The organism is Colwellia sp. MB3u-55, assembly GCF_014076785.1.
In the GTDB taxonomy this organism is placed as follows: domain Bacteria; phylum Pseudomonadota; class Gammaproteobacteria; order Enterobacterales; family Alteromonadaceae; genus Colwellia_A.
The window spans coordinates 1-57,671 of record NZ_JACGUS010000113.1; the positions used below are offsets into that span (position 1 = coordinate 1).

General features: G+C 37.5%; 50 protein-coding genes and 2 pseudogenes (1 of these 52 running past the window's edge). 28 read left to right on the forward strand and 24 right to left on the reverse strand.

The features are described from left to right. From H4J66_RS09595 to H4J66_RS09610, 4 genes are all read right to left on the reverse strand, one after another. On the reverse strand, positions 1–1,941 hold a 1,941-nt coding region (locus H4J66_RS09595), incomplete at its 3' end, for a glycosyl hydrolase family 18 protein (RefSeq protein ID WP_182173730.1). 1,079 nt (positions 1,942–3,020) lie between these two features. Next, complete coding sequence (locus H4J66_RS20005) at positions 3,021–3,941, reverse strand: hypothetical protein (RefSeq protein ID WP_220463270.1); 921 nt, start codon at positions 3,939–3,941, stop codon at positions 3,021–3,023. 92 nt (positions 3,942–4,033) lie between these two features. After that, positions 4,034–4,321, reverse strand: coding sequence for a TIGR03643 family protein (locus H4J66_RS09605; RefSeq protein ID WP_182173732.1), 288 nt, complete (start codon positions 4,319–4,321; stop codon positions 4,034–4,036). Between the two features lie 113 nt (positions 4,322–4,434). Beyond that, positions 4,435–6,603, reverse strand: coding sequence for an exonuclease domain-containing protein (locus tag H4J66_RS09610; protein WP_182173735.1), 2,169 nt, complete (start codon positions 6,601–6,603; stop codon positions 4,435–4,437). Between the two features lie 587 nt (positions 6,604–7,190). On the opposite strand from H4J66_RS09610, the pseudogene H4J66_RS20795 reads away from it, so the two are divergent. Next, positions 7,191–7,298 (forward strand): annotated as a pseudogene (locus H4J66_RS20795) (hypothetical protein); the annotation flags it as partial. 45 nt (positions 7,299–7,343) lie between these two features. Next, a pseudogene (locus H4J66_RS20800) lies at positions 7,344–7,612 on the forward strand (IS3 family transposase); the annotation flags it as partial. A gap of 463 nt (positions 7,613–8,075) precedes the next feature. Here H4J66_RS20800 and H4J66_RS09620 read toward each other — a convergent pair. From H4J66_RS09620 to H4J66_RS09630, 4 genes are all read right to left on the reverse strand, one after another. Next, positions 8,076–8,471, reverse strand: coding sequence for a hypothetical protein (locus H4J66_RS09620; RefSeq protein ID WP_182173738.1), 396 nt, complete (start codon positions 8,469–8,471; stop codon positions 8,076–8,078). Between the two features lie 140 nt (positions 8,472–8,611). After that, positions 8,612–8,743, reverse strand: a complete 132-nt coding sequence (locus H4J66_RS20365; protein ID WP_259368680.1) for a hypothetical protein — start codon at positions 8,741–8,743, stop codon at positions 8,612–8,614. A 212-nt stretch (positions 8,744–8,955) separates the two neighbouring features. Beyond that, complete coding sequence (locus H4J66_RS09625) at positions 8,956–10,299, reverse strand: DASH family cryptochrome (protein ID WP_182173741.1); 1,344 nt, start codon at positions 10,297–10,299, stop codon at positions 8,956–8,958. A 56-nt stretch (positions 10,300–10,355) separates the two neighbouring features. Then, positions 10,356–10,910, reverse strand: coding sequence for a glutathione peroxidase (locus H4J66_RS09630; protein WP_182173744.1), 555 nt, complete (start codon positions 10,908–10,910; stop codon positions 10,356–10,358). A 1,298-nt stretch (positions 10,911–12,208) separates the two neighbouring features. Between H4J66_RS09630 and H4J66_RS09635 the strand changes: the two genes are divergently transcribed. The 4 genes from H4J66_RS09635 to H4J66_RS09650 all read left to right on the forward strand — a co-directional run bounded on the left by H4J66_RS09635 (position 12,209) and on the right by H4J66_RS09650 (position 15,277). Then, positions 12,209–12,514 carry a SelT/SelW/SelH family protein gene (locus tag H4J66_RS09635; RefSeq protein WP_220463271.1) on the forward strand — a complete coding sequence of 102 codons (306 nt, stop codon included), beginning with the start codon at positions 12,209–12,211 and terminating at the stop codon, positions 12,512–12,514. Between the two features lie 118 nt (positions 12,515–12,632). After that, positions 12,633–13,103 (forward strand): DUF523 domain-containing protein, encoded by a 471-nt coding sequence (locus H4J66_RS09640; protein WP_259368683.1) that lies wholly within the window; start codon positions 12,633–12,635, stop codon positions 13,101–13,103. 122 nt (positions 13,104–13,225) lie between these two features. After that, entirely contained in the window at positions 13,226–13,909 is a 684-nt protein-coding gene (locus tag H4J66_RS09645) for an alpha/beta fold hydrolase (RefSeq protein ID WP_182173749.1), read from the forward strand. Positions 13,910–14,803: 894 nt separating this feature from the next. After that, positions 14,804–15,277, forward strand: coding sequence for a low molecular weight protein-tyrosine-phosphatase (locus H4J66_RS09650; protein WP_259369103.1), 474 nt, complete (start codon positions 14,804–14,806; stop codon positions 15,275–15,277). 100 nt (positions 15,278–15,377) lie between these two features. Here the strand turns inward: H4J66_RS09650 and infA are convergent, their stop codons facing one another. From infA to ald, 6 genes are all read right to left on the reverse strand, one after another. Further along, on the reverse strand, positions 15,378–15,596 hold the full coding sequence (gene infA, locus H4J66_RS09655; RefSeq protein WP_011043571.1) for a translation initiation factor IF-1: 219 nt from the start codon (positions 15,594–15,596) through the stop codon (positions 15,378–15,380). A gap of 84 nt (positions 15,597–15,680) precedes the next feature. Then, positions 15,681–16,382 carry an arginyltransferase gene (locus H4J66_RS09660; RefSeq protein WP_182173752.1) on the reverse strand — a complete coding sequence of 234 codons (702 nt, stop codon included), beginning with the start codon at positions 16,380–16,382 and terminating at the stop codon, positions 15,681–15,683. A 1-nt stretch (position 16,383) separates the two neighbouring features. Beyond that, positions 16,384–17,034: a leucyl/phenylalanyl-tRNA--protein transferase gene (aat, locus tag H4J66_RS09665; protein WP_259368640.1), complete on the reverse strand. Its 651-nt coding sequence runs from the start codon at positions 17,032–17,034 to the stop codon at positions 16,384–16,386. Between the two features lie 68 nt (positions 17,035–17,102). Further along, complete coding sequence (gene trxB, locus H4J66_RS09670) at positions 17,103–18,059, reverse strand: thioredoxin-disulfide reductase (RefSeq protein ID WP_182173755.1); 957 nt, start codon at positions 18,057–18,059, stop codon at positions 17,103–17,105. Between the two features lie 163 nt (positions 18,060–18,222). Then, on the reverse strand, positions 18,223–19,062 hold the full coding sequence (locus tag H4J66_RS09675) for an isopenicillin N synthase family oxygenase (RefSeq protein WP_182173758.1): 840 nt from the start codon (positions 19,060–19,062) through the stop codon (positions 18,223–18,225). A gap of 160 nt (positions 19,063–19,222) precedes the next feature. Further along, the gene (ald, locus tag H4J66_RS09680; protein WP_070373540.1) at positions 19,223–20,344 is read right to left on the reverse strand and encodes an alanine dehydrogenase; all 1,122 of its coding nucleotides are present in this window, start codon (positions 20,342–20,344) and stop codon (positions 19,223–19,225) included. Between the two features lie 134 nt (positions 20,345–20,478). Between ald and lrp the strand changes: the two genes are divergently transcribed. The 12 genes from lrp (at position 20,479) to H4J66_RS09740 (ending at position 34,550) form a co-directional block, all read left to right on the forward strand. Beyond that, positions 20,479–20,961, forward strand: a complete 483-nt coding sequence (gene lrp, locus H4J66_RS09685) for a leucine-responsive transcriptional regulator Lrp (protein ID WP_070373541.1) — start codon at positions 20,479–20,481, stop codon at positions 20,959–20,961. Between the two features lie 140 nt (positions 20,962–21,101). Continuing rightward, on the forward strand, positions 21,102–23,627 hold the full coding sequence (locus tag H4J66_RS09690) for a DNA translocase FtsK (protein WP_259369104.1): 2,526 nt from the start codon (positions 21,102–21,104) through the stop codon (positions 23,625–23,627). 46 nt (positions 23,628–23,673) lie between these two features. Continuing rightward, positions 23,674–24,366, forward strand: a complete 693-nt coding sequence (lolA, locus tag H4J66_RS09695) for an outer membrane lipoprotein chaperone LolA (protein WP_182173761.1) — start codon at positions 23,674–23,676, stop codon at positions 24,364–24,366. After that, positions 24,353–25,741 (forward strand): replication-associated recombination protein A, encoded by a 1,389-nt coding sequence (locus H4J66_RS09700; protein WP_182173764.1) that lies wholly within the window; start codon positions 24,353–24,355, stop codon positions 25,739–25,741. Before lolA ends, H4J66_RS09700 begins: the two co-directional genes overlap by 14 nt. Then, the gene (gene crcB / locus H4J66_RS09705) at positions 25,734–26,135 is read left to right on the forward strand and encodes a fluoride efflux transporter CrcB (RefSeq protein ID WP_182173767.1); all 402 of its coding nucleotides are present in this window, start codon (positions 25,734–25,736) and stop codon (positions 26,133–26,135) included. Before H4J66_RS09700 ends, crcB begins: the two co-directional genes overlap by 8 nt. A gap of 49 nt (positions 26,136–26,184) precedes the next feature. Further along, the gene (serS, locus tag H4J66_RS09710) at positions 26,185–27,465 is read left to right on the forward strand and encodes a serine--tRNA ligase (RefSeq protein WP_182173771.1); all 1,281 of its coding nucleotides are present in this window, start codon (positions 26,185–26,187) and stop codon (positions 27,463–27,465) included. Between the two features lie 148 nt (positions 27,466–27,613). Continuing rightward, entirely contained in the window at positions 27,614–28,099 is a 486-nt protein-coding gene (locus H4J66_RS09715) for a TlpA disulfide reductase family protein (protein ID WP_310650649.1), read from the forward strand. 73 nt (positions 28,100–28,172) lie between these two features. Beyond that, positions 28,173–29,300, forward strand: coding sequence for a carboxypeptidase family protein (locus H4J66_RS09720; protein ID WP_182173774.1), 1,128 nt, complete (start codon positions 28,173–28,175; stop codon positions 29,298–29,300). Between the two features lie 131 nt (positions 29,301–29,431). After that, positions 29,432–30,922, forward strand: coding sequence for a sodium:alanine symporter family protein (locus H4J66_RS09725; protein ID WP_182173777.1), 1,491 nt, complete (start codon positions 29,432–29,434; stop codon positions 30,920–30,922). A gap of 139 nt (positions 30,923–31,061) precedes the next feature. After that, positions 31,062–31,388: a hypothetical protein gene (locus tag H4J66_RS09730; RefSeq protein ID WP_182173780.1), complete on the forward strand. Its 327-nt coding sequence runs from the start codon at positions 31,062–31,064 to the stop codon at positions 31,386–31,388. Positions 31,389–31,437: 49 nt separating this feature from the next. Then, positions 31,438–31,728, forward strand: coding sequence for a YeaC family protein (locus tag H4J66_RS09735; protein ID WP_070373547.1), 291 nt, complete (start codon positions 31,438–31,440; stop codon positions 31,726–31,728). Continuing rightward, positions 31,725–34,550, forward strand: coding sequence for a DUF349 domain-containing protein (locus H4J66_RS09740; protein WP_182173783.1), 2,826 nt, complete (start codon positions 31,725–31,727; stop codon positions 34,548–34,550). The genes H4J66_RS09735 and H4J66_RS09740 overlap by 4 nt, the downstream gene beginning before the upstream one ends. A 371-nt stretch (positions 34,551–34,921) precedes the next feature. On the opposite strand, the gene ansA is transcribed toward H4J66_RS09740, so the two are convergent. Together ansA and sppA are read right to left on the reverse strand one after the other, a co-directional pair. Continuing rightward, positions 34,922–35,932, reverse strand: a complete 1,011-nt coding sequence (gene ansA, locus H4J66_RS09745; protein ID WP_182173786.1) for an asparaginase — start codon at positions 35,930–35,932, stop codon at positions 34,922–34,924. Between the two features lie 120 nt (positions 35,933–36,052). Beyond that, the gene (sppA, locus tag H4J66_RS09750; RefSeq protein WP_182173789.1) at positions 36,053–37,939 is read right to left on the reverse strand and encodes a signal peptide peptidase SppA; all 1,887 of its coding nucleotides are present in this window, start codon (positions 37,937–37,939) and stop codon (positions 36,053–36,055) included. Between the two features lie 269 nt (positions 37,940–38,208). On the opposite strand from sppA, the gene H4J66_RS09755 reads away from it, so the two are divergent. Beyond that, positions 38,209–38,757 (forward strand): NAD(P)H nitroreductase, encoded by a 549-nt coding sequence (locus H4J66_RS09755; RefSeq protein ID WP_182173792.1) that lies wholly within the window; start codon positions 38,209–38,211, stop codon positions 38,755–38,757. A 15-nt stretch (positions 38,758–38,772) separates the two neighbouring features. Beyond that, positions 38,773–39,192 (forward strand): N-acetyltransferase, encoded by a 420-nt coding sequence (locus tag H4J66_RS09760; RefSeq protein WP_182173795.1) that lies wholly within the window; start codon positions 38,773–38,775, stop codon positions 39,190–39,192. Positions 39,193–39,257: 65 nt separating this feature from the next. On the opposite strand, the gene asnS is transcribed toward H4J66_RS09760, so the two are convergent. Further along, the gene (asnS, locus tag H4J66_RS09765; protein ID WP_070373551.1) at positions 39,258–40,658 is read right to left on the reverse strand and encodes an asparagine--tRNA ligase; all 1,401 of its coding nucleotides are present in this window, start codon (positions 40,656–40,658) and stop codon (positions 39,258–39,260) included. Positions 40,659–40,960: 302 nt separating this feature from the next. Here asnS and H4J66_RS09770 point away from each other — a divergent pair, with 302 nt between their 5' ends. Further along, the gene (locus H4J66_RS09770) at positions 40,961–41,224 is read left to right on the forward strand and encodes a hypothetical protein (protein ID WP_182173798.1); all 264 of its coding nucleotides are present in this window, start codon (positions 40,961–40,963) and stop codon (positions 41,222–41,224) included. Positions 41,225–41,273: 49 nt separating this feature from the next. Here the strand turns inward: H4J66_RS09770 and bioA are convergent, their stop codons facing one another. Beyond that, positions 41,274–42,575 (reverse strand): adenosylmethionine--8-amino-7-oxononanoate transaminase, encoded by a 1,302-nt coding sequence (gene bioA, locus H4J66_RS09775; RefSeq protein ID WP_182173801.1) that lies wholly within the window; start codon positions 42,573–42,575, stop codon positions 41,274–41,276. Between the two features lie 111 nt (positions 42,576–42,686). Here bioA and bioB point away from each other — a divergent pair, with 111 nt between their 5' ends. From bioB to bioD, 4 genes are read left to right on the forward strand one after another with little or no spacing between them, the layout of a single operon-like run. Further along, positions 42,687–43,733, forward strand: a complete 1,047-nt coding sequence (bioB, locus tag H4J66_RS09780) for a biotin synthase BioB (RefSeq protein ID WP_070373554.1) — start codon at positions 42,687–42,689, stop codon at positions 43,731–43,733. A gap of 35 nt (positions 43,734–43,768) precedes the next feature. Then, positions 43,769–44,908, forward strand: coding sequence for an 8-amino-7-oxononanoate synthase (locus H4J66_RS09785; RefSeq protein WP_182173804.1), 1,140 nt, complete (start codon positions 43,769–43,771; stop codon positions 44,906–44,908). Continuing rightward, entirely contained in the window at positions 44,908–45,693 is a 786-nt protein-coding gene (gene bioC, locus H4J66_RS09790) for a malonyl-ACP O-methyltransferase BioC (RefSeq protein WP_182173807.1), read from the forward strand. The genes H4J66_RS09785 and bioC overlap by 1 nt, the downstream gene beginning before the upstream one ends. Beyond that, complete coding sequence (bioD, locus tag H4J66_RS09795; protein WP_182173810.1) at positions 45,686–46,375, forward strand: dethiobiotin synthase; 690 nt, start codon at positions 45,686–45,688, stop codon at positions 46,373–46,375. Before bioC ends, bioD begins: the two co-directional genes overlap by 8 nt. A 262-nt stretch (positions 46,376–46,637) precedes the next feature. On the opposite strand, the gene H4J66_RS09800 is transcribed toward bioD, so the two are convergent. The 4 genes from H4J66_RS09800 to H4J66_RS09815 form a co-directional block, all read right to left on the reverse strand. Next, positions 46,638–47,036 (reverse strand): type II toxin-antitoxin system HicB family antitoxin, encoded by a 399-nt coding sequence (locus tag H4J66_RS09800; protein ID WP_182173813.1) that lies wholly within the window; start codon positions 47,034–47,036, stop codon positions 46,638–46,640. A gap of 507 nt (positions 47,037–47,543) precedes the next feature. Next, complete coding sequence (locus tag H4J66_RS09805; protein WP_182173816.1) at positions 47,544–48,947, reverse strand: alkaline phosphatase; 1,404 nt, start codon at positions 48,945–48,947, stop codon at positions 47,544–47,546. Positions 48,948–48,975: 28 nt separating this feature from the next. After that, positions 48,976–50,157 (reverse strand): endonuclease/exonuclease/phosphatase family protein, encoded by a 1,182-nt coding sequence (locus H4J66_RS09810; RefSeq protein ID WP_182173819.1) that lies wholly within the window; start codon positions 50,155–50,157, stop codon positions 48,976–48,978. A 55-nt stretch (positions 50,158–50,212) separates the two neighbouring features. After that, on the reverse strand, positions 50,213–50,845 hold the full coding sequence (locus H4J66_RS09815; RefSeq protein WP_182173822.1) for a TetR/AcrR family transcriptional regulator: 633 nt from the start codon (positions 50,843–50,845) through the stop codon (positions 50,213–50,215). A gap of 673 nt (positions 50,846–51,518) precedes the next feature. Between H4J66_RS09815 and H4J66_RS09820 the strand changes: the two genes are divergently transcribed. The 3 genes from H4J66_RS09820 to deoA all read left to right on the forward strand — a co-directional run bounded on the left by H4J66_RS09820 (position 51,519) and on the right by deoA (position 56,571). Next, the gene (locus H4J66_RS09820) at positions 51,519–54,677 is read left to right on the forward strand and encodes a TonB-dependent receptor (protein WP_182173825.1); all 3,159 of its coding nucleotides are present in this window, start codon (positions 51,519–51,521) and stop codon (positions 54,675–54,677) included. A gap of 160 nt (positions 54,678–54,837) precedes the next feature. Further along, positions 54,838–55,257, forward strand: a complete 420-nt coding sequence (locus H4J66_RS09825; protein ID WP_182173828.1) for a cytidine deaminase — start codon at positions 54,838–54,840, stop codon at positions 55,255–55,257. 12 nt (positions 55,258–55,269) lie between these two features. Then, the gene (gene deoA, locus H4J66_RS09830) at positions 55,270–56,571 is read left to right on the forward strand and encodes a thymidine phosphorylase (protein WP_182173833.1); all 1,302 of its coding nucleotides are present in this window, start codon (positions 55,270–55,272) and stop codon (positions 56,569–56,571) included. Between the two features lie 89 nt (positions 56,572–56,660). Here deoA and upp read toward each other — a convergent pair whose 3' ends face one another. Beyond that, positions 56,661–57,287, reverse strand: a complete 627-nt coding sequence (upp, locus tag H4J66_RS09835) for a uracil phosphoribosyltransferase (RefSeq protein WP_182173836.1) — start codon at positions 57,285–57,287, stop codon at positions 56,661–56,663. Between the two features lie 80 nt (positions 57,288–57,367). Beyond that, a protein-coding gene (locus H4J66_RS09840; RefSeq protein WP_182173839.1) for a thymidine kinase crosses the window boundary here: on the reverse strand, positions 57,368–57,671 show its 3' portion. It continues 272 nt past the right edge of the window; the window shows 304 of its 576 coding nt (coding positions 273–576); the start codon falls outside the window, past its right edge; the stop codon is at positions 57,368–57,370.

The window sequence follows — 57,671 nt, forward strand, 5'->3', positions numbered from 1 at the left end:
CGGCGTCGGAGTCGGCGTCGGCGTCGGTGTCGGCGTCGGCGTCGGAGTTACTCCCCAATCGGTAATCCCTTCAGCATTACCTACCGCTTTATTCATCGCATTTAGTGTACGCTCTGCTTCGGTACCACCATCACCATCGATTTCCCAAGAGAAAATCCCACCTAACCCTTGTGCTTGCAAGTATACGCCTTTTGCTTCAATTGAACGTGGCGTATCTAATGTTATTAACGTACTACTTACTTCATCCCAAATAAATGATGCTTCGGCTTGGTTATCCCAAACATACTTAGCATTTGTATTTGCTGCCAAGAATTTCAACGCACCACGATAATCCATGATACCTGCTTCCCATGCCCATGCAGCTTCGTCAACTGAAGTTCCTTCACCACCTTCAGCAACTAAGGGGTTATTATCTGAGCTGTCTACGTGATTACCTACAGCACCAATTGGGCTGCCATTAACCATTTGAACATCAGTCCAACCACGTCCGTACATTGCTGCACCTACAACTAATTTATGGGCTGGTACACCTTGCTCTAACAACAAACGGGTTGCATTAGCTGTTGTATATTCTGGCATACCTGCTGGAGCATAAGAGTCACGTCCTAAGTTGCCTGCTTTAGTTTTATCTGTAACCGTTGTTGGACCAAACTCACCTGTACCGTCACATTTATCAGCAGAGATATGTGCACCACAGTAAAGACCTGTTTGATGGCCAGTTTCACTACCCCATGCACCATAAAAGTCATATGACATCATAAAGATGTTATCCATATACTCTGCCGCAGCGGCATAATCAACATCTTGAATTTTATCCCAACCTACGCCAATAGCAGAGGTTAATTCATATTTACGGCCTGTTTCAACAGCAAGTTCGTCTAGCATTACACGAAGTTCTTGCATTAACGCGACATAAGCTGGACCGTCATTAATTGGGTCGCCTAATGAAGCTTGTGCACCGCCGCCACCAGGGAATTCCCAGTCGATATCGATACCATCAAAGAATTTCCATGTTTTTAAAAATTCTTTAGAAGAAGCAACAAACGTATCGCGATTTGCTTTATCCGTAAAACCGTAAAACGGGTCCGACAGTGTCCAACCACCAATTGATGGAACGATTTTAAGGTGTGGGTTACCTTGCTTAAGCGCCATTAAATGACCGAAATTACCCATACCAACTTCGCCATAACCAACAGCAGTTCCGTCCAATTTCATGGCTTTAACAGCACCATTTTGACGCCAAAAAGCCGCACCCATATCATGAATCACCAATTCGTAATCTTCACTTTGAGCACAATCAGCTTGAAGTACACTCCAACCAGACGCATTACCATCTTTAAGAGATTTGTTTTCACCACACATTGGAATAAAGCCGTATATAATGTGTGTTAAATTATTAGCAGGTACGTTTTCAACAAAATATTTACGACCATAAATACCCCACTCAACAAAATAAGTACCAACGATTTGGTCTTGAGATTGTGCATAGTTAGTATTTGCCGAGTCAACTTGTTCGCCAAGCGGCATTAAATGTGAGCCATCAGTATCTGAAACAATAGCCTTATCTGCATCACTTTCAACACAACCATCATCATTACACAAACGCACAACGATCTCTTTTAGACCACCACTAGTAATTGGAACAATCGCACTACCGCCTGCACCAGTGCCTGAAACGGCAACGTCTCCATTTACAAGTACTTGCCATGATGTCGCTGAATCACCGCTCCAAGCTGGAGACCAGGTAACAGGTAAGTCAACAACATCAACACGTGTAACAAGTGATTCATATGCTCCAGCTTCGCCAGAAACCGTAACAAAGCCTTTACCGTTGTAGTTGGCATATTGTTCTGTAAGTGTTGGTTTTCCTGGTGCTTCTGCTAATACTTGGGTAGAAGCTAAAGCGGCGGTTACTGCGCATGCTGTTAATAATTTTTTCATACTTACCTCTGTGTGGTGGCCAGTTAGCTGGCTTTAATTAGGGTTATTTATTTTTATAATTTTATACCTTCGCCAATACTAAAGCCTTCCCTAACAAAGTCTTTTAACGATGCTAGTTGCCAAAATCCATTTTTTATAAACTCTATAAATCATTGGTTTAACACTCACAAAAAGACAGCGCTGTCTTTTATTTGACAGCGCTGTCTTTTATTTGACAGCGCTGTCAAAAGATTGTTCAAAAATAATACACTCAAATTAATGACTTGGCTACATCTTTTAACAAAACAGTACAAAACTCAATAATAAACGGTACTTTTTTGTTGTACTGAATAACTGCTAAAATGCTGATTTACATGATAATAACAACAACGAACTCAAGTTTTGCTAACTTAAAGAAATAGCTGACAAAGGTTGTCAAAAGACAAGGTAATAGCATTGGAGTGGTAACTTATACCCTTTATAAACTTCTAAATGATTAGTATCCTAAAGGGATAAAGAAAGCATAAATTTTAAGACGCTTTGTGCCACAGAATTTAATACCTAAAATAATATTAACCTAATGTCCGCTTTGGTATTTTTTAATCAAATTAGAATTTTTGACTTTATAGATTTCTGATGAAATTTAGAACAATTTTATTATCTAACGCTAGGTTGATTTTTATCGGTTCAAATGTAGCTAGATAAGCCAAGGCTAATGTCTTCTTTCGTATCTTTGCTGCCTTAAATTAAAGTGATTTTAGCCCCCAATTTATGACCGCTTATTGACCCTCAGCTGTCCTAATAGTAATGATATCTTAGGTGTATAGTGGCAGGAATTGCCCTTTTCAATATCTAGAAACCGTTTGCTAATAGCTTAGAAAGGTACGTTTTCGTTTGCTTGCACCTAAAGCCCAAAATATTCAAAGAAAGCAGTGTGAATCTAGATTATTAACTCACTCCAATCTGATCCCCTAAGATCATTATACCTGTCGGTCATTTTCTGATGTGACTGGCCACATAATAAACGTGTATCAACTCCTTGCTCACGATAAAGACGTTCAGACAATGATCTGATTTCATGGAAGGTAGCGCGTTCCGTTTCATGTAATCTTGGCATCATCTCTGGCACGCTTAAATGAACGAAAAATAGTATCTGGATGTAAAGGATCACCAACATTATTTTGTGCTCTAGCTGTATTGTGATGAAGCGCGAATAATGAACCTTGGTCAATCAATGCCATTTCAACTACGTCAGTAATTGAAAGCCCAAGTTTTTCTAATTTTAGCTCCATAGGTATTTTTAATAGCTTTCCTGTTTTTAATTGAAATACATGTAAATGGTTATTTTGAATGAATGAGTAGGGTGCATGCTTTACTAGCCCTACAAATGAACCATAGTCTGTTTTAGGGTCTATAAAGTGATTTGGGTTGTTGCGGTAAGCCTTATACTTATCATCCCAATCAAGCCCTTTGTTACGTCGTATTAAAGCAAGATCTGTTCTACGTTGATCAGTTACGAGTGCCAATAAATATGAGCATTTATGAGGCAAGTAAGACTGACTAACAATGATCGAATTAAACTGTTCTAAAGAAAGTCTAGATTTAGTCACCTTGGCTGTTGGATTTTTAACAATAGATGCTGGATTACTGCTACCGTCAACTTCACCCGCTTGAGCTGCTTCGATAAAAACATCAATGTAAACACTACGAACAGCCTGCGCCATCCTTGATTTACCCTGAATAACATAAGTGTCTAAAAATTCTTTAAGTATTTTTGTTGTAACCTTAGCAAGTTCTAATTCTCCATGAACAGAGTTAATCTTACTAATAATATTTTTACGCGTTTGCCATGTTGATGGTTTTAGCAAACCTTTATTAATTTTTTCTAGTTGAATATCTGTGTATTGTTGAAGCCATCTTGATACCTTTATACCGCGATTAAGATCAGGTGGAGTAACTATTTCTAAAATTTGTTGAACTGCAATTTTTGGTAATATGATTGAATTTAACTGGGAACTCAAAGCCCCTGAAATTGAGAAAAAATACGGGGTACCTTGATGTTACAGCTCAGTTTAGTCGTGATGTTTTTGATAATCTGGAAAGCCGTAGATAACTAACGTTTGCGTGTCGGCTTATATTGGGTGGAACAATAACCACGGCTAACATCGGGACTGCGTAGCTTAAGATGCTTAGTTTTTCGGCCTGTCACTCTAGCGCGCCAATTATTGAATGTTTTGCGCTTAATGCTGCTGCGCATGATTTCGATTACCTGAGGCTCGGATACTCCAAATAATTGCTCTATAGCTTCGAATGGTGTGCGGTCTTCCCACGCCATTTCGATGATACGCGATATTTCTTCTTCGCTAAATTGAGTTATTTTTTGTTTAAGATTTATTTTCATACTATCTTTACTTGTTTACATGAGGTTAGGATCAATTACTACTATAAATAGTATAACGGTGCTGCGTTGCAATTACTTGGCTATTTGTATTTTATAAAACATCAAAAGGCAAATCAGTCAATTTTTAAGCGTTTCTCATTCACCATATTCAACAATTCACCTGCTGCAATGGCATCTGACATTGCTCTGTGATGTCGTTGCATATCAATACTGAAATGCTTAGTAAGATTAGCTAATGAATACGACGGCAGCCCTTTGTAGTGTTTACGCATTTCCCTAACGGTACACAATTTTGGTCGTCGAAAGCGACGTTCCAATCGATTAAACTCCTCTTTTATAAAGCCGTAATCAAAATTAACATTGTGAGCAACAAATACACATCCTTTGGTAAATATATCAATATCATCAGCGACCTCAGCAAATAATGGAGCTTTTGCCACCATGTCGTTATCAATACCGGTTAATGAAGTAATATTTTGGGGAATACGCCGCTGAGGATTAATCAATGATTGCCACTGATCGACGACTTCACCCCCAATCATTTTAATAATACCCACCTCAGTAATACGGTGATGTTGGGCTCTACCACCCGTCGTTTCAATATCGATAACGGCATAAGGTTGCATCGGATCGATAGTCCAATTGACATTAGTAATGCGCACATCAAAACCTACACTTTGCAACTTTTGAATGCTTAGCAGCTGATTTCGACGTAATTGGTCACCCTCTGACTTTACTTCTTCAAAGCGAAGCTTCTCATGTTCAATAAGCATTAAATCAGGATAACCATCACTTAGGTTTTTCCAGTCTTGAGTCATCGCTTTTAACAACGACAATAGGGCGTCTAGTTTACTGTGATTAATAAGCACAATAAGGCGTTCTAATATGTTCTTGCGCCACTTGAACACAATGTTACCTTGGCCATAATATTTTACCGCAGCTGAGGACAGTTGTTGAATTAATTTAGCTTTTGTATTTGTACTCGATAAGCGTCTTTCAATTTGTTCTGAAGCAAGCTCATAAAATTGGTTAGTTTTAAGGGATGCGGGCAAACGATCGAACTCGTTGGTTAATCCTAAGCCATCTAGTTCATATATTTCATGCCAGAAATAAAGCCCAAATAAAGCCCGCCATATTTCATTTTCGGTTCGCATTGCTGCACAGCCTCGGCTTTCATAATAGGCCACGACACCGCGTTCAACTGCACCTTTGTGCATTTCGTCAATGAGAATATTTTGGCTATTATTACGCAACATATCGGTTAAAATGCTGGTTCGTTTTTTATGATATTTTCGCGCTAAAAAGTCTTCTGCAAAGGCCAAAAGGTCTTCAGACAGTGGCACTTCAATTATACATTCGAGTTCTGCTTCAACCTCGTCTTTTAGGCCTAGTTTATATCCTTCCCTTACCCATTTTTCTTGCGCAGTGTCAGTATTTATCGTTTTCAATACCAAGCAAGCCTTATTTGCATCTTCTTTTAATAATTCGCAAGCCAGCAAAAATTGGAGTTTTTCATTCAGGTCTTTGGCTCTCGCTCCTATAGGGCTTGGCAAATCATTAAGGTGTTTGAGAATGGCGTCACGCTTGAGTAAGGGTAATTGCGCGTGTATTTCATCTAGTAGTAAATGTATTTCAAAAGCCGACTTAGCACTTCCAATGTCGGCGAATCTGGCCATCACTTGAGCCTGCTCCTTACGCGTTCGCATGACGCCTAAGTCGCGCATAGAAAACTGATTCAATTTAGATTGAAAATTACCAAAGTAAACATAAAGAAAATAGCTAATGTGTGCTTCAAAATTGCCTTGCCAATAGGCACTTGCAACCTTAGTTTTGCAAATTAGATTAGGCTTCGTGCCACTTAAAACAACATCAACCAGTATGGCTTTGGCCTGTGACTTTTTATATACCAATGTCTGGGTGTCACTTGCATAGGACGTGTTAATTTCATCTATAATTTGGATGATTTCATCTTTGGTAAGATGCTCGATAAAGGCAGGAATATTTTTAGATTCAAGAGTCGTAAACCAATATTCTTTCTTTAAGTAATTCAAATTGCCGGATATATTTTCAATCTCTTCATAAGCATAAGATGTTGCTTTGACAAAAATAGACTTACGATTAATAAAACGAACAACAAGGCACTGTTGCGGCTTTGTCAGTGCGTTGAAACGTTGAATAAATTGCGCGTCATCGCTATCTAATAAAGCGTCACATGGGCCTGTCACAAATTTAAGGAATTCATGAAAATGGCTTAAATAGTAATAAGTGGGTAAAGCTCGCAATTTTATGTCCTGGGGTTATGTGCTGTGAGGGTTTGCTTGGTTAGCGCTCTTGTTAAAATAAGCATACTAAAGAACTGTCTGCTTATACAGTGTTTTATTGTGTTTTAGTGCTTTAACTACTTATACGCTCCAAGCTGCAGAGATTAAGCACCCTAAAAAACACTTTAAAAGAAACAAAGACAGTTGGTTAGGTTGTGCTTCGCTTCACATTTTAACCAACTATTTTTTTCCACTTAATGTGGCGTTATGCTACTAAGAAAAGTTTAGTGTTTAAAATTATAGTATTAGTATCAAGTCTATTTCTTGCTTCGTGCGCAACTGTTGCAAATTCAAATAGCCCTATCAACATTTATGGTGTTACACACTCCCTCCACAAAATGGAGATTGGGAGGTTATAGCTGCTTCCGGCTATTAATCATCTCTTGGGAGTAAAGAACTTAATAAAAATGATTCGCATGTTGTAAACGTTTCTATATTTAAACTGCCAAGTTTAGATATAGATAAAAACTCTCAGAATATATTGTTAGTTCAAGTGATCCTCCCCCAATAAAACGGACACCAAAATCTAACTAAAGATGAGGTGTCTTATGCCCAAGTACAATAATCTAAGACGAACCTGGAAGTATTCAAACGACTTTAAAGTTAACGCTATTCAATTAAGTTATGTTGTTGGTGTCTCAATTAAATCAGTCGCCGAAAAACTCGACATACACCCATTTATGCTGTCACGATGGCGAAAAGAATATCGTGGACACGTTTATCAAAAAGTATTGAAACGACATGCGATAACTCATAGCTTGAGCCGAGCGGGAAAATGTACTGATAATGCGCATATGGAGTCATTTTTCCATTCAATGAAGATGGAAGTTATTCGTGGTAATGTATTTGATAGTGATAAAAAACTGCGCGGAATACTTGGCAGTTACATTAACAAATACTACAATGTTTCAGTATGCATTCAGGGATAAGTTATTGCTCGCCAATAGAATATAAAGCCCTGGCAGCGTAAAAAAATGTGTCCGCTTTATTGGGGGAAGATCACTTTTAACCTGAACTTCTTTTCACATTTTAACCAAAAATTAATGCCTCTTAACGTGGCGTTATGCTTTAATTAAAATTATATCGGCACTTGTCTTATGTATCTTGAAAACGGCAATAACTAGACCATGATCTAGACGGGTGAATATGCATGTAAAAAGTGGCCAGTACTGGATATTTGACGGGATGATTCTTATTTATTGTATGTAAAGAAGGTTCTTTTTCGTCTACCTGCACATTATTAGTACTTTTTTGATAAAAATATAAGACACAACGAAGACTCATTAGGGCTTATATTACTTAAACGATCTAGGGGTGGATCTGTTTCACAAATATAAATAAATAAACACCATAAATTATCTGTCGGTTAATTTAAGCTGTATGAGATTAACAAGGCTTAATTCACGACATTACTCGATAAAGTAAACCTCTCGCTAAAATATTAACTCATCCAACTTGTTGTGTGATAAAGAATGGATTGAAACAACATTACTATTTTGTAAACTGATTATAAAATTTTCGAACAGCGATAGGGTACGCTTGTCTTTTTCTGAAAACGTCTGTGTTAGTAATAATTCTTCTATTTCTCTATCTAACAGGCAAGATGTTTCAAACTCTCTTTGAAGTAAATGAAACAACGCTTTTAAAATATCTTTTTGCCAATTATCAAGATAACTTGTCTCCAGTCTTGTTGGATACTTAAATAAGTCGATAACATCTAACTCTATGTTCTCATTAGGCTCAACAGGACACAGTAATAATCGATATTTAAGCAGCTCCTGCAAATTGAGTTGCGATAAATGCTGTTTAATTAATCCACATTTATTCATCAATAAAAATCCCCCACAATCTTCTCTTATAAAAGTAATGCTATTTAAATGTTAGCTCTATTAAATAACAGTTAACATGTTACATCAAACTGGTAGTGAAACTTCAGCTTTCGTGATTCACCACTAAAAGCTAATATTACTCAAGTGACGACTAGCAATGCTAAAGACATGTTTAACGCCATTTCAACAGGTTTAATAAGTGCCCGGTTTGGGTCTTGAGTAAATTGAGCGATACCTAAACCATAATGCGCTATTAAATTTATCTGACTCAAGACAAAAATTCCCTTTACTGATAACGACAGCGACGAAAGGGGACAGTGAAAAGTCCCGAGCGGTTACCAATATGACAAAGCTATAAACGTAAAACCTTGACGCGGATGAACAGCAAAAAAATAAAGAAATTCCTGAGAGTGCATGTGTTAATATTGACGGCGAATGTCACCATACCATCGACCCAAAATCAGTACTCCTTTGATATAACCAACTAAAATAAAGTCTGCTGTAACCAGAGAGAAGTATAGTTCAGGTGAGGATCGTACCGTTGTGCTTGTGTTTGTATATTAAACTTTCGATCTCTAGGGTCATTGCCTACACCTGCAATGTACAACCAATTGCCATAATTACTATGCACATCATAATCGACTAATAAAGATTCAAAATAAGCGGCACCGATTCGCCAATCCAAAGTTAATTCTTTAGCAAAAAAAGACGCTACGTTTTGTCGGCCACGATTACTCATAAAACCTGTTTTATTGAGTTCAAGCATATTGGCATTAATAAAAGCTTCTCTTGTCTCTCCTGAAATCCATTGTTGTATGCGTTTTTTATCAGTCGACCATTCATAATCTTTATCTAGAATACCACCAATTTTAAACAGGTTATCACCATGTTTAATCGAAATATATTTAAAAAAGTCTCGCCAAATTAATTCAAATATCAGCCAGTAGGTGCTTTCGTTTTTTTCTACGTCTTGTTCATATTTCATTAATTCAAAATAGATGGTACGCGGTGAAATACTACCATTAGCTAACCAAGCAGATAATTTAGAACTATAATCTATACCGACAAGCCCGTTTCTGGTTGTTTTATAGCGAGAGATATTTTTAGTGTTCCAAAAATAATCTTGAACACGAGCAAGCCCTTGCTGCTCTCCACCCTTAAAAGGAAAAGCGCTTCGAGAGTCAATGGCAAAATCCTCAAAGCCTAGGTCCTGCAGCGTAGGAATACAATTAACATCGGTACCAGAGTCAGTTTTAGAAATAATACTAGGAGTAGTATCAAAAAGAAGGTTGGTCGGTGACAATAAACCTAATAATGCTAAAGGTCTAACCGTTGCAGATTTCTCACACAGTTTCCTAAATTGAGTGAAGACCTTAGGAATACCTTGCCATGTAAACGGAATGTCATCGGGATGAAAAAGGAATTGATCGTAAGATTCAACCAAATTTAACTTCAAATCGCTTATCTTATCCTTAACACTAACAGCAACAGTTAACTCTTCTGGGGTCCATTCGCTTTGACTATAAACATTGTCAACTGCGAATTCATGAACCAGACCAGGAAGGATTGCTTCGGGCTTTTGATGATAGATAAATAGTGTGATATTAAGCTTTGCTAAATTTGTTTTTAATTCGGTTACTGTCTCAAGCAAAAATTTTGCACGATATTTTTCTGTTTTCTTAAAACCATATTGACCGACCGAAAAAGAACGTGGATCAAAACAATATAATGCAATGACCCTGTCATTTTCTAACGTAGCTTTAGACAAAGAATAATTATCAGCAACGCGTAAGTCATTTCTAAACCATACAAGACCTGTCTTTATCATGATATTTGTGTACTCATCCAATGACTCTAATCGTCTATTAAAGTTTTTATCGATAACTATTTTATGTTTAATGATGAAACGATAAGCCGCTCCAACGAGCTGTCGAGTGGCTGAATGGCTGAACTAAAATGCTGAATAGATTTATGGTCTTTACTGATCAAATATTTATTAAAGTTCCAGCTTGGCTCTTCTCCTGTCCGCTCTACCAGCATTTTGTAAAAGGCATTTTTAGAGGCTCCTTTTACTGAACTAGGAGCGAGCATTGTAAAATTCACACCAAAGTTTACAAAACAAACATTGGCTGTTTCAGATTCTGAATCATGTTCCTGTCTAAAGTCATTAGACGAAAAACCAACAATTTCTAGATCTTGGTCTTTATATTTTTGATACAAAACTTCTAAATCTTTAAATTGTGGAGTAAAACCACATTGACTGGCGGTGTTGACTACTAACAAAACTTTATCATCAAATTTATCACAAAAATTCACCATTTTTTTGGAATGTAATTTTTTACTTTCAAATTCTAATGAAGGGTCACAGCTGGCATAAGCTGATACTGGGAAAATAAATAAACTAACAATCGTTAGTAATAATTTAGCGTTACGTTGCATTATGGTCTCTCTCAAATTTTAGGATTATTAAGGCTATACAGCTGATCAATAGACAGCAACATTGTTCTACTACGCTAAATTAGCTAAATTGGATCACCACAGGTGATAAAAATTGTTTGAAGAAGTTAACGTACAGTGCCCTAAAATTAAGCTAAATCAGTGCGAACATTAATACTTACAGTGTGTCAGCTTTCCTTAATTGTGAAGCAGTGATACGGGTTAGGTCTTTATCTTTGTAATTTTTATGAATAGAAATCCGATAATTATAGAAAGAAAGGGCTGATAGTTATTCTAAAACACATTATTTATTAGTACACGGTATTGTAGCTGCTAGCAAAGAAGTAAGATTTTCCGGAGGAGCAAAAAGCGGGGTGGACCATTAACCAAGTCGATTTGTTTGAATTTATGAATATTGATTTTTGTTTAATTACAGAGGTAAAATTGTCATTTTAACTCTTTAAGCCAACCAATAAATTAGACTAGTAATTCGTATTGTCACTTCGAATAAAAGCAAAATAGTGTAAAAAACATGCTGAGCAGCATTGGTATGTAACAGCAAATAACACCATCTTTTGCTGTTTTAAAAGAATAATGACGACAGCACATAAATATGCGTAATTGCTTTATAAAACTGACAGAGTTTAGTGACTAATTGAGTAGATAAGCACCACTGTGTTGGCTATTACTTGTATTATTTATAAATTAGAAGCTTAATTTATATTTAAAAAATGGGATAGGGCTCAGCTTAACAGCTATGCCGAACTGTGGCTCATCCAATTGCCATACAAATTTCTGATAAACAAGGGGGTAATGTAATATTGGGACACATTTAAAGAAGATAGGTGTTACGACTTTTGTGTACAGTGAGGCCTATAAAACTGTTTAATGTCAATTATATTACGAAGTAGTAATTGACAGAGTCCAAGGGTAATATTGTTAGCACTCTCATTGGGTTGTCTTTTAAAGAAACTGATAATAACCTCCTATAGTACTTCCGTGGTTATGGCAACACAAAATATTGCGGCAATTGGTAAGCATTGGGATTTTTCAAGTGAAACTGTTTTAAGCGATTGCTATGGTTTTTCAATTCATTAAAAATGATTACGGTCTTGATGAGATTAAGTGTAAATCTGCGGTTAAAGATTCTAAATATAGTGCCGTAAACTTGATATTCAAATAACGCATGCCTTTACAAAGGTGCTTATCAATCGATCTAAAATAGCTGGCTGTTTCCGTTCCTCAATATTCTAGTCTCTGAGCGGGGGCATTAGGTGAATTTAGGTTTTGGTCTAAATATTATGAATAAAATTGAAATTAGATATTGTTCTAAATGTCGTTGGTTATTGCGTTCAACATGGATGGCACACGAAATTCTATCAACGTTTGAACAAGAAGTTGATGAGTTATCATTACTACCAGGATCAGGTGGTTTTTTTGAAATAATGGCTAATGGCAATGTTATTTGGTCACGTAAAGATATGGGCCGTTTTCCAGAAATCACTAAACTTAAACAGTGTGTTAGGGATGCTATTGCACCCAATAAAGATTTAGGTTGTATGGACCGTAAAAAAATAAAGTTTGATATTTACCCAACCATTTATTAAACCAGGACCGAGCCCAGTGGGCCGTTCGCTTCGCTCCATTTTAACCCAATTTTCTTAGCCTGTTATTTGGGCGTTGACTTCTATACTACATTGCGAGTTTTACATGAAAAGAGTACTAATGAGCGCATGCCTGTTAGGGAATAAAGTACGTTACGATGGTCAGTCTTTATTTATTTCCAGCATTATTCTTGAAGAATGGATAGATGAAGGCAGAGTGGTCTCCATTTGCCCAGAGATAAGTTCTGGAATGAGCATTCCCAGAGCACCAGCGGAAATAAATGATGGTGATGGGTACGATGTACTTTTAGGTGTAATTGCGGTGGTAGAAGATAATGGCAATATTGTCACTGAAAATTTTCTACGTGGTGAAAATAACGCATTAGCTTTGTGTCGAGCAAATGAAATTGAGGTTGCAGTACTCGCTGAGTTTAGTCCTTCATGTGGAAGTTCTTCGGTATGTAGTGGCAATTTTTTGGGAACAAAAATCAATGGAGCTGGAGTCACTGCTGCATTATTAACAAGTAATGGTATTAAAGTTTTTAGTCAACACCAGTTAAACGAAGCTAATAAGGCAATTAAACAGGACTAAAAATAGTTGGCCGTGCTCGTCCCTCGCTAATTTTGGCAAATAATCTTTAGTCTATTAATTGGCCGTTAGTTTACTGCATTCAGTTAAGGGTTTTAGCGTTGATATTTAAGAATAAATTACTCTTGAATATAATTGTAATCACATTGATATTTATTAGTTCAGGTATAGCTTATGAACAATTCTCACGAGTAAGCACTTTACAAAAGTACAAACCTAAAGGCTCTTTAGTAGATATTGGCTTACGCATGCTTCACCTTGATTGTCGTGGTAGTGGCCCCCCTATTGTCATACTTGAATCAGGGCTAGATACTTTGGGTTCTTCAAGTTGGTGTGTTGTCCAAGACAGGTTAGCTAAATTAACACGAACGTGCGCACATGATCGCGCGGGTATCATGTGGAGTCACCCCAGACCTTATAAAAGTAATCTCATGGAAGCTATCGCAAATGACCTAAATAAAGCTATTGTTTTAACGGATGAGAAACCATCTTATATTTTAGTTAGTCACTCATTTGGCGGTCCATATATAACAAAGTTTACAGAGCTTTATGGTGATAAAGTTGCAGGTATTGTGTTTGTAGATTCACCTCACCCAGAACAAATGGATTTAGTTCGAGAAATTGAAATGCCATTAATTTCATCTATAACAAATAAAGCCTCTCAAGTACTTAGCCACTTCATGAATATTATGGGTCTTACTCGCCTCATAAACATGCAGGACAAGCGCCGCTTTCAAAATCAACCAGATTATAATTCAGATATGATAAAAGCCTTTGCTCCATTATCTGGAGACACTTTAAGTCATTAGATTTCAAATTACTCCAAAGGGTTACAGCAAGTAGATTTGTTTCGCGATTTTGGTCAAGACCAATGTTTGTTTTAGGGAATATTGTTAACTACGTAGCTATGCCACTACAGCATATCGTGATTTTTGTCAGTACACAGAGTCTCTTAAGTTAGGCAGTGAAGCCCATGTGTTAGCTCCTTCTGAATATAGACCTTGTACCTTGATTGGAGCTTCAAATATATTACTTGGAAATGTTAGCGAAGGATACGAGTGGTATCAAAAGGCTATAGTTACTCTTGGTTAACTAATAAACATTGATTATTTATATGATTCCGAGATTCGAGTAATGCCAAAATATTTAACTTAAGACGAAAGTACTGTTCTCCCATTTATTGCCTGTTCTCTTATCAAATGCCTGTTTTTCACCCAAAACAACATTACACTAGATGACCTAGAGTAATCTCGTGTAATGTATTGTATGTTTTATGATCTTTTTACTTTTTTGGGTTGTTCTTGTTCTTGTTCTGTTCTGTTCACTTTTCCCGGTCTGTTCCCTGATAGTAACTTCATTATAAATTTAAAACCTATAAGGTAAAAAACTATTAAAGCGTGGACGTCGAATTTTCTAATTGAGTATTTATAGATATGAGAATATCTATGATAATTAATTTACTAGTAATTTTTTGAGGTATTATTCAGATTCGATGATAGGTATCGTAATGATTTATTATAATTTTAATTTTTAACTTGGATTAGTTAAGTAAAATATCCTACAAATACCCTAAAACGAACTATATCTTTACCTAAAATAAATGTAACCTATTGATACCTATAAAGTTGGTGTTTGACCTATAAAATACAGTTAGATGTACAACTGAGTTTATTAAGTGTTTGATTATAATAAAGGAATTAATTTTGGAAGACTTAAGTAACATTAAATCTGTATTGTTTGTGTGCATGGGCAATATCTGTCGTTCGCCAAGTGCTGAGGCGGTCTTCCGTCATAAAGTTAAAGAAAAGGGTATTTCTTTAACGATAGATTCTGCGGGTACAACGGGTTCTCATGCGCGTGAAAAGCCCGATCATCGTGCACAAAAGATAGGGATTGAGCGTGGCTACTCATTTGACAAAATTAAAGCGCGTAAAGTTATTGTTGAAGATTTTACCAAATTTGATTTAGTCTTAGCGATGGACGAGAAAAATGTCAACGAGCTAAAAAAGTTAGCACCAGAGCATTTACATGAAAAAATTCAATTGTTTTTAAAATATGCCTATAATTTTGAAGAACTAGAAGTACCTGACCCATATTATGGTGGGGCTAGGGGATTTAAGTTTGTCTTAGATTTAGTTGAAGATGCTAGCGACGGCTTATTAAAAAAGCTGGCTTAATCATCAATGATTGAATGTTAGGTTTAAGGATCTAAAACTAAAGCAATAAAAAAGCCCTGTGAATATTATTCACAGGGCTTTTAGCTTTATAGGGTCTTAATTATCTAGCACGGAAAATAATACGGCCTTTAGATAAATCATACGGTGTCAATTCAACCGTTACTTTATCACCCGTTAATATGCGAATGTAGTTCTTACGCATTTTTCCTGAAATATGTGCCGTAACAACATGACCATTTTCTAGTTCAACGCGGAACATAGTATTTGGTAAGGTATCAAGAACCGTACCTTGCATTTCAATATTTTCTTCTTTCGCCATTGGGCGCTAAACCTCTAAAGTTGTGCATAAACAAAAATCTGGGCAGATGATGCCGAAAACAGGCCGGAATGTAAAGCTATAGTGTTATTTATTTACTGTTTGCCATCTGTTTTCTATCAATACTTGATGTGGGTAATAACGATCCTTGTAGTTCATCTTTTTGCAGTCATCAATTTGGTAACCCAGATACAGAAAGTTCTTCTGCCTATCTTTTGCTAAATACACTTGCTGTAAAATAGAAAACACGCCTAAACCATATTTATTGTAATCCGGATGATAAAAGGTATATACGGCTGATAGAGCATCTTTTAGTACATCGGTTACTGCAACACTAATAAGTTGATTATCATGCCATATTTCAAGGTAGAGCTGCTCTGTGACGTTACAACTGATAAAACTATTGTATTGATCGTTAGTCGCTGGGAACATTGAGCCATCGGAATGTAAAGTGTTGATGTAATTTTCGTAAAGCGGGTAATAAATAGCTTTTTTTTCAGTTGAGATGTTAATAGTAAATAGGTTGTTTTTCTTTATATTTCGTTTTTGACTTTTAGATAACAAAAATTCCTTAACTAAGACCCGCAGAGATTTGCATGCAGAGCAAAGTTCACAATGAGGTCGGTATATCTGATCACCACTGCGTCTAAAGCCTTGTGACATTAACCAGCCATAATGTTCACTGTTATGTAAACGTTCATCGGTTGCAATCAGTAAACGTTCTTCTTGGTCGGGCAAGTAGTTACAAGGAAACGAACCGGTAATGCCTAACTGAAAATTTGTGCTCATACTAAGGCTCTTCTGTCAGTTGGCGAGGTAGCCAAAAATCCGTTGGTAATGAAACCGTTAATGCTTGTGCTTTCAATGTCATAAACTGCGAGCGTGAAACCTCAATACAGCCCATGTCTTCTAAAAAAGGGTTGAGCATTTGGCAGTCAATTAATGGAATGTTTTGGCCTTTTAATAAAGTATTTAAATAAACTAATGCGATTTTAGAACCATTGCTTTTTCGATAAAACATCGATTCTCCAGAAAAGCTGCCATTAATTGCCACGCCATATAAACCGCCAGCCAATTCACCATCCATCCACACTTCTATCGAATGTGCGACACCATTGTCATGCAGTTGTTGATAAGCCGCTAACATATCATCAACTATCCAAGTATCTTCCTTACGAAAGGGAGCGTCGGCACAATAATGAATAACACGGTCAAAGGCTTGATTTAAGGTTACGGTGAAGTTCTGTTGTTTTAATACTTTTCGCAAGGTGCGATTAATATGTAATTGGTCGGTTAGGATAATACCACGCGGATCTGGGCTCCACCACATAATGGCTTCGCCAGCACTGTACCAAGGAAAGACACCACTTCGATAGGCCGACTTTAATCGCGCTACAGATAAATCACCACCAAAAGCAAGTAGACCATTAGGTTCAATCAACGCCTGTTTTAAGGGAGGAAATGCCAGATCATCGACATCGAGTAATGTGACAATCTGGTTTTTAATGACTAAGAGCCTTTAGCGTCTAAGTAACGTTCTGCATCAAGGGCTGCCATACAACCAGCTCCAGCAGAGGTAATTGCTTGACGATAAATATGGTCAGCTACATCACCTGCGGCAAAAACACCTTCAACACTGGTCTGTGTTGCATTACCGTGAGTGCCACTTTGTATCGTTAAGTAGCCGTCTTTCATCGCTAATTGGTCGTTGAAAATATCAGTGTTTGGCTTATGACCAATCGCAATAAAACAACCCATAACGTCAATATCTTTAGTGGTGTCAGATTGCGTTTCTTTTAAGCGTACGCCAGTAACACCCATTTTATCGCCTAACACTTCATCTAAGGTTTGATTTAAGTGTAAGGTAATATTGCCGTTTTTAACTTTTTCGTATAAACGGTCAGTTAAAATCTTTTCAGAACGAAAAGTTTCACGACGGTGCACTAAGTGAACTTCAGAGGCAATGTTTGATAAATATAACGCTTCTTCAACAGCGGTATTACCACCGCCAACAACAGCAACTTTTTGGTTGCGGTAAAAGAAACCGTCACAAGTAGCACAGGCTGAAACGCCTTTACCCATAAATGCTTCTTCTGACGGTAAACCTAAGTATTGTGCAGAAGCACCCGTACAAATGATAAGTGCATCACAAGTATAGCTCATGCTATCGCCTTTTAAGGTAAAAGGGCGTTTCGAAAAGTCAACTTCATTGATATGGTCAAAGATAATCTCGGTATCAAACTTTTCTGCATGCTTTTGCATACGATCCATTAATGCTGGACCCGTAAGGTCATCGGCATCACCAGGCCAGTTTTCAACTTCAGTGGTCGTGGTTAATTGACCCCCTTGCTGCATACCAGTGATCATCACTGGTTTTAAATTTGCGCGTGCGGCATAAACTGCAGCAGTGTAACCAGCTGGACCTGATCCTAAAATGAGTAACGGGCAATGTCTTGCTTCGCTCATGAATGACTCCAAAGATTGATAAAAAGTGAAATTATAAGGTATTAGTTGGGAGTTTATGCAAAGAACTCAAGAGGGTAAATTAATTTTTTGATAAAAATTTCTATGAGTGCAATGTTAAATGTACAGTGATGGCATATAAACCCTTATACACCAACACTTATCGCTATTTTACGCCAAGCTCTTTTAATCTTTCTAATAAATAGCTTTTTTGAGTATGTCGTTCAGATAAGACGACTTCGTCTCGTGGATGAAGAAACAATGGCAATGATATTCTAGACTTTTTACTGGCCTTACCTGAAGGATTAATAACCCGATGGCTGGTAGATGGGAAATATCCACCTGAGGCTTCTTGCAACATATCACCAATATTAATAATTAAACTGCCAAAATCACTGGGAACGTCAATCCAAGACCCGTCTTGCTTTTGTACTTGCAGACCGGGTTCATTTGCTGCCGGTAATATGGTTAATAAATTAATATCTTCGTGTGCAGCGGCTCTCACTGCGCCTGGTTCTTCGTCTCCACTTAGTGGTGGATAATGTAAAATACGTAATAGAGTATTTGGCGTATCTTTGATCATATTCGCCAGTTGTTCTGAATATTTTTCTGAGACGTCGACCGGACTATATTTTTCGACCCAATCAAGTAATTCTGCAGCAAGTTCAGAGGCTTTCTGGTAATAGGTAAGTATTTCATCTTTAAGTTGATCGGGGATCCTGCCCCAAGGATAAACATGAAAATATTCTTTTATATCTTTATTTGCATGCCCTTTAGCCGTCTCAGATATCTCGGTTGAAAAGTAGCCATCTTGTTTTTTTGGATCAAAACTTAAGTAATGCTTTTCTTCACTGCTAAAAAATTCATACCAATTTTTATAAATAGATTCAACAAGCTGTTGCTCAATAGGGTGGTTAATTAACACACCAAAACCTGTTTCTCTTAAGCTTTGAACAAATAATTTTCCAGCATTTTTATCTTGATAGTCGACAACCTGAATTTCCATGATTGATTCCCTAACTCTTATTTTAGTGATATTTATTGAAATATAACACAAGCTAACCATATGGTCAGGTTTAAGATTCATCGTAAAATAAACCTCTATTAGAAATATAACAGAGGTTTATTGTTTTTATGAAAAACTCACAAAGTATTATTTTCAGTCGTTATAAAGTGGCTATAGCCACTTCAGGTGGTATGTAGTCGTAGCCTAAAACTTCAGCAACCGGTTGGTAAGTGATTTTTCCGCCTAATACGTTTAAACCATTCATTAAGTGTACGTTGTCAAGCATGGCTTGTTTTGCACCCTTGTTAGCAAGCATTACCGCAAATGGCATGGTTGCATTAGTTAATGCCATTGTTGATGTACGTGCTACGCCACCCGGCATGTTAGCTACACAGTAATGTACTACGTCGTCAACAACATACGTTGGGTCTTGATGAGTTGTTGCTTTTGACGTTTCAAAACAACCGCCTTGGTCAATCGCCACATCAACAACAACAGCACCTTTTTTCATCATTTTGATGTGGGCTCTTGTTACTAATTTAGGTGCAGCTGCACCAGGAATTAAGACCGCGCCTATGACTAAGTCAGCTTCAACAATCAATTGGTCCATTGCATCAGCAGTAGAGTAAACTGTTTTTAAACGGCCATCAAATTCAGTATCTAATTGACGTAGACGGGGTAATGAACGATCTAATATTGTTACATCAGCGCCCATACCTATTGCCATACGAGCAGCTTGAGTCCCAACAACACCACCACCTATAATTAATACTTTCGCAGGAGCAACACCAGGTACACCACCTAATAAAGCACCTAAACCGCCTTGTGCTTTTTCAAGGGCATGAGCACCTGCTTGAATAGACATGCGGCCAGCAACTTCAGACATTGGCGCTAATAAAGGTAAACCACCTTGAGCAGAGGTTACCGTTTCGTAAGCAATACAGGTTGCGCCAGAAGCAACTAATAATTCAGTTTGCTTAGCATCAGGTGCTAAATGTAGGTAAGTAAAAAGTATTTGACCTGGACGTAGCATTTTACACTCGTCAGGTTGTGGCTCTTTTACTTTTATTATCATGTCAGCGGTTGCAAAAATTTCTGCTGCCGTGTTTATAATTTTAGCACCGGCTGCTATATATTGCTCGTTTTCAAAACCAATAGATTCGCCGCCGTTATTTTCAACAATCACTTCATGTCCATTAACCGTTAGCTCATTAACGCCTGCTGGAGTTAAGCCTATACGGTACTCATGGTTTTTAATTTCTTTAGGAACACCAATAATCATAATCGTCTCACCTGTTAAATGTTTTTATATTATTTGCGGCTATTATAATGCGTTATTCTCGAATTAACCTATCGTAATATTTTATATATCGATATATAATCCTGTTACAGTTAGAAAATGTAGTGTTTTATATAATGTCGTCTTCTCAAAATAAAAGTATTGATCGCATCGATCGTAATATTCTCGTTGAGTTACAAAAGAATGCTCGTATATCTAATATAGAGTTGTCTAAGAGGGTAGGGCTAAGTCCAACACCTTGTTTAGAAAGGGTTAAGCGATTAGAAAAAGAGAAGTATATCAAAGGCTACCAAGCGATATTAAATCCACAAAAGCTTGAAGCTGCGTTACTTGTGTTAGTGGAAATAACCTTAACTAAAACCAGTCCTGATGTTTTTGATGATTTTTCTAGAGCGGTCCATGAACTTGATGTTATACAAGAGTGTCATTTAGTCTCTGGGAACTTTGACTTTTTACTTAAAACCCGCGTAGCAGACATGGTCGCCTATCGAGAATTACTAGGCGATACTTTACTTCGTTTGCCCTCCGTAAGCGAAAGTAGAAGTTATGTTGTGATGGAAGAGGTTAAATCGACTAATTTTCTACCGATTAAACGTTAATCGCATCATTGAGCTCAAGTAAGTGATTTAAACATTTAACTCCTTACAATAGTTTGTTATTTTACTGTATATAAACATACCCGTATTACTGCAACTTGAGTGGTATGGCTATAAAATAGTTATTAACTCGGTTTATTATATTGTCTACAGAATCTCCTACTCAAAGTAAATTAAATGGTGTGCAACGATTACTAGAAGCTGGTTTGTTGGTTTCTTTTCTTTTTGCCATGTTTATTATGTTAGCGCTATTCAGCTTTAACCCCGCTGATCCTGGTTGGTCTCAAAGTGGTTATCAAACACCTATTCGTAATTTAGGCGGCGCTGTTGGCGCTTATATTTCTGACTTATTGTTAAACCTATTTGGTTTTATTTCTTATAGTCTGCCCTTTGTTACCGCAGTAACAGGGTGGTTATTGTTTCAAAAATATCATCGCTTAATTCAATTAGATTACTTAACCTTAGGGTTAAAGTGTATTGGCTTTATTCTTTTTTATATTGGTATAACATCAATCGCCAGTATGAATTTTGATGATGTCTTTTACTTTTCAGCCGGTGGTATTATTGGTGACGCGTTAAGTCAAACGGTGCTGCCATATTTTTCTTTTGTCGGTAGTACTTTATTATTCTTGACCTTTCTCCTCTCTGGTTTTGTGCTACTAACCGGTTTCTCATTGATCGCCTTTATTGATAAAACCGGTGCTTATACAATATTATTCGCCCAATATTTATTAACGATACCTGAAAAACTACAAGCCTACTTCACTGCCTTGAAGACTGAAAAAGTAAAGAAACATGTATTGGTTAGTACTGTTGAGAAAAAAGAACAGCCAGTGGCTTTACCTGAGCTTACTGAAAAACAACCGGCAAGTTTTCAAGTAGATGAAAATCTAGTAGATGAAAACGAAGAGCTACATCATGCTTTTGATGTGATAAATGAACAAAGACATGAAGACATTATTGCACCGAGTAAAAAAGATCTTTCTTTTGATCTCGAAGAGGACATTGAGCACTTTGTCGCAATAGATGACCTTATCGGTGAACCACTCGCTTTTAATGTTCAAGAACATGTTAGCGATGATGAAATAACGGCTGCCTTTGAGAAAGTTGAACCCATCAATGTTGAAGAGCCCATAAAGGTCGCGGTAAAAAGAGATAGTGCAACTTATCAAGGACTACCTGGACTTGATTTATTAGATCGCCCCAACCGGACTGAAAATCCTATTGACGAGAAAGAGCTTGAATTAGTCAGTCGACTAGTTGAGGAAAAGCTCTTAGAGTTTGGTGTGAAAGCTGAGGTCGTTGGTGTTTATCCCGGACCTGTTATTACCCGCTTCGAATTAAATTTAGCGCCAGGCGTTAAAGCCAGTAAAGTGAGCGGTTTGTCGCAAGATATTGCCCGTTCCTTATCCGCTAAAAGTGTTCGTGTCGTTGAAGTTATTGAAGGTAAATCTGTTATTGGTGTTGAGTTACCTAATAAATATAGAGAAACGGTGTATTTTACTGATGTCATTTCTGCTCCGGCATTTGCTGCATCAAGATCCCATTTAGCCATGGCGATTGGTAGTGATATTTCAGGTAAACCCGTGATAGCCGATCTAGCTAAGATGCCACATTTATTAGTGGCAGGAACAACAGGCTCAGGGAAGTCAGTTGCGGTTAATACCATGATTGTTAGTATATTGTATAAATCCACACCTGAAGATGTGCGGATGATAATGATCGACCCCAAACAAGTTGAACTCTCTGTTTATAACGGTATCCCACATTTGTTAGCTGAAGTGGTAACCGACATGAAAGAAGCGGCCAACGCGCTGCGCTGGTGTGTCGGTGAAATGGAACGCCGCTATAAACTTATGTCATCTCTAGGAGTACGTAACCTTAAAGGCTACAATGAGAAAGTGCTCAATGCTATTGAAGCTGGAGAGCCGTTAATCGATCCTACTTGGCAACCTAATGATGCTTTTACGCAAACGCCACCTTTGTTAGAAAAGTTGCCTGCGATTGTTATTCTCGTTGACGAATTTGCCGATATGATGATGGTTGCAGGCAAAAAAGTCGAAGAACTTATTGCGCGTATTGCTCAAAAAGCACGAGCGGCGGGTATGCACTTAATTTTAGCGACTCAACGTCCTTCAGCGGATGTAATTACGGGGTTAATTAAAGCTAATATTCCAACCCGTATGGCACTGCGAGTACAATCAAGAATGGAGTCACGTATCATTCTTGACCAACAAGGTGCTGAACAACTATTAGGCATGGGAGATATGTTTTATTTACCGCCTGGCGAGGCTGTTTCTGTGCGTGTTCACGGCGCTTTTGTTAACGATGACGAAGTACATGCTGTTGTTGCCGATTGGAAATCTCGTGGAGAACCTAATTATGTTGAAGAAATATTGTCAGGTGATGCTGATAATGAAATTTTGTTACCCGGTGAGCAAGCCGAAGCCGATGAAGCGGTTGAACTGGATACCTTGTATGACGAAGCGGTTGAATTTGTCACTAAAGGTCGACGTGTCTCCATATCAAGTGTGCAACGTAAATTTAGAATTGGTTATAACCGTGCAGCACGCATTGTTGAAGATATGGAAAACCAAAGTGTGGTAAGTTCACCAGGCCATAACGGTGCCCGTGAAGTATTAGCACCACCACCTGTAAGAGATTTGTAGGTGTTATTTTTCCTGACTTATTTTGTCAAGTTATAAGGATTACTGAATGAATTTTTCCCTAAAAAAAACAGCACTTTTATCATTTTTTTCTGTAGTTGTATTAAGCAGCGCAAGTACCTCCGTTTTTGCTTTACCGTTCAATGAACCGACCAATTTTATAGAAAAGCCAAGCAACGATGCTTTAATTATTAAAAGTAATTTAATGCAAAAATTAGCAAAGCTTGAATATTTTACTGCAAATTTTAACCAGCAAGTTCTGGATGGCGAAGGTAATGAGTTACAAAACGCTATGGGTACTTTGGCGGTTAAAAAGCCTAACTTAGTACACTGGCAAACGGCAGAACCAGATGAGTCATTAATCGTTTCAGATGGTGACACCTTATGGTTTTTTGACCCATTTGTAGAGCAGGTTAGTGCTTATCTTTTAGAAAAAGCGTTATTCAACACTCCTATTTTATTATTAACAAGCAGCGATCCGACACTATGGCAACATTATAGCGTTAGCTCAACCGATGAAAACAATTACCTCATTCATGCTAATGATAATAATGCCCAAGTGAAGACGTTAGAATTACGTTTTAAGAAAAATAGTAATATGCTTAATAGTTTTACTATTCTAGATGCAACAGGGCAATTAAGTCTGTTTAAACTTTCACAGTTTGATCAAGTAACTGTTCCAGAAAGTGCACTATTTACCTTTAAAATACCCGAAGGTGTTGAGTTAGATGATCAACGCTAACGACGACGCTAATGGCTCTTTACCTTTAGATTTCGCTGATGAAGTAATCATTGAAACTGACAATGAAGATGATCAGTTTCAACCATTAGCGGCCAAACTTCGCCCTAAAACATTAGCCGATTATCAAGGTCAACAACATATCTTATCGCCAGGTATGCCGTTAACGATCGCGATTGAGCAGGGGAAGTGTCATTCTGTTATCTTTTGGGGGCCGCCGGGTACAGGTAAAACCACCCTAGCAGAAATTATCGCTAGTCATGCAAATGCCGAGGTTGAACGTTTATCGGCGGTAACCTCAGGTATTAAAGATATACGTCAAGCGATAGATAATGCTAAGCAACGTTTGCTGCGCCATAAAAAACGCACGGTATTATTTGTTGACGAAGTTCACCGTTTTAATAAAGGACAGCAAGATGCTTTTTTGCCTTTTATTGAAGATGGCACCATTATTTTTATTGGCGCGACCACTGAAAACCCCGCTTTTGAACTTAATCAAGCGGTTTTATCACGTGCACGTGTTTATACTTTAAAAAAATTAACGCGTGAAGACTTATCTATTATTTTAACGCGTGCTTGTGAAAATCAGCAAAACAGCAAAAACATCAAGATATCTATTGCCGATAATGCCCAGCAGCAATTATTAACCTTGGCTAATGGCGATGCACGACGTCTATTGAATGTCTTTGAAAACTGCGTTGATATTCTGTCAGGATCCAATATTACCATTACCTTAGAAACTGTTGTGCAAGTAGCAGGCAATAAAATTGCTTTATACGATAAAGGTGGTGATGCCTTTTATGATTTGATCAGTGCTTTTCATAAATCTGTGCGCGGTAGCTCACCTGATGCTGCACTTTATTGGTACGCGAGAATATTAGCTGGAGGCGGAGATGCACTTTACGTCGCCCGTCGGTTGTTAGCGATCGCCAGTGAAGACATTGGCAATGCAGACCCTAGAGCAATGCAACTCGCTATTAATGCTTGGGATACTTTTCAGCGTGTCGGACCTAGTGAAGGCGAGCGAGCGATAGCTCAAGCAACTGTATACATGGCTTTAGCACCGAAAAGTAATGCCGTATATATGGCTTTCAACCAGGCCAAAGAGCTTGCTAAAAATACTGCAGAGCTCGACGTACCCTTTCATTTAAAAAATGCCACCAGTAGTATCACTAAAGAACTCGGTCATGGCAGCGAGTATAGGTACGCTCATAATGAAGATAATGGTTTTGCTGCAGGAGAAAATTATTTTCCTGAATCCTTACAACATACCTTACTTTATCAACCAACAGACCGTGGCTTGGAAAAACAGTTAAAAGATAAACAAAATTTTCTCAATGAATTAAATAACCAAAGTAATAATAAACGTTATGACTAATACCATTAGTACCTTTTCATTATATCTATTTGTAGCACTTGGCGGAGCGTGTGGGGCAAGTCTACGCTTTTATTTTTCGCAATTAATATTGAATTGGCTCGGAAAAGGTTTCCCTTTTGCGACATTGGCGGTTAATATTTCCGGCTCATTAATCATGGGCACCTTATATGGTCTTATTGAAAATGGTGTAATGGAAGTAAGTGTCTACCGAACCCTAATAGGTATCGGGTTTCTAGGCGCTTTCACCACATTTTCAACCTTTTCATTGGATACACTTTTGTTAATGCAACAAGGTGAATTCCTAAAAGGCATGATAAATATATTACTTAATGTCAGCTTATGTATTTTTGCTGCTGGTATTGGGCTTTACTTAGTAACTTATGCGACTAAGTAAGCAGAGCTAAAATAAATAAACAACCACTTAACTTGTAGATGTGAATAAAATGCTTGATCCAAAATTATTTAGAAATGATATCGAAGCCACTGCGGCACAATTAGCGAAACGTGGCTTTTCTTTAGATACTGCGTTATTAATCGATTTAGAAGAGCAACGAAAAGCTTTTCAGATCAAAACTCAAGAATTACAAAATCAACGCAATACCCGTTCAAAATCTATTGGCCAAGCTAAAGCGCGTGGAGAAGATATTCAGCCATTATTAGCTGAAGTGAGTCAATTAGGTGCTGATCTCGATGCTGCAAAAATTGAACAAGATGATGTGCTTGCTAAAATTGATGATATTCTATCAGCGGTGCCAAACTTAATCGATCATTCAGTCCCTGAGGGGGCAAATGAAGATGACAATGTCGAAATTAAGCGCTGGGGAACACCTCGCGTTTTTGATTTTGAAGTTAAAGATCATGTTGATGTTGGTGCTGGTATTGGCAACGGTTTAGATTTTGAAAGTGGTGCAAAACTTGCTGGCACACGTTTTGCGGTTTTGCGTGGTCAAATTGCTAAAATGCACCGTGCGCTTGCACAGTTAATGCTTGATGTTCATACCGAAGAGCATGGGTATCAAGAAATGTACGTGCCTTATTTAGTTAATCAAGATTCACTTTACGGCACAGGACAATTACCTAAATTTGGTGAAGATTTATTTCACACGGATTTAAGTAATAAAAAATTCTCTTTGATCCCTACGGCAGAAGTCCCTTTAACGAATTTATTAAGAAATGAAATTGTAGAAGAAGCCGAATTACCTATTAAGATGTGTGCGCATACGCCATGTTTTAGAAGTGAAGCCGGTTCAGGTGGTCGTGATATTCGCGGTCTAATTCGACAGCATCAGTTTGATAAAGTTGAAATGGTGCAGATTGTTAAGCCTGAAGATTCATTTACTGCGTTAGAAGCCTTAACAGGTCATGCTGAAAAAATTCTTGAAAGATTAGAATTACCTTACCGTACCGTTATTTTATGTACGGGTGATATTGGTTTTAGTGCGACTAAAACATTTGATATCGAAGTATGGTTGCCTGCACAAAATACTTACCGTGAAATCTCTTCATGTTCTAACATGGGTGACTTTCAAGCTCGCCGCATGCAAGCACGCTTTAGAAGCAGTGAAACGAAGAGACCTGAATTATTGCACACCTTAAATGGCTCTGGCTTAGCGGTTGGTCGTACATTAGTCGCTATTTTAGAAAATTACCAACAAGCTGATGGTAGTGTGAAAATTCCAACAGCATTGCAACCTTATATGAATGGTTTAACACAAATAGGCTAACACTACTTGGTAACCCCTCTTTATTGACAGCAATAAGAATCCAATGCCTAGGTATTGGATTTTTTTTGTTTTAATTTGAATTTTTAATCTGGTGATCGGGTCTATAAATAGAACTATTTCGTTATTATATTATTTATAAAGGTGAGTTGTGTTGAAGAGTTTATTTATTCAAGCTGTGGTGTTTTTAGCTATCTTTCAAGCACTGACAATGTTAAGAGAATCAGACATGCTATCATCGGGAGAACAGATAACGCCACAAACTGTTTTGTTAGAAACGCTCGATGATAAAACCATTGAACTTGCCAATTTTAACAAAACTACTATTATTTATTTTTTTGCTCCTTGGTGTCAAATATGTCATGTCAGTATCGGTAATCTTCAGGAGATATATGAAAAGAATCAACAGATAAATGTTATCGCCATTGCATTAGATTATGTCGATAAAAAAGAGGTCTTTGAATTTTCTAGCCAGCATCAGTTAACTTTCCCTATTGCCTTAGGCACAGAGCAAATTAAGCACCAATTCAAGATAGAAGGTTATCCAAGTTATTATGTCATTGATGATAAAAATACCGTTATTGCAAAATCAATGGGCTATTCTTCTGAAATTGGGCTGTTTCTTAGGACACTTTAACGCATATTACTTCTGATCTTTTCATTGTTTGTGTACACTGTGGCTATTCATAATAAAAATAGCAGATCCTGTCATGCAAATTACCTCTAACTTTGATAGTGGAAATATCCGCGTTATTGATGCAAGCCAAGCCGATAATATTCAACTTGAAATTGTTAAAGACAACCAATCTGATTTTTATCAGTGGTTTCATTTTAAACTTAATAATACCGAACGTTGTGAACATACCCTTCATTTAATGAATGCTGGAACTTCTGCTTACACAGAAGGATGGACAGATTATCAAGCAGTGGCATCCTATGACCGTGAACACTGGTTTCGTGTACCAACTGAATTTGACGGAGAAAAACTGAGTATTACTTTAACCCCAGAATATGATTCAGTTTATTTTGCTTATTTTGCTCCTTATAGCTACGAACGTCATCAAGACTTGCTGCATCAAGCGCAATTAGATATTGATTGTCAGTTGCAAGTTTTAGGACAAACCCTCGATGGACGCGATGTTTCAGTATTAAAAGTTGGAGAAGAAGGTCCCAACAAGAAAGTTATTTGGGTTACTGCTCGTCAACATCCTGGCGAAAGTATGGCTGAATGGTTTATGGAAGGTTTTATTGACCGTTTGCTCGATGAAGACGATGGCGTTGCTCGCTCACTCTTAGACAGTTCGGTGTTTTATTTAGTGCCTAATATGAATCCTGATGGTTCAGTTCGAGGACATTTAAGAACAAATGCTATCGGTACTAATTTAAATCGTGAGTGGTTAGAACCTTCAATGGCACGTAGTCCAGAAGTATTCTTGGTGCGTGAGAAAATGTTAGCTACCGGTGTTGACATGTTTCTTGATATTCATGGCGATGAAGCTCTACCGTTTAACTTTGTCGCTGGCTGTGAAGGTGTACCCGCATATGACGCTAAACATAAAGCCTTAGAAGAAAAATTCAAAGCAATTCTTTTAGCGGTAACTCCTGAGTTTCAAGATGACAAAGGTTATGATAAAGATGAGCCTGGTCAAGCTAACTTAACTGTGGGTGCTAATTGGGTTGGTAATAACTTCAAATGTTTGTCTTATACTGTAGAAATGCCTTTTAAAGATAATGACTTATTACCAGACCGCAGTGTCGGTTGGTCAGACACGCGTAGTAGCTTATTTGGTCGTGACTTTTTAACGGCTATTTATCATGTTGTTGATGATTTACGCTAAACCTATCTAAAATCAATAATTGAAGGTCGATGTTCGTTTAAGTGCTATATCAAGTTGTGCTTAAATGATTAGCGGGCCTCAAATGTCGAACAACAAATTAAATAATAATAATAATAAATCTGGAGTGTCATGTGGAAGCGATTGTAAATACCATTAACGGCTATATTTGGAGCCCGTACTTAATCTATCTCTGTTTAGGAACGGGGGTCTTTTTCTCTGTCTTAACGCGATTTGCGCAAGTACGTCATTTCAGAGAAATGTTTCGCCTATTACTTTCGGGTAAAAGCTCAGAAAAGGGTATCTCATCTTTTCAAGCCTTAGCGGTGTCTTTATCTGGACGAGTTGGTACTGGTAATATTGCAGGGGTTGCTGCTGCTATTGGTTTTGGTGGACCTGGCGCGGTATTTTGGATGTGGGTAGTTGCCTTTTTAGGTGCAGCAACGGCTTATATCGAATCAACCAATGCCCAAATCTATAAAGAAGAAGAGGACGGTCAGTACCGTGGTGGCCCAGCTTACTACATTGAAAAAGCCTTAGGTCAGAAATGGTATGCTTGGATATTTGCTTTATCAACTATTCTCGCTTGTGGTGTTTTACTACCGGTTGTGCAATCAAACGGCATCGGTGATGCTATGGTCAATGTGTTTGGCGCCGGTGGTTCAGTTAGCTCTTTTATGGGCGACTTACCTTTAACTAAAGTATATACCGCGGTATTTATTGTTTTATTACTTGGTTTTATCATTTTTGGTGGTGTTAAGCGTATTGCGAACTTTACCCAAATTGTGGTGCCTTTTATGGCACTTGCTTACATTATTATTGCCTGTACTATCATAGCATTGCATATTGATCAGCTACCCGGTGTCTTTATGCTAATTATTACCGATGCTTTTACGCCAATGGCGGGCTTTGGGGCTGCAATTGGTTGGGGTGTTAAACGCGGAGTTTATTCAAATGAAGCCGGACAAGGTACTGGACCCCATGCTGCTGCTGCTGCAGAAGTTGAACATCCAGCGCAACAAGGATTAGTGCAAGCTTTCTCAGTTTATATTGACACCTTATTTGTTTGTTCTGCAACTGCGTTTATGATCTTAATCACACAGTCGTATAATGTTATGCCTGAAGGCGCGACTAGTTTTGTTGTTAGTAACTTAGCAAGTGACGTTGTTATTAGCGGTCCTGCTTTTACGCAAATTGCGGTCGATAGTGTTTTAACCGGTTTCGGTAAACCCTTTATTGCTATTGCATTGTTTTTCTTTGCTTTTACAACAGTACTAGCTTATTACTTTATCGCAGAAAACAATGTTTCTTATATTAATAAAACAATTAAAATGCCGGTACTTAGATTCTTCCTTAAAGTGGTGCTAATGTCAGCTGTCTTTTATGGGACTGTTGCAGAACCAAGTGCTGCTTGGAGTCTTGGTGATATAGGTGTTGGGTTAATGGCATGGTTGAATATCTTTGCACTTATCGCCATTTTCTTTATGGCTAAACCCGCGATTAAAGCACTAAAAGATTACGAACGTCAGCAGAAATTAGGGGTGACAAAATTTACCTTTGACCCTAAAAATCTAGGTATTGAAAAAGCAAAGTTCTGGGAAGATCGTTTTAATAAAAACAAGTGATTTTATTTATAATTGATTTACTTTTATTAATTTGCAATAAAAGTGAAATTACTTTAAAAAACGTCCAATAGGACGTTTTTTTTTGCTTAAATTTAGGTAGAATATTAACACTAATTATTTTATGGAGCGTTATCTTCCTATGGCTGTAATTAATTGCCCAAACTGTAAGAAAAAGATATCTGACAAAGCGAAGTCTTGCTCTCATTGTGAAATCGATTTGACCAAAGTTGATGCCAGTCAAATAGCATCAATGAAAAAATTAAGCAAAATAGATCAATCTCAAAAACTGATGAATCACTCATTTATCGCTATGTTGCTTTTTTGTGGTGGTTTTCTGTTTTTGTATTGGCAAGACGCACAGCAGGGCACATGGCAATATTTTATCAGTATTGGTGCGGCAGTGGTTGGCTTTATTTGGTATATTGCAACCCGCATTCGTTTGCTGATGCTTAAATACCGAAATTAACATTAACTTTTCTCGTAAGAATTAAGAAACAAAGGCTGTAAATATAACAATGGATATTATTTCATTAGTAGACGATATGTCAGAAGAAATGTACTTGCGCTTAAAGTGTGCCGCTGAAACGGGCAAATGGCCAGAGGGAACTATAGTTGATACAGCACAAAAAACATCAGCGCTACAAATTACCATGGCTTATCAATCAAGACATTTAAACTCAGATCAAATCTTAAGTGTTGGCGCAGATGGACTTATCGTAGATAAAACTAAACGCCAGTTGAAAAGCGAGTTCGCTGATCTTAAAAACAACCCAGACAATAATATTGCAAGGTTTTCCGATTTATGATTTTTTCTAAATTTTTCAAAGCAAAATGGCAAAGTAAAGAACACAATGTTCGGTTAACGGCAATCAGTGAAGATTTATTACTTAGCAATCCTGATGACTTAGTTATATTAACAAACCTTGCACAAACAGACCCTAACGAATTAGTGCGCCGCGCCGCTCTTATTAAAATGGCTGACTTTACTGTCTGGCATAAAAACAGTATCGACAACGACAATAAAAAAGTCCGCGAATATTGTCTTAAGCAAGTAGAAAAAATTCTGCTTGGTCAGCATGAAATAACGATCAGTAATCAAGAAAAATTAGTCTTATTGAAAAGTAATAATAAGTTACCGTCCTTGGAACTATGGTTACAAAATGAAGCACAAGCTGATGTTGTTATCGCTTTATTTGAAAAAATTAATAAACCATCGTTAACCCATTCAATATTTACCCATAAGCAAGATGAAGTCGTACAAGCTTATTTACTCGAACAAGAATTGCCTCTCGATGTGTTAGATAAATTACTTAAAAAATCATGTAATGAAAAAATAAAAACTAATATTGAGCAACAGTTACAGCATTTACATCAGTTGGCAGAGCAACCTGACAAAATTAAAAAAGGTGTGCAGTTAGTTTTAGCAAAGTTACTCGCTTTGAAAGAAGTAAATGATTATCTGCAACTCAAAGAAAAACAAGCTGAATTAGAAACGCAGTGGAAAAACTATTATCAAGACTTCTCTTGTCTCTCTTCGCCAGAAGCTGAAAACTTTACAGATAAGTATAAAATAATTAATAGCCAACTCATTAAGCATTTCTCTCCGTTACATGAAGCCCATCAACAAGAAATCATTGCTGAAAAATTAGTGGCAGACAAACGTTTGGCTAATGAGCATTTTAATAGTGCCCTTAATAAAATGAGTAAAAAACTTACCACAACAATTTTTGAAAGTGGTGACCTTGATGAAGCTGAGTATCAAGATAAACTTGAGCAATTACGTGGAGAAATAACCTCTTCAATCTTAAACAGTAAAGAACAACAGCACTTTATTGCTTTAGTAAAAGCCCAAGCAAAAAAACTGGCTCAATTGCCTGAGATTGCACAATCGGTGAGTGATGCAACCCATCTAATTTCAAAAATATCACAAGTCGCTTTACCTAAAGATATTGAAGAATTGAACCTGCGTAAACCTTTGTTCGATCAGTGGTTACAAGAATGGAAAACTGTTGAGCTAAAAGCAGCGGGGGTATTACCACAATCTATTGTTGACGCCTTTAAAGAAATAAAACAACAATGGCAGCAAGGCCTAAAATTGTTAATTAAAGAACAAGGCTTACTTTTATCACAATGCCAGAAAAAAATTGCTGACGTAAAGCGCTTAATAATAACAGGTAAGTACAATGCGGCTTTTGGTGTTTTCAAAAAAGCTAAAAAACATTTTGATGGTTTATCAGAAGAGCAAAAATTACGAGTTCAACGTGACTTTGATGATATAACAGATAAAATTGCCGAATTAAGTGATTTAGAGCAATCTATTGCTACGCCTAGAAAACAGCAGTTACTTGTGGATATTAAGTTACTCGTTGATCAGCCCATTGATAACCCCAATGAGCAAGCGGCAAAAGTTAAACAATTCCGTGTTACGTGGAATTCACTTGGACATGCTGAACAATCAATTGAAAAAGAGTTAAATTATCAATTCAACGCACTTTGCGAACAAGCTTTTGCCCCATGTCGGTTATTTTATGCAGAACAAGAAAAGTTACGTGAACTACATCTTGAATCTCGCCAACAACTTATTAGTAAAGCCGAAAGTTTTGCCAATGACTTTTCTGCAAAACTCAATGAAGGCATTGATAATGAAGCCATCGATTGGAAGTTTACAGATGCAACACTCAATAAATTAATACAGCAATGGCAAAACGCGGGGCAGGTTGATAAAACTAAATTCAACTTACTCAGTCAATCGTTTATGGCGAGCTTACAACCCGTTAAAGCTGAATTAAGAAATTATCATCAACGTAACAGTGATAGCAAAAACCTATTGATCGCTCAAGTTACTCAAGCATTGAATGACGATGATGTTTTCTCTGCGATTGAGAGTGTTAAAAAATTACAAACACAATGGCAATCCCTTGGTTACAGCGGTCAACGTGAAGAGAATCAGCTTTGGCAAAAATTTAGAAAAGTGAATGACCAGCTATTTGCAAAGCGTGATGAAGCAAAGTTACTTGAACAATCGAACCGTGAAAATCAACAAATTGAATTATCACAACAATTACAAAGCTATCAGCAACAACTAGTCGCAGATATATCAGAAACAGCGTTATTAAATTTACAAGTAAGTATTGAAGAATTACGAGTGAAAATTACCAGTCAACGTCCGGTAATAAGAAGTGCTGTGACTTTAGCTGAAAAATTACTTGCCCAAATATTTCAACGACTCATGCAAATGACAGAAAATAAAAAGGCCAAGACTTGGCAACTTGTTTTTGATTGCTTAGAAAGTTTAGCCACTAATAAACCTGAAACGGTAGCAGATTTTTCTGAAGCACTGGTAGATTTACCCAATGTTTGGCAGAAACGTTTACAAGAGTGTTATCAAAACAGCAAACTGATTGACAGAAGTAACAAAACCCTTGAACTTGAAATTTTAGCAAGTAAAGAGTCACCTGCAGAATTTAAAGCCGAGCGAATGCAAGTACAAGTACAATTATTACAAAATCAAATGTTGTCAGGGCAATCTATTGATTTAACTAAATCGCTTATTGAATGGTTAAAATTAGGGGCGTTGTCTGCAAATGATTTACCATTACTGGCCAGAGTTAAAGCTATTTACTGCTAGTTTTATGTGAGTCTAATGTCAGTTGAATGTGAGTTTATTTCATTAAATAGTCTTAACGATACCCCAAAGCCACTGATTATTTAGTGGCTTTTTCTTCTCAGGTGTTTACTAAATTTAGCCAGTTTTTTAAGGCGTGTTAAAGCAGGCTACCGTTATACTTAATGTGAATTTCATCCTATCTTCCAGTAACGCGTAACCGTATATTTAAAGGGTGTTCCTTCTAAACCGGCGAGCATAAGCACTGACGTTATTTTAAGTCGCTGTTTTTAAATATTTTTATTTTTATCTTTAGGCAAGGAGGTATTTGGAAATATATGAGAGATAAATGAGGCTGCCATGTTTATTAATCATAGCAACCAGAGCATAAAGGCTTAATGAGTAGTGAGTTCACCACGAAGATTTTCTTTTAAAAGACGACAAATTTCAGCTTGAGGCAATTCTTTACTGAGTAAATAATGTAGTTTAGTTAATGTTGCTTCTAATGTCATATCACCACCACCGACAACACCACATTTACTTAATGCGACGCCCGTTGCATAACCTTCCATATTCACAGTCCCTTTTATGCATTGACTACAATTTACCACCACAATTCCTTGATGATAAGCTTGCGTTAAACAAGCAAGTAGCTGTTCATCTTGTGGCGCATTACCCACGCCATAACTGCGAATAATTAACGCTTTTACCGGTTGCTTGATAATGTTGGCGACTAGTTCACTAGAAATCCCTGGATACAAATGAACAACACCTATCGGTTGTGGTGTTATTTGTGCGACCGAGAATGCTTGAGTAACAGCAACGTTGAGTTTACCTTCAAGGAGCTTAATATTAATTCCAGCTTCTAGAAGTGGCGACATGTTGGGGGAGTCAAAAGCGTTAAAGCCATCAGCGTAAGCTTTAATGCAACGGTTACCCCGGTATAATTTATTATTAAAATATAAGCCCACTTCATTAATGGGGTAGTTTGCCGCAATATAAAGTGAATTTAACAGATTTACTTGTCCGTCTGAGCGTAATTGGCTTAACGGAATTTGTGAGCCGGTTACAATGACAGGTTTGGATAAATTTTCAAACATAAACGAAAGCGCAGAGCTGGTATAAGCCATGGTATCTGTACCATGAAGAACAACAAAACCATCATAATTATCGTAATTAGCTTTTATATCATCGGCAATACGTTGCCAATCTTGCGGCGTCATATTCGATGAATCAATTAATGGTGAATATTCATTAATGGTGAAATCAGGCATCTCTTGTCGATGAAAATCAGGCGTACCATTAATTGACTCGGTTAAATGTCCTTTTACCGGAACACAACCTTGTCCGCTGTTTTTCATGCCGATGGTACCGCCAGTGTAGGCGATATAAATGCGTTTTTTCATGTTGTTACCTTAGAATTATTACTGTCTTTTCGTTTTGTCTGATAATCACGTGCGCTTGTTAAATAGTGTTCTCTATTCACTTCCATGTGAATCTAACAAAGCGATTAAGATCACTGCGAACTAATTAATTTCACAGGTCATACATAAGGAATAAACCCCTTGCGGATCATTAAGTATGTTGAGGTGAGACAGTTGTGCTTTTATTTCTAAAAATAATTTATCCGTATTACTTAGGGTTATTATTTCAGTTTCAGGAAAGAAAGTCTTCGCTTGACCTAATAACCCTTGCAGGAAAAGATCTTTTGGCGTTTGTTCTATTTCAATCAATAAGGTTTCAAACGTTGCTAACTCGGCTAATTCTGCTGCTGCATTAATAGCGGTCGTTAAGTTGCCTAATTCATCAACAAGCCCTAACTCTTTCGCTTTTGCCCCTGACCAGACACGTCCTTGGGCTATACTATCAACTTGCTCAAGGCTCATATTTCTATTTTCGGCGACAAGGCCAATGAAGTCTTGATAGCCTCTATTAATATTTAATTGAAATACTCTTGCCATGCCATCAGTTAGTGGGCGGGTTACACCAAATCCTGCTATATCAGTAGTACCAACGCCATCAGTGTAAACACCTAGTTTGCTTAATGAATTCTCAAAGGTCATGAAAAATCCATAAATACCAATTGAGCCGGTGATTGTTGCCGGAGAAGCGATTATTTTATCAGCAGGTGCCGATATCCAATAGCCTCCAGAGGCGGCATAAGTTCCCATTGAAGCAACAACAGGTTTTCCTGCTAACTTGATTAGTTCAATTTCTTGACGAATAATTTCAGAGGCATAAGCACTTCCACCTGGGCTATCGACACGAAGAACTACCGCTTTCACCTTATTGTTTAAACGTGCTTCTCTTAATAGTGATGCTGTACTATCCCCGCCAATGGTTCCTGGTTTTTGGTGACCATCTAAAATAGTCCCCTTAGCAACAATAACGGCGACCTTATCGGTATTTGGGTTAACCATTGGGTACATAGGTTTAGTAGCAGACAAATAATGTTTGAAACTAATATGATTGTAGCTATCACCGGCAGAATTTTTTCCAACAAGTTTAATCAAAGACAGCTTCATCTCTTGACGATTTTTTAATGCGTCAACCCAAAGATTATCTAAAGCATACTGCGCAATATTACCATCAGCTTGCTCAAGTTTTGCCACTAAAACATCAGCATTTTCATCAAAGTTATTAATCGAAAACTTTCGGTTGCTTGCGACATCACTTTTATATTGTGACCATAAGTCAGTTAACCATAATTTGTTGGCTTCTTTAGCTGCCGCTGACATATCGTCGCGCATGTAAGGTTCTACAGCAGATTTATAGGTACCGACTCGAAATATATGTTGGCTAATGGAAAGCTTATCTAATGCTGATTTAAAATAAAGTTGATAACGACCATAACCGTCAAGTAACAACCAACCACGAGGATTGAGCCATACTTCATCAGCAGAGCTTGCCAAGTAATATTGGTCTTGTGAATACTGATCGCCAACAGCAATTATTTTTTTACCAGCCGCTTTAAACGTCTCTAAAGCTTGGGCAATGTCTTGTAATTTACTTAACCCCGTGCTGTTAAGTCCTTGAAGCTGTAATACGATCATTTCTATACGGCTGTCATTTTTTGCTCTTTCAATGACATTCAATAAGTCGCTAAGTAAAACTTCTGGGTTTTTTTCTTTTTCTTCTAACGCTTCCGATATCAAAGCATCCATCGGGTCAATCGCATTCTTTTGTTCAACGATATCTCCGGTAAGATTTAACACTAAGGCTGTATTGTTAGGGACAACGGTCTTGTCATCATCGCTGCCAAGTGCCGCGATAAATATAAATAAAACCAGAAAAAAAACGACATTAATAATTATTTTTCTAAATGAATTTAATAAACTAAAAAATTTTAAAGTCACTCGTTTTAAAGCACTTTGCTTTACAGGAGCATTAGGTAACGATGTGGGTTCTGTCATAATATCCGGCACAGTTAGTATGTAATTGTAATTACTGGCTATGCTACTTAATTATTGATCACTTATGTAGTCTGATTAGTAAATAAATGTGTTATTAGCAAACTTTTTTCATTATATGTTACACCTTTACTTTTTGAGCCGGTCGGTTGACCCGTATTGATTATTATCTATGTTGTTTATTAAACAACATGTAGCGATCCGCGTGCACTTTGAAGGACAACGGGTATATAATCCTTAGTATTGAAACTACCCATGAGTCTTTATAATTAATGAATGCCAAAGAATTATTATTACAGCGACAATCTAATCCTAGGTTAATATCACCAGCCCCTGTTGCTAGCGATGTTGAATTTATATTGAACGCTGGAATGCGCGTTCCTGATCACGGTTGTTTATCACCCTGGTTTTTTACCCTTGTTAAAGAACAAGGTTTAGATAAGTTAAGCCAGATATTTGAAGATGTCGCTAAAGTTCAACAGTTTACTGAGGCTAAAATACAAAAAGCTAAAAAGATGCCATATCGTGCACCGTTAATTATCGTTGTTAGCACGCGGTATCAAGCGCACGACAAAGTGCCTAAGTTTGAACAAGCAATCGCAGCAGGTTGTTGTGCCCATGCTATGCAAATGGCTGCTTTTAGTTTAGGTTATGGCGCTGTGTGGCGAACAGGAGACTTTAGCTACGATTCTTCAGTGAAACGTGGCTTAGGAATAGGCCAAAACGATGATATTATTGGTTTTATTTACATAGGCACCGCCGAAAATGATCGTCCTATTAAACCCGCTAAAACCTTAGCATCTCATGTTTCATATTTGTAAAATAAAGGAGTCGCGATGAATATTGAAATTTTAGATGCGCCTGAGCAAGCATTAATTGATTTTTTAGATAAAAAAATTGTAGACTTCAATTGGGCTCACTGGGAAGTAAGCGAACGAAAGCCATTAGCTATTCAAATAAAGGACGAACTAGGTAACATTATTGCTGGTTCATCCGCACGCACCTTTGGTAATTGGCTTTTAATTAATACGCTGTGGGTCGACGAGTCACAGCGTGGTAAAAAAATGGGTGTTAAGATATTAGCACAACTTGAAACTGCAGCAGTGGCGAGGGGATGTACGTTAAGTATGCTTGATACTCTTAATTTTCAAGCAATGCCGTTTTATGAAAAGCAGGGTTATCAAACAAAATGGGTACAAGAAAATTATCCAAAAACAGGCTGTAAATATTTTATGGTAAAAGAACTTACTGAGTAAACCGGATATATCACCCATAAAAAAACCTCAATAATGAGGTTTTTTATGGGCTTATTATTCTTAGCCTAGAACGCAGCGTTGTTTGGCGTTCTTGGGAAAGGAATTACGTCACGAACGTTTTGCATACCGGTAGCATAAGCCACTAAACGTTCAAAACCTAAACCAAAACCTGAATGAGGAACAGTGCCGTAACGACGTAAGTCTCGATACCAACTGTAATCATCTTGGTTTAAATTCATTTCGGCTAAACGCGCATCAAGTACATCAAGACGTTCTTCACGTTGGCTACCACCAATAATTTCGCCAATGCCTGGTGCTAAGATATCCATAGCAGCAACAGTTTTGCCATCATCATTTAGGCGCATGTAAAATGATTTAATATCTTTAGGGTAATTTTGTAACACGACGGGGCCATTAAAATGTTCTTCGGCTAAGTAACGCTCGTGCTCTGAATTAAGATCAACACCCCAAGCTACTTTATTTTCAAATTTCTTGTCACAATTTTCTAATATTGTAATAGCGTCAGTGTAATCTAAACGGACAAAATCATTATTAATAACAGAATTCATACGGTCAATAACTGTTTTATCAATACGCTGTTGGAAGAAATTCATGTCATCACTACGTTCATCAAGCACAGCTTGGAAGACATATTTTAGCATTTCTTCTGCTAGGTCAGCAGCATCAGACAAATCAGCAAAAGCGATTTCTGGTTCAATCATCCAAAATTCTGCAAGGTGACGTGTTGTGTTAGAGTTTTCAGCACGAAAGGTCGGTCCAAAAGTATAAACCTTTGAAAGGGCACATGCATAAGTCTCAACGTTCAATTGACCTGAAACGGTTAAGAAAGTTTCTTTACCAAAAAAATCTTTAGCGTAATCAACATTACCTTTATCGGTGCGAGGTAAGTTTTCCATATCAAGCGTACTCACACGGAACATTTCGCCAGCGCCTTCACAATCTGAGCCAGTAATTAACGGCGTGCTGATCCAGAAGTAACCTTTACTGTGTAAAAAGCGATGAACCGCTTGAGCTAACGTATTACGAACACGAGCAACAGCTCCGCCCATATTAGTACGAGCACGCAGATGAGCTTGCTCTCGTAAAAATTCAATACTGTGACGTTTAGCTGCCATAGGATAGGTATCAGGATCATCAACCAATCCAAGTATCTCTACCTTAGTTGCCTGAATTTCAAAAGATTGGCCTTGGCCCGGAGACTCAACCAAAATACCGGTGACTTTTACAGAAGCACCCGTAGTCAATTTTAATATTTCTGATTGATAATTATCGAGATCACTGGGTGCGATAGCTTGAATCGCATCAAAACATGATCCATCATGAACCGCTAGGAATGAAATACCTGCTTTAGAATCACGGCGAGTGCGGATCCATCCGTGTACTGTAACTGCTTCACTTACTGGGTACTTACCAGCAAGTACATCAGTGATTGAGATAACTGACATTATCAACCTCTTTTCTTTATTAAATTATTGTCATAGATTTTGCCGGTGCACAGACCCAGAGTAGAATACTGAATTTATTTGCACTAACTTTAAGGTGTGATATGTTACCTTTACTGCGGTGTTTAACAAGTAAAAGTTGCTAATCCTGTCTATATAAAAACAAAAAACAGTAATATTGACTTTAGAGGGTTTGAATCAATGATATTGGGATTAAAAAACAGGCGACATTCAACAGGTTTTGGGTCCTGTTAAGCCGGACTTTGGCATTAAGCGGATGGATATTATTCATTTTTGCTATTGTTATGTCTTATTATGCCGCACCAGAGCAAGATTATGGTTTATTGCGCTTTAGAAATATTGAAATAAGAGAATTTTGGTTAACGCCATTAACGGGCTATTTATATATCGTGCTTTGGGTCAGTGCACTTTGTAGTTACCTTTGTTTGGTTGTCGATCATTATCGCACTAGAAGAGAACAAGACAGTAAGCATTTTAATATCGTCCTGCTAATTACCATAACGGTTGCTTGGGCCATCTACATATTAGTGAAACTTAACTTGGCGTAAGGTTATTAATAATTCTATGCCGTTTTACTTAGCAGCTAATCAGTGTCGATTAATCTTCAAAACACTGCTGTTCATCGAGTACCGTGCTTATTGCCTTAACAAGTTTCGCTAAAGCCCGTTCATCACTGATAAAAGGCGGCATAATATAAATAAGCTTACCAAACGGTCTGATCCAGACACCCAATTCAACAAATCTTTTTTGTATCTTTGCCATATTAACAGCAACCCTTGTTTCTACCACACCTATACCGCCTAAGACGCGGGCATTTTTTACTCTTGAATGTTGATTTAACACTAATAAGTGTCGCGTTAAATAATCTTCAATAAAACTCACTTGCTGTTGCCATTCTCCTGTTGCCAAAAGATCTAGACTTGCATTTGCTACCGCACAAGCCAGCGGATTAGCCATAAACGTTGGGCCGTGCATAAAACATCCGGCTTCTCCATCACTGATGGTCTTTGCGATTTCTTGCGTACACAATGTTGCTGCCAGGGTCATATAACCGCCGGTCAGGGTTTTTCCTAAACACATAATGTCAGGACTAATATCCGCCCAGTGACAAGCAAAAAATTTTCCTGTACGGCCTAAACCCGTAGCAATTTCATCAACAATAAATAACACCTGATATTGGGTACATAAGGCGCGACAGGCTTTTAAATACTCAGGATGATAAAAACGCATACCACCAGCTCCTTGGACAATAGGTTCAATAATAAAGGCGGCAATATCATTATGGTGTTGTGCAAATAGGGCTTTTAAAGGCGCTAACTCAGCGCTATCCCAAGGTTGATAAAAATCACACTGTGGCGCAGGTGCGAAAATGTTTTTCATTAATACACTTTCAAAAATTTGATGCATACCATTAACCGGATCGCATACCGACATCGCAGCAAAAGTATCACCATGATAACCATTTTTAACGGTCAATAATTTATGCTTTTCACTTTTACCCTGACTGTGCCAATACTGTAATGACATTTTTATGGCAACTTCTACCGATACAGAGCCAGAGTCTGATAAAAAAACTTTTTGCAGCGGCTCTGGTGTGATCTCAATGAGCTTTTTACACAAATTAATAGCGGGTTCATGCGTTAACCCCCCAAACATAACATGTGCCATCTTTTGTGTTTGATCAACAAGCGCCTGATTTAATTTTGGATGATTATAGCCGTGTAAAACAGACCACCAAGACGACATACCATCAACAAGTTCTTCACCCGTCGCTAACTTTATATAAACGCCCTTGGCCGATTCAACTAAGTAGGAAGGCAGAGGGTTTGACATCGATGTGTAAGGATGCCAAACATGTTTCTTATCAAAATCGATTAAATCTGTGTGTTTTTTATTCATATGTAAAGCTTGCTATGTTTTTTATGTTGACAATTAATGACTGGCGTATAGATTACCTGCTAATATTTAGCGATGCAATTTCACATTTACATTTTACAGTAAAGGTTTCACATGTCACAAACGAATATACCTCGTCATGATTGGTCAATAGCAGAAGTGGAAGCATTGTTTGCTCGACCTTTTAGTGACCTTATGTTTCAAGCTCAAACCGTTCATCGTGAACACTTTAATCCTAATGAAGTACAAGTTAGTACCTTATTGTCAATTAAAACAGGTGCTTGTCCTGAAGATTGTAAATATTGCTCGCAAAGTGCACGCTATAATACTGATGTTCAAAAAGAACGTTTGATGGAAGTTGAAAAAGTATTAGAAGCAGCAAAGGTAGCGAAAGACCAGGGGTCAACACGTTTTTGTATGGGGGCAGGTTGGAGAAATCCAAAAGCTCGTGATATGCCCTTTGTATTAGAAATGGTCAAAGGTGTTAAAGCACTTGGCTTAGAAACCTGTATGACATTAGGCATGATTAACGGAGGTCAAGCCGATGAATTACAAGAAGCCGGGTTAGATTATTATAACCACAACCTAGATACTTCTCCTGAACATTATAACTCTATTATTACCACACGCAGCTATCAAGACCGATTAGATACACTGCAAAATGTCCGTGATTCGGGAATGAAAGTTTGTAGTGGTGGTATTGTTGGTTTAGGTGAAAATGCTCAAGACAGAGCGTCATTCTTAGCACAATTGGCCAACTTACCTAAACATCCTGAAAGTGTTCCAATTAATATGCTGGTAAAAATTGCCGGAACACCACTTGCAGATGTTGACGATTTAGAAGCTTTTGATTTTGTTCGTTGTATAGCCGTTGCACGTATTATGATGCCTAAAAGCCATGTGCGTTTATCAGCTGGGCGCGATGCAATGAACGAGCAAATGCAAGCAATGTGTTTCTTAGCCGGTGCCAACTCAATATTCTACGGTTGTAAGTTGTTAACTACAGGCAACCCTGAAGCCAATAAAGATATGCAGTTATTTGCAAAATTGGGCATTAACACAGAAACAGTGGCCACCGATGATATTGAGACCGAGCAGAAAATAACGACGGCCGTTGTCAATCAGCAAAATAAAGAACTTTTTTACGACGCTGCGCTTTAACGTTTATTTACTGATCAAGAGCCAAGCTGAAATTTATGTCTTTTAACTTTATTGCTGAGCAAGTCGCTCAGCAAAAAGAAAAATCACAATATCGCCAACGCCAATGTATAAGCGAGCAAAATGGCCGAGAGGTGGTTGTTGCAGGAAAACGCTATTTAAATTTTTCTTCTAATGATTATCTCGGCTTAAATCACCATCCTTTAATAAATAAAGCCTGGCAAGAAGGTGTCGATAAATACGGCAGTTGCGCAAGCGCTTCGAGTTTAATTACCGGTTTTCATTATGCACACCAAGCCTTAGAAGATGAAGTTTGTCAGTGGTTAAATAAACCACGCTGCTTACTTTATAGTAGTGGTTTTACGGCTAATTCTGGTGTATTACAAGCCTTGGGTAAAAAAGACTGCCAATTTTTTTTAGACAAGTTAAGTCACGCTTCTTTAATTGATGGTGCTCTGGCTAGTGAAGCTTCAGTGAAGCGATATTTACACAATAATCATCAGCAACTTGAACAATATTTAGCGAAAAGTCCTGTTGACAATAAACTCATTATTTCTGAAGGTATCTTTAGCATGGATGGCGATCGTGCAGACGTTAGCCAGTTAATTATGATTGCTCAGCAGCAACAAGCTATGCTTTACATGGATGATGCACACAGTATTGGTATTATTGGTCAGGCCGGTCAGGGCAGTAGTAGCTTTGGTCAGGTCGATATAGTAATGGCAACTTTTGGTAAAGCTTTAGCCACTAGTGGTGCATTTATCGCTTGTGATGAAGATGTTTATGATTACTTAGTCAATTTTTCTCGTCATTATATTTATTCAACCGCGATTTCCCCCGCCGTTGCTTGGGCGACAAAAACCAGCATCAAGCTTGCTCAAAAAGAGTCTTGGCGCAGAGATAATATTTTTGAATTGAGCGCGCTTTTATCAACTAAGCTTAATAGTCAAATAACAATAATTCCGTCATCCTCTTCTATTCACGCTATTGTTATTGGCAGTGAAACAAGAACTCTAGAAATATGTCAACATTTGAAAAACAAAGGTATTTGGCTAACCGCGATACGCCCACCAACGGTTGCTAAAAACAGCTCAAGGTTACGCGTTACCATTACGGCCAACCATAAAGAATGCGATATCAATTACTTAGCTAATTGTATGAATGAGGTTTTACGTTAATGCCTGAAGTATTAAACAGAATTAAAATAGCTAAGTCATTTGGCTTAGCGAGTCAGTCGTATGATATTTCATCGCGACTACAACGCTATACGGGTAAGCACTTAATGTCTTTATTACCCAACCGTTCAGATCTTACCGTCGTTGACTTAGGCTCTGGTACCGGTTTTTTTACTGACATTCTTGCCAGTAAATTCCAGCAAACTATTGGCGTTGATATCTCTGCTAAAATGCTGGCTTTTGCTCAAGAAAACCGCAGTAAGGAAATTTGCTGGTTAGAAGCTGATGCGTATTACCTGCCTTTTCAAGCCAACTCCATTGATGTTATTTATTCTAATTTGGTTATTCAGTGGTGTGATCCACTCGATGATATTATAGAAGAAATTTTACGCGTACTCAAACCAGGAGGATTGTTTATATTTTCCACCTTACTCGATGGCACATTACATGAATTAAAATCATCTTGGGCACAAGTCGATGATGAACAGCACGTGATTGACTTTAAAACACATGCTGACCTAAAAGTTACTTTTGGTAAGTCCTCATGTAAATTACTTGAGCAAAAAACTCAAGACCTAGTGTTAGAATATCAAAATGTTATACATCTAGCGCGAGAACTGAAAGGGCTAGGCGCAAATCATGTCCCTAAACAGCAAGGTAAGGGTTTAGCGGGTAAAGATAAATGGCAAAAGATGACTAATAGCTATCAAGACTTTCAAGAGCCTAGTGGTATTTATCCGGCGACTTATAAGGTGTATTCTGCAATGATGGTGAAATTAAATGCTTAAAATATTTATTACTGCTACAGATACTGATGCTGGAAAAACCTATTTTGCGCAAATACTCACCGCAGCCTTAGTTAAAAAAGATTATCAAGTTGCTGTGTTTAAACCTATATCTGCAGGCTGTGAGCTTAAACATGCCGCACAAGGTGAAATTCTGGTTAATGAAGATGCACAATTATTGTTGCAGCAAGCAAACTGTGGACAAGGTATTAGTGAAATTAACCCTATTGCATTTGAACTGGCAATAGCGCCACACATCGCCGCTAATTTAATGAATGTTGACATTAAACTCGCTGATATAAATGTGGGTTACGAGCGTATTATTGCTCGGGCTTGCGATATTGTTATCACTGAAGGTGCAGGGGGTTGGCGATTACCTTTAGGTAAAGGTATATTTTTATCTGAGTTTGTACAGCAAACAAAACAGCAGGTAATATTGGTGGTGAATATGAAACTAGGGTGTTTAAATCATGCGGTTCTCACTTATGAAGCGATAGTAGCCGATGGTCTTGATTGTATTGGTTGGGTAGCAAACTGCGTTGAGCCAATGAATTATCTCGCTGAAAATATAGCAGAACTCAGAACACTTATTCCAGTTCCAATGATTGCTCAACTCGGTTTTGAAACAGATATCAATAAAGCCAGTTCAAACGTTAATTTATCGTCGATAACGGCGCGGCTTTAGCTGCTAGCTTTACTTTAAATTACAGATAGAACAAGCAATAAGTGAGTGCCTTAACTGATTTATTGCTTAGTTTGTTAATAGGTAATTATCAGGCTTTTATCGTTACGAAAAAAGTCTACCGATAAGAAACGCTGATCAATTTAAAGCACTTCCTTTAATAATCCTTACAACTAATCTTACAGCGTTCATCACCATGAACCTTGTTAAGTCTTACTCTTTCTTATTTTTCCCTAAACTTTTAAATAATAACTCAGGGAAACTCTTATTTATTTAACTCAGTGATACACGCACTTGCGATAAAGCCGGAACGTGTTTTATAAGTTGAAGACTTACTGACTCGGTTATCAATTTGTTTGATCAACAACTCCGGTAAGGTGACATTGATTTTATGACTTTTCCCTAGATAGGGTGTTATGTCGATATCAAGAATACACCAAATAACATTTGGGTAGGCTGTTAGATGATTTTCAATCGTTGTAGCGTGTGGAATGGCTTCACCATATTCGGCCAATATAGAAAGATGTGCAGCGATACTGTCATTAATATTGTTTAAAGAGACATCAATACTCTCACCATTACCTACACAACCGGGTAAGTCAGGAACGTATGTTTTGTAGTTTTCAACGCCAATTATTTTCTTTAATGCGATAGGGTATTTCATTGTTATTACCTCTTTAATTAATGCATTTAAGTGTAACCCCAGCAACCCCATATAGCAACAAATTAATAACCCCAACAACCCCCACCTAAACAGAATAGGAACCCCAATAACCCCGCAACCCCCAGTGTCAGCAACCCTGATAACCCTACTGTTGGTGTGAAGTGATTGGTCACTTATCACTAGAATCTTTATAAATAAGGAAAGTGATAACGAGTTAAATTATATCGTTATAGATAGGCAAGAATGCTTTAACGAAGCTAATAAAGGGGGTTTGGGGTTACTATGATTAAGTTGTTTGAAGGAGATTAACAAACAACAAAGGATTTTTAGCTATTCTTTCTAGCTGAATTATTCACATAAAGTAAGGTAGTAAAGGCATGGATAAACGTTTAATCAACAAAATATTTACTGATGAGATAAAGGGTTTTTATATCAGGGAGAGTAGTTTTTAAGCACAAAAAAACGGCTAATTTTCATTAGCCGTTGTTATATTATTAAAGTAGGACGTTACTTTTTACCGAGCAATAAAAATATTTGTTTAGCAATGTCGGTATTATCAACCTTGCCCTTTAAGACTTCACTGCTTTTACCTAGTGTATGTAAAGGAACATCAATTGCGGTGTGGCCACCTGATGTCCAGCCAGTGTTTGTTCTAATATCTATAATGTTTTTAATTGCACTTGCTATGATGTTATTCATGGTGGGTTCTTTAGTCTTTAGCTTTTCTTGTTCATCAAGTGATTTGTAAGTGGCGATTTCCTCAACTGCAAATATTTTCGCCGCTTCAATTTGTTCAACTTCATTATTTGTTACATCGAAGTTAAGTAATTGACTTAATCCCTGTTGTGTTACTGGGTTGTTAGCTAACTGTTTAGCAATTACGCTTGGCGAACTTTTCATTGTACGTAAAACTTCAGGGTGCCACTCATACTTGCCACGTGCACCAACGGTTAAACCACCCGTACTGTGATCAGCTGTTAATATAACTAACGTATCAGGGTTTTGTTTTACGTACTCTTCTAAGTACTCCATCGTTTTAGCTAAATCTGACATTTCAGCCATCGCTGTTGCTATATCATTAGAGTGGCCAGCCCAATCTATTTGACTAGCTTCAACGAGCATAAAATAACCTTTACTATTTTCTAGTTGTTTAATTGCAACTTTAGTCATGGCGGATAATCGATATGGGTCACTATCATCTTGGGCTGACGGTAAACCAGTATCATCAAAAAGACCAATAACAGGCATCTCTGGTTTAAGTGTGTTTAAGGCATTGTAGTTATCAATATACTGAAACCCTGACGCTTTAAATTCTTCAATTAAATTTCTGTCTTCACGTATAAAGTATTTCCAGCCTCCGCCAAAATAAACATCTGCTTTTATACCCTTATCTATATAGCTATCAGCAATGGCATTATAATTATTTCTGCTTTCATTATGTGTTAAATATCCAGCAGGGGTCGCATGATTTATTTGTGATGTGACGACAACACCTGTTTTTTTGCCTTGTTTTTTAGCAAATTCAAGTACAGTTTCAACGCTGTTTTTATTCACGTCTAAAGCAATTGCGCCGTTATAAGTTTTATAACCCGTAGCAAGTGCAGTAGCACCAGCAGCTGAATCAGTAACAAGACCAGAAACACTTGCCGGGTAAGTACTAACCGAGCCAACAAGTAAACGGTCAAATACTGTTTCTTCTACAATGTCAGTTGTTGGGTCATCATTAAAGTATCGGTAGGATGTTGTATAAGCGGGACCCATACCATCGGCTATCACCATAATGATGTTTTTTGGTGAAGGCATTTTCTTAGCAGTCTCTGTATTTACAAGCATTGCTGTTGAGTCATTATCAATCGTTTGACAGGCTGTTAATGCAAGTACGATGCTAACAGTAGATAGGAGTTTTTTCATTTTTATCTTCTTGTATAAGTGTTAATAATTAATAAGGGTTGGTGATAATTTTAGGTAACGCTTTAGTCTTCAATAACAGGTCAATCCATACCATACGGTGATCGGAAGATGCTGCTCTGTTTTTTATTAACCTAAAAGTCTCTTCGTTTTCTGTTGGCCAGTAAATTCCTGATTTTTCAATAATTAAGCCAGACTTTGATGGTAACGCGTAATCGGTTCTCATTCGCCAAGAGGCCGTATGATACTTTGCATGTGCGTTATTTTGACTGTGTCGTTTTCCCCCTTCACTTTGGGGCAATGCATCTTGAATTTTATCATTGTTTAGTAAGCTTGATATGGCCGAATTTAACGCATCACCCTCAACATTAGACGCATTAAGATCACCGAGAATAACAAAAGGTCCACAGGATGTTAAACCTCCTTTTTGACCCTTGTCATCGTAAATGTATGCTGATTTTTCCGGTGAGATGTAATCATCCCAAAAACGAATTTCATCATGATTACGTTTAGCATTTCTATTTTCTGGACCATCAAATATCGGTGGTGTAGGGTGGCTTGCTAAAATATGAACGACTTGGCCATTAACCTCAATCGGGATATCCCAATGAGATTTAGAAGATAAACGCATATTTTCCCAAGCTTCATCACTAAACCAAAATGTCGAGGTCTTAGGATCGAAAGGTTGTAGGGCGTTAGGCATATCTCGCCACTTAAAGTATTGAAAGGTACGAATATCGGCAATATTAATCGGGTATTTTGACAAGAGAACCATACCAAAGTGACCTGAAAAATGTCCGTAACCAAAACCATCACCCGGCAAAACACCTCGTTTACCGTCGCCATCTAGATCGTAGCCTGAATTGACACCCGTGTTAACGGGTCCTTGATAAAAATAAGGAAAATCAATTTCTTTTTGCCCATTTTGGCTTTTGTTCAAATAACGTTTAATAAAAGATTTTAGGGCGTGGTGGTGGTTATTGTCGCTATTATCTTGATTATCAAATTCATTCAGTAAAAGAATATCTGGGTTATTACGCTGAATAATTTCTGCAATATTTTTAATTTGTTGATGATCACTGTCTATGGCTATTTGCAGGGTGTTATTTGAAATATTAGTCGCCCCAGAATTTAGCGCAGATTGATAGTTTAAAGCCTCCATACTTACATTAAAGGTTGCTATTTTAAAAGGCTGTGCTTGTTTTTTGCTCATATAAGTTAGCGCTAATATTAAAGTAATAGGTTAAATGTCGATGATTATGTCAACGTTAGTGTAAACCGCAGCCACGTAAAATCATGTCAGTTAGAAAAGCGATAACATCTTCGACATCTTCATCTTCGTAATCAGCTCTATTCATAATCGTTAAAATTTGTGTTTCAAAATCGGCATAGTGTTGGGTTGCTGACCAAATAAGAAATATTAGATGAGTCGGGTTAACATCGCGCATTTCACCATTATCTATCCATTGCTGAAATAGTTGTGCTTTCTCTCTTACCCACTTTCTTTGATAGGTACGTGCAAAATCTTTCAAATGCTGTGCACCTTGAATAATCTCCATGGCATATATTTTTGAAGATTCAGGGTGCTTAAAAGACATTCTTACTTTTGCTTCAATAAATTTTTCAATAGCTGCTTTAGGACCATCTTCAGGATTTATATCACCAATACCTTCGTCCCACATTTGTAGGGTATGTTCTAGTACGGCATGGTATATATTTTCTTTATTCTTGAAATAATAAAGTATATTAGCCTTAGGTAGGCTTGCTCTATCGGCAATTGATTGCACCGTAGCGCCTTTATACCCTTGTAAAACAAATTCTGTACTAGCCGCTATTAAAATCTTGTGTTGGCTTAGTGCGCGAATATTCCCTGTTTTTTTTATTTCTTTTTTATTTTTCATTAAGTTGCTCAATATTTAAAATGCATAAATAAAACATTTTTAAGTTAAATTGTTATTATAATTTTACTTTTTTACTATCTGTTGACCAAATAGTTAACTTTTATGGTTTGTTATACTTATCTTTATTTTATCATTGATTTAAGTCACTAAATGCCATTTTCCAATGAAATTCTACTATAAATGTTTAGCCATTTATATGAAAGGGAACTTTAGTGCTTTAGTTGATGTTTTTAATTTCTCTGCATAGCTATTTGAGTTAAATAATCAGTGTTAATGGGCTTAAGGCTATGTATATATGGTTAATTGTTCATTATGGTTTGTTTTTTATCTTAATTGACTCATTTTACTTATAACTAAAAAGCCTTAAATCTACTTATAGATAACAATATCTTATATAAGGGATATCTTCGCTATCAATATAAATGATAGTCATAAATTTTTAGCGCATCTGATTGTTTATTATGGTTTTTTATTATAATTTCTTGATTGTTTTTTTTATCATCACTAACAGATACTATTTGAATTTCAAAAACTCTGAAAATATGTAATGAAAGTGTAATAAAAATCTGGTCTAATTTCATTCGAAATTAAAAACAGAGCAACTGGTTAGGTTTTATGGTTGCTAAAAAAAATAATTCGTAAACACTTAAAAAACGTAATCAAGGAATAACCGATGAACACTCCTCGTCTCTCACTCATAACAGGCGCCGTTGTATTAGCGCTTGGACTTTCTACTTCAGCTATGGCTGCTGATACATCATCCTCAATACGAGGACAAATCTTAAGTAATAGCGGTTCACCTGTTACAGGCGCTACGGTTACTGTTATACATATACCTACAGGTTCTAAAAAAACAGTTAAGCTAAACGAAAGTGGTGTATTTTCTGCAAGCGGTTTAAGAGTAGGTGGTCCTTATAAAGTCATTGTTGACTCTAATATTTATCAAGATAAAACCTTAGAAAATATATTTCTTCAATTAGGTCAAACTTCACAAGTCAGCATTGAATTAGGCTCAGAAGAAATGGAACGTATATCTGTTTCTGGTAGTAGTCGTCATGCGTTAATTCATGGCGCTAAAAATGGCATGGGTAGTATATATGGTGCAGATGATATTAATCGTGCCCCTGCATTTGACCGTGATTTAAAAGATATTATTCGTCAAAATCCTTTGGTGAACATTTCTGATAGCGATAGTAATGAAATGTCAGTAGGTGGTGTAAATCCACGTTTTAACAGCTTGTCAATTGATGGCGTTAAACAAAATGATGATTTTGGTTTAAGTGCAAACGGTTACCCAACGAACGGTTCTCCTATTTCTTTATTGTCTATTGCACAGGTAGCCATTGATATTACCCCTTTTAATGCCAAAGCTTCGGGCTTTACCGGTGCGTCAATAAATGCGGTTACAAAATCAGGTACTAATGAACTATTTGGAGAGTTGTTTTACGACTACTCAAGTGATTCTTTAGCCGGCACGCCTAAAAATGAAGATGGCGAAGATATCAAGTTAGACTTTACACGTAAAAATTATGGTATGGCTTTAGGCGGCAAGATTATTGAAGACGAGTTGTTCTTTTTTGTAAGTTATGAAGAGTCTAAAAGTCCATTTGTAAATAATTTTGGTCCTGGTACTGCAAATCCTAAAGATTGGTTAACTTCTGATACGATTACAGAAGTACAAAATATTGCTTCAGAAGTCTATGGCGTTAATGCTGGCGGTATTGCTGATGGCCTATCTAACGATAGCGAAAAATTAATTGTTAAGCTTGATTGGAATATCAATGATGACCATCGTGCAGCATTTACTTATCAAAACACACAAGATAACTCAGTGCGTGATCAACATACAAGTTCAAGAAATCAATTTGGTTTATTGAGTAACTGGTATAACGTTGATGCAAGTGTTGAATCATATGCTTTACAACTTTATTCATACTGGACTGATGAACTATCAACACAGTTAAGTGTTTCATTTAAAGATGTTGAAAACAAACAGAGTTCATTCTCTGATGCTTTAAACGATAAAAAAATTGGTCAAGCGTGTATCACTATCGGTGAAAGTGATGAAAGATGCTCTGACCGTGATTCAAATTCAATATGGCTTGGTACTGACGCATATCGTCATGCCAACCAATTGACAAATGACACTTTAGCTATTGATTTTGACGGTGAATATTTACTTGAAGAACATGTATTGTCATTTGGTGTTGGTATTGAAAAAACCAACGTATTTAACCAGTTTGTACCTTTTTCTCGAGGTGAGTGGTTATTTGATTCAGTAGAAGACTTCAAAAATCAAAATGCTGAACGTGTTTCTTATTCAAATGCTTACACAGGTAATGCGAATGATGCAGCAGCAGAGTTTTCATTATCAAACTTCCACCTTTTTGTTGAAGATAAATGGCAAATTAACGATGAGTTATGGGTAAATGCAGGTGTGCGGTATGAGCGTATTTCAACGTCTGGCACTATCCGTGAAAACGAAGCTTTTGTTGGTTTATATGGTTTTAGCAACACGAATAGTTTAGACGGTAAAGATATTTTCTTACCTCGCTTCGGTTTTAACTGGTCAGTGCAAGACGACTTGACCTTAAGTGGTGGTATCGGTCGCTATTATGGTGGTACTCCAAATGTTTGGATTTCTAACGTATATTCAAATGATGGCCAAATCAATGTACGTGCAAACGTAAATGATGTTGACTTAACAAATGCTGATATAACTCAACCTCCTGCAGGTGCAACACTGACTCCAGGTGACGGCGATGTTGATGCAATCGATCCTAACTTTGAATTGCCAAGCGAATGGCGTGTAGGTTTAACAGCGAACTATACCGCTGATTTAGGTCCTTATTTAGGTACGGGTTGGGATTTAGAAACTAGCTTCATGTACGTTGAAGAAAAAGACGCTGTTCGCTGGAAAGAATTATACAGAACGACACAAGAATCTGTTGTAGGTCCTGATGGTCGTGTTATCCCTGTTGGCACAGGCTCGCGTGATAGAGCTGATGCTATGGTTACAAATGGTGAAGGCGGCAAACGTAAGATATTTACTTTAAGTGCAGCTAAAGCGTTTGATAACGGTCTTTATTTCAATGTTTCATATGCAAATACTGACGCAACATCATTAGCTGGCGGAACGAGTTCAACCTCTAACTCAAACTTCTCGAAATATAATACCGCTGATCGAAACAACCCTCAAGTTGGTACAAGCCGTTATGAAATTGAACATAGTTTCAAACTAAACTTGTCTTATAACATTGAAATGTTTGAAGGTTACAACTCGACTTTCTCACTTCAAGGTGAACGTTCATCAGGTCGACCTTACAGTTGGGTATATGATGGCGGTTCAAATGCTTTCGGTGGTCAAAACAACTACACAAGAGCTGATATGTTTTTACCATATATACCATCAGGTGCAGATGATGCAGCGGTAACATATGCTGATGGTTATAGTTATGAACAACTTAAAACTGTACTTGATGCGAGTGGTTTAACGAAATATGCTGGTGGAATTGCACCTCGTAATACTGAAACAGGACCTTGGAATTCTCGTCTTGACTTTAAATATAGCCAAGAAGTTCCTGGTTTTATGGAAGGTCATAAAGGTGTGCTTTTCGTTTCGGTTAAAAACGTTCTTAACTTAATCGATAGTAGTGCAGGTAAAGTTAATGTGACTAACTTCACAAATGCTAGAGAGTTAGTTGATATTAATTACGACCAAGATACTAATACTTATGAATATAGTGAAGGATTTAGAGATAGTGCGCCAACATATTATGATGCTGAGCGTTCTTCTTGGAGAATTAAAGTGGGTATTAGCTACAAGTTCTAACCACACTGTAATTTATTGAAATATAGGCCCTTTAGTTTACTAAAGGGCTTTTTTTTACAAAAAAATTAGCCGAGTAAGTGATACCTTAAATGCATTACTTGACCACTTGGTCAGCTATGGTATTCTCACAGGTCTACATTACTCTTGAATTTTTACAATAATGAATAAAAATACCATAGAAATACCTGCAGAATTAAAAGTAGCCGCTAAAGAAGCTTATTTAAAAGCTTATGCGCCTTATAGTAAGTTTCATGTCGGTGCTGCGGCTTTAACCACTTCCGGTACGATTGTCCAAGGCTGTAATGTTGAAAATGCCTCTTACGGTTTAACTGTCTGTGCAGAACGTAATTGCATAAGCCATGCAGTAATAAAGGGTGAGCAAAGCTTTCAAATGATCGTTATTTATACCGAGCAAGAAAAAATGACACCTCCGTGTGGCGCTTGCCGACAGGTTATTGCTGAGTTTTTTGAACAATCAGCGCCTGTGGTAGCGTTTAATCACAAAGACAAACAACAAGTGTGGAGTGTCGCTGAGCTTTTACCTGATGCTTTTACGCCAAAATATTTATTGGACATTTAAGGATATCCATCAATGATATTACCCCAAGAAATTATTCGCACTAAGCGCGATGGTAAAATCCTTAATCAAAGCCAAATTCACGATTTTGTTAATGGTTTAGTTGATGGTAGCTTTTCTGACAGCCAAGTCGGTGCAATGGCTATGGCAATTTTTCAGCAAGGATTATCGGTTGAAGAAAAAGTAACGCTCACCACCGCGATGATGAACTCGGGTGATGTGCTCTCTTGGGAGGGCTATGATGCCCCCATCGTTGATAAACACTCTACGGGTGGCGTAGGTGATAAAGTCAGCTTTATGTTAGCGGCGATTGTTTCTGCGTGTGGCGCTTATGTGCCGATGATCTCAGGTAGAGGGTTAGGGCATACCGGAGGTACATCAGATAAATTAGAAAGTATTGCCGGTTTTAATGTAGAACCTACAATTAGCGAGTTTAAGCGTATTGTTAAAGACGTGGGCGTAGCCATTATTTCTCAAACAGATAATTTAGCGCCAGCAGATAAACGCCTTTATGGTATTCGTGATGTCACCGCGACGGTTGAATCTATTCCACTGATAACCGCTTCAATTTTATCTAAAAAACTTGCGGCAGGTCTTGATACTTTAGTGATGGATGTCAAAGTGGGTAATGGCGCGATGATGTCATCTCTTGAAGATGCTAAAGCACTTGCTAATAGTATTTCTAGTGTCGCCAATGGTGCAGGGGTTAAAACCCAAACGATCATTACTGACATGAATCAGGTATTAGGCACCAGTGCCGGTAATGCCATTGAAATGTATGAAACCGCTAAATATTTGACGGGTAAACAACGCGAACCTCGTTTACATAAAGTTGTTAAAACATTAGCCTGTGCGATGCTTGTGAATTCGGGCTTAGCCAGCGATGAGCAAACCGCTTACCTTAAAATTGACAAAGCCCTTCATTCAGGTAAAGCAGCTGAGATATTTGAGCGTATGATAGCGGCGTTAGGTGGGCCAAAAGATTTTGTTGAAAACCCATGGGGCTCAATGAATAAAGCGGCCATTATTATGGAAGTTAAAGCCAGTCAACATGGCTATTTAGCTCAAATGAACACTCGAGATATTGGTATGTCAGTGGTGGGATTAGGTGGCGGTAGAGCAGCGCCAAAACAAAAAGTTAACCATAGTGTTGGCTTCGATAGAATTTTACCGCTTGGAGTTCAGGTCAATAGTGGAGAAGTCATTGCTCGTGTACATGCCAAAGATGAAAATTCAGCGCTGTTAGCCGCAGAGCAATTTAAACAGGCGATCACTTATTCTGAAGATAGCCCTGAATTACCACCGGTTATTTATTAAATAAAGCCGTTATAGACAATGCCGATATAGGTAATATCTTGCTAACTAATCACTTATTAAAAAAGTGATTAGTTAGCACGCCGTATTAATTACAACGTACCAAAGATTTTATCTCCGGCATCGCCCAGACCCGGTAAAATATAACCTTGTTCGTTAAGTTTCTCATCTATTACACCAATCGTTAACATGACATCCGGATGAGCATCCTCAAGCAATTTTATACCTTCAGGCGCAGCGACCAAAAATAGTGCAATGATTGTTTTACATCCCGACGCCTTTAATAAATCTATGGTTGCTAATGCTGTGCCGCCAGTCGCTAGCATAGGATCAATAATAATTGCTGTTCGACTTTCTATATCAGAGATAATATTCTCGTAGTAACTTTCTGGCGCTAATGTGTCTTCATTACGCTGTATACCGACAACACTTATTTTTGCACACGGCAGTATTGACAGTGCGCCTTCAAGCATACCTAAGCCGGCACGTAAAATTGGTACCAGTGTGGGTTGTTTATCAGCAAGAGTTGGCACTGAAATTTCGCCAGACCAACAAGTTAATGGGATATTTTTAATACTAAGGTTTTGAGTCGCCTCAACCGTTAATAACATTGATATCTCTTTGGTTAACTCTCGAAAGGCTTTAACTGAAATATTATTATCGCGTAGTAAACTGACTTTGTGTTTAACCAATGGATGAGAACTTTCAAAAACTGACATGGAATATTCCTTGTTTTTTTAAAGGATAGAGGAAGTTTAGCTGAATATATTGTTAGCAATAAGTACTTTAATCTAGATACTTACCAGACCAATTGCTTAAAATGGGCTCTGCATAACGGCTCATAACGTTCATTGCCGCCCACTTCTACTTGTTGACCTACTTTTACGGGTACACCATTTTCATCTTGTCTGATAACAAAATTAGCTTTGCGACCACAATGGCAAATTGTTTTTAACTCGACTAACTTATCGGCCCAAGCAAGTAGGGCAGCACTGCCTGAAAAAGTTTCACCAAGAAAGTCAGTTCTTATTCCGTAGGCTAATACGGGAATATGTAAGAGATCGACTACATCTGTTAACTGCTTAACTTGTTCGGTTGACAAA

Excerpts from the sequence above, each read along its gene's own strand:
- H4J66_RS09605 (WP_182173732.1), bottom strand. The coding sequence starts at position 4,321 with ATGAAAATAAATCTTAAACAAAAAATAACTCAATTTAGCGAAGAAGAA.
- H4J66_RS09620 (WP_182173738.1), bottom strand. The coding sequence starts at position 8,471 with ATGAATAAATGTGGATTAATTAAACAGCATTTATCGCAACTCAATTTG.
- H4J66_RS09625 (WP_182173741.1), bottom strand. The coding sequence starts at position 10,299 with ATGATAAAGACAGGTCTTGTATGGTTTAGAAATGACTTACGCGTTGCT.
- H4J66_RS09630 (WP_182173744.1), bottom strand. The coding sequence starts at position 10,910 with ATGCAACGTAACGCTAAATTATTACTAACGATTGTTAGTTTATTTATT.
- H4J66_RS09635 (WP_220463271.1), top strand. The coding sequence starts at position 12,209 with ATGAATAAAATTGAAATTAGATATTGTTCTAAATGTCGTTGGTTATTG.
- H4J66_RS09640 (WP_259368683.1), top strand. The coding sequence starts at position 12,633 with ATGAGCGCATGCCTGTTAGGGAATAAAGTACGTTACGATGGTCAGTCT.
- infA (WP_011043571.1), bottom strand. The coding sequence starts at position 15,596 with ATGGCGAAAGAAGAAAATATTGAAATGCAAGGTACGGTTCTTGATACC.
- H4J66_RS09660 (WP_182173752.1), bottom strand. The coding sequence starts at position 16,382 with ATGAGCACAAATTTTCAGTTAGGCATTACCGGTTCGTTTCCTTGTAAC.
- trxB (WP_182173755.1), bottom strand. The coding sequence starts at position 18,059 with ATGAGCGAAGCAAGACATTGCCCGTTACTCATTTTAGGATCAGGTCCA.
- H4J66_RS09675 (WP_182173758.1), bottom strand. The coding sequence starts at position 19,062 with ATGGAAATTCAGGTTGTCGACTATCAAGATAAAAATGCTGGAAAATTA.
- ald (WP_070373540.1), bottom strand. The coding sequence starts at position 20,344 with ATGATTATTGGTGTTCCTAAAGAAATTAAAAACCATGAGTACCGTATA.
- lrp (WP_070373541.1), top strand. The coding sequence starts at position 20,479 with ATGTCGTCTTCTCAAAATAAAAGTATTGATCGCATCGATCGTAATATT.
- lolA (WP_182173761.1), top strand. The coding sequence starts at position 23,674 with ATGAATTTTTCCCTAAAAAAAACAGCACTTTTATCATTTTTTTCTGTA.
- H4J66_RS09700 (WP_182173764.1), top strand. The coding sequence starts at position 24,353 with ATGATCAACGCTAACGACGACGCTAATGGCTCTTTACCTTTAGATTTC.
- crcB (WP_182173767.1), top strand. The coding sequence starts at position 25,734 with ATGACTAATACCATTAGTACCTTTTCATTATATCTATTTGTAGCACTT.
- serS (WP_182173771.1), top strand. The coding sequence starts at position 26,185 with ATGCTTGATCCAAAATTATTTAGAAATGATATCGAAGCCACTGCGGCA.
- H4J66_RS09720 (WP_182173774.1), top strand. The coding sequence starts at position 28,173 with ATGCAAATTACCTCTAACTTTGATAGTGGAAATATCCGCGTTATTGAT.
- H4J66_RS09730 (WP_182173780.1), top strand. The coding sequence starts at position 31,062 with ATGGCTGTAATTAATTGCCCAAACTGTAAGAAAAAGATATCTGACAAA.
- H4J66_RS09735 (WP_070373547.1), top strand. The coding sequence starts at position 31,438 with ATGGATATTATTTCATTAGTAGACGATATGTCAGAAGAAATGTACTTG.
- H4J66_RS09740 (WP_182173783.1), top strand. The coding sequence starts at position 31,725 with ATGATTTTTTCTAAATTTTTCAAAGCAAAATGGCAAAGTAAAGAACAC.
- ansA (WP_182173786.1), bottom strand. The coding sequence starts at position 35,932 with ATGAAAAAACGCATTTATATCGCCTACACTGGCGGTACCATCGGCATG.
- sppA (WP_182173789.1), bottom strand. The coding sequence starts at position 37,939 with ATGACAGAACCCACATCGTTACCTAATGCTCCTGTAAAGCAAAGTGCT.
- H4J66_RS09755 (WP_182173792.1), top strand. The coding sequence starts at position 38,209 with ATGAATGCCAAAGAATTATTATTACAGCGACAATCTAATCCTAGGTTA.
- H4J66_RS09760 (WP_182173795.1), top strand. The coding sequence starts at position 38,773 with ATGAATATTGAAATTTTAGATGCGCCTGAGCAAGCATTAATTGATTTT.
- asnS (WP_070373551.1), bottom strand. The coding sequence starts at position 40,658 with ATGTCAGTTATCTCAATCACTGATGTACTTGCTGGTAAGTACCCAGTA.
- H4J66_RS09770 (WP_182173798.1), top strand. The coding sequence starts at position 40,961 with ATGTCTTATTATGCCGCACCAGAGCAAGATTATGGTTTATTGCGCTTT.
- bioA (WP_182173801.1), bottom strand. The coding sequence starts at position 42,575 with ATGAATAAAAAACACACAGATTTAATCGATTTTGATAAGAAACATGTT.
- bioB (WP_070373554.1), top strand. The coding sequence starts at position 42,687 with ATGTCACAAACGAATATACCTCGTCATGATTGGTCAATAGCAGAAGTG.
- H4J66_RS09785 (WP_182173804.1), top strand. The coding sequence starts at position 43,769 with ATGTCTTTTAACTTTATTGCTGAGCAAGTCGCTCAGCAAAAAGAAAAA.
- bioC (WP_182173807.1), top strand. The coding sequence starts at position 44,908 with ATGCCTGAAGTATTAAACAGAATTAAAATAGCTAAGTCATTTGGCTTA.
- bioD (WP_182173810.1), top strand. The coding sequence starts at position 45,686 with ATGCTTAAAATATTTATTACTGCTACAGATACTGATGCTGGAAAAACC.
- H4J66_RS09800 (WP_182173813.1), bottom strand. The coding sequence starts at position 47,036 with ATGAAATACCCTATCGCATTAAAGAAAATAATTGGCGTTGAAAACTAC.
- H4J66_RS09805 (WP_182173816.1), bottom strand. The coding sequence starts at position 48,947 with ATGAAAAAACTCCTATCTACTGTTAGCATCGTACTTGCATTAACAGCC.
- H4J66_RS09810 (WP_182173819.1), bottom strand. The coding sequence starts at position 50,157 with ATGAGCAAAAAACAAGCACAGCCTTTTAAAATAGCAACCTTTAATGTA.
- H4J66_RS09815 (WP_182173822.1), bottom strand. The coding sequence starts at position 50,845 with ATGAAAAATAAAAAAGAAATAAAAAAAACAGGGAATATTCGCGCACTA.
- H4J66_RS09820 (WP_182173825.1), top strand. The coding sequence starts at position 51,519 with ATGAACACTCCTCGTCTCTCACTCATAACAGGCGCCGTTGTATTAGCG.
- H4J66_RS09825 (WP_182173828.1), top strand. The coding sequence starts at position 54,838 with ATGAATAAAAATACCATAGAAATACCTGCAGAATTAAAAGTAGCCGCT.
- deoA (WP_182173833.1), top strand. The coding sequence starts at position 55,270 with ATGATATTACCCCAAGAAATTATTCGCACTAAGCGCGATGGTAAAATC.
- upp (WP_182173836.1), bottom strand. The coding sequence starts at position 57,287 with ATGTCAGTTTTTGAAAGTTCTCATCCATTGGTTAAACACAAAGTCAGT.